At 70.7% G+C, this 53,637-nt stretch carries 58 protein-coding genes and 1 riboswitch (2 of these 59 only partly in view); of the genes, 28 read left to right on the forward strand and 30 right to left on the reverse strand.

The features are described 5' to 3' along the window. The 4 genes from HNQ07_RS08625 to HNQ07_RS08640 all read left to right on the forward strand — a co-directional run. Window positions 1-1,136 carry the 3' portion of a sensor histidine kinase gene (locus tag HNQ07_RS08625; RefSeq protein ID WP_184110937.1) on the forward strand. The gene continues 256 nt to the left of window position 1, outside the view, so the window shows 1,136 of its 1,392 coding nt (coding positions 257-1,392); the start codon falls outside the window, past its left edge; the stop codon is at window positions 1,134-1,136. 39 nt (window positions 1,137-1,175) lie between these two features. Beyond that, on the forward strand, window positions 1,176-1,955 hold the full coding sequence (locus tag HNQ07_RS08630; RefSeq protein WP_184110695.1) for an NTP transferase domain-containing protein: 780 nt from the start codon (window positions 1,176-1,178) through the stop codon (window positions 1,953-1,955). A gap of 81 nt (window positions 1,956-2,036) precedes the next feature. Next, on the forward strand, window positions 2,037-2,273 hold the full coding sequence (locus HNQ07_RS08635; protein WP_136390856.1) for a ferredoxin: 237 nt from the start codon (window positions 2,037-2,039) through the stop codon (window positions 2,271-2,273). 382 nt (window positions 2,274-2,655) lie between these two features. Further along, the gene (locus HNQ07_RS08640; protein ID WP_184110697.1) at window positions 2,656-3,594 is read left to right on the forward strand and encodes a magnesium transporter CorA family protein; all 939 of its coding nucleotides are present in this window, start codon (window positions 2,656-2,658) and stop codon (window positions 3,592-3,594) included. A 67-nt stretch (window positions 3,595-3,661) separates the two neighbouring features. On the opposite strand, the gene HNQ07_RS08645 is transcribed toward HNQ07_RS08640, so the two are convergent. The 3 genes from HNQ07_RS08645 to murI form a co-directional block, all read right to left on the reverse strand. Beyond that, complete coding sequence (locus HNQ07_RS08645) at window positions 3,662-4,021, reverse strand: DoxX family protein (protein WP_184110699.1); 360 nt, start codon at window positions 4,019-4,021, stop codon at window positions 3,662-3,664. 64 nt (window positions 4,022-4,085) lie between these two features. Further along, window positions 4,086-4,832 carry a ribonuclease PH gene (rph, locus tag HNQ07_RS08650; RefSeq protein WP_184110701.1) on the reverse strand — a complete coding sequence of 249 codons (747 nt, stop codon included), beginning with the start codon at window positions 4,830-4,832 and terminating at the stop codon, window positions 4,086-4,088. Beyond that, window positions 4,829-5,671: a glutamate racemase gene (gene murI, locus HNQ07_RS08655; RefSeq protein ID WP_184110703.1), complete on the reverse strand. Its 843-nt coding sequence runs from the start codon at window positions 5,669-5,671 to the stop codon at window positions 4,829-4,831. Before murI ends, rph begins: the two co-directional genes overlap by 4 nt. A 46-nt stretch (window positions 5,672-5,717) precedes the next feature. On the opposite strand from murI, the gene HNQ07_RS08660 reads away from it, so the two are divergent. The 3 genes from HNQ07_RS08660 to HNQ07_RS08670 all read left to right on the forward strand — a co-directional run bounded on the left by HNQ07_RS08660 (window position 5,718) and on the right by HNQ07_RS08670 (window position 7,844). After that, window positions 5,718-6,509, forward strand: a complete 792-nt coding sequence (locus tag HNQ07_RS08660; protein ID WP_184110705.1) for a sulfite exporter TauE/SafE family protein — start codon at window positions 5,718-5,720, stop codon at window positions 6,507-6,509. Window positions 6,510-6,621: 112 nt separating this feature from the next. Then, window positions 6,622-6,873: a hypothetical protein gene (locus tag HNQ07_RS08665; protein ID WP_184110707.1), complete on the forward strand. Its 252-nt coding sequence runs from the start codon at window positions 6,622-6,624 to the stop codon at window positions 6,871-6,873. Between the two features lie 134 nt (window positions 6,874-7,007). Further along, window positions 7,008-7,844 carry an alpha/beta fold hydrolase gene (locus HNQ07_RS08670; protein WP_184110709.1) on the forward strand — a complete coding sequence of 279 codons (837 nt, stop codon included), beginning with the start codon at window positions 7,008-7,010 and terminating at the stop codon, window positions 7,842-7,844. A 134-nt stretch (window positions 7,845-7,978) separates the two neighbouring features. Here the strand turns inward: HNQ07_RS08670 and HNQ07_RS08675 are convergent, their stop codons facing one another. Beyond that, complete coding sequence (locus HNQ07_RS08675) at window positions 7,979-9,190, reverse strand: aminotransferase-like domain-containing protein (RefSeq protein WP_184110711.1); 1,212 nt, start codon at window positions 9,188-9,190, stop codon at window positions 7,979-7,981. Between the two features lie 103 nt (window positions 9,191-9,293). Between HNQ07_RS08675 and fba the strand changes: the two genes are divergently transcribed. The 4 genes from fba (at window position 9,294) to HNQ07_RS08695 (ending at window position 14,482) form a co-directional block, all read left to right on the forward strand. Next, entirely contained in the window at window positions 9,294-10,211 is a 918-nt protein-coding gene (gene fba, locus HNQ07_RS08680; RefSeq protein WP_184110713.1) for a class II fructose-1,6-bisphosphate aldolase, read from the forward strand. 103 nt (window positions 10,212-10,314) lie between these two features. Then, complete coding sequence (locus HNQ07_RS08685; protein WP_184110715.1) at window positions 10,315-11,031, forward strand: hypothetical protein; 717 nt, start codon at window positions 10,315-10,317, stop codon at window positions 11,029-11,031. Window positions 11,032-11,172: 141 nt separating this feature from the next. Beyond that, a complete protein-coding gene (locus HNQ07_RS24005) occupies window positions 11,173-13,935 on the forward strand; it encodes a S8 family peptidase (protein ID WP_229831880.1) in 2,763 nt (920 codons plus the stop codon). Between the two features lie 133 nt (window positions 13,936-14,068). Then, window positions 14,069-14,482 (forward strand): CBS domain-containing protein, encoded by a 414-nt coding sequence (locus HNQ07_RS08695; RefSeq protein WP_184110724.1) that lies wholly within the window; start codon window positions 14,069-14,071, stop codon window positions 14,480-14,482. A gap of 73 nt (window positions 14,483-14,555) precedes the next feature. Here HNQ07_RS08695 and HNQ07_RS08700 read toward each other — a convergent pair whose 3' ends face one another. From HNQ07_RS08700 to dnaK, 4 genes are all read right to left on the reverse strand, one after another. Then, window positions 14,556-15,467, reverse strand: a complete 912-nt coding sequence (locus HNQ07_RS08700) for a DnaJ C-terminal domain-containing protein (protein WP_184110733.1) — start codon at window positions 15,465-15,467, stop codon at window positions 14,556-14,558. An 18-nt stretch (window positions 15,468-15,485) separates the two neighbouring features. Continuing rightward, window positions 15,486-16,301, reverse strand: a complete 816-nt coding sequence (locus HNQ07_RS08705; protein WP_184110735.1) for a VF530 family DNA-binding protein — start codon at window positions 16,299-16,301, stop codon at window positions 15,486-15,488. 13 nt (window positions 16,302-16,314) lie between these two features. Next, window positions 16,315-16,995, reverse strand: a complete 681-nt coding sequence (locus HNQ07_RS08710; RefSeq protein ID WP_229831879.1) for a nucleotide exchange factor GrpE — start codon at window positions 16,993-16,995, stop codon at window positions 16,315-16,317. A gap of 74 nt (window positions 16,996-17,069) precedes the next feature. After that, on the reverse strand, window positions 17,070-18,950 hold the full coding sequence (gene dnaK, locus HNQ07_RS08715) for a molecular chaperone DnaK (protein WP_184110737.1): 1,881 nt from the start codon (window positions 18,948-18,950) through the stop codon (window positions 17,070-17,072). 239 nt (window positions 18,951-19,189) lie between these two features. Here dnaK and HNQ07_RS08720 point away from each other — a divergent pair, with 239 nt between their 5' ends. Together HNQ07_RS08720 and HNQ07_RS08725 are read left to right on the forward strand one after the other, a co-directional pair. Next, the gene (locus HNQ07_RS08720) at window positions 19,190-19,600 is read left to right on the forward strand and encodes a DUF1622 domain-containing protein (RefSeq protein ID WP_184110739.1); all 411 of its coding nucleotides are present in this window, start codon (window positions 19,190-19,192) and stop codon (window positions 19,598-19,600) included. After that, entirely contained in the window at window positions 19,597-19,911 is a 315-nt protein-coding gene (locus HNQ07_RS08725; RefSeq protein ID WP_229831878.1) for a DUF1622 domain-containing protein, read from the forward strand. Before HNQ07_RS08720 ends, HNQ07_RS08725 begins: the two co-directional genes overlap by 4 nt. Here the strand turns inward: HNQ07_RS08725 and nagZ are convergent. The 6 genes from nagZ to HNQ07_RS08755 form a co-directional block, all read right to left on the reverse strand. After that, on the reverse strand, window positions 19,908-21,389 hold the full coding sequence (gene nagZ, locus HNQ07_RS08730) for a beta-N-acetylhexosaminidase (RefSeq protein WP_184110741.1): 1,482 nt from the start codon (window positions 21,387-21,389) through the stop codon (window positions 19,908-19,910). The two genes, HNQ07_RS08725 and nagZ, sit on opposite strands and share 4 nt — an antisense overlap. Beyond that, window positions 21,389-22,423: an SIS domain-containing protein gene (locus HNQ07_RS08735; protein ID WP_229831877.1), complete on the reverse strand. Its 1,035-nt coding sequence runs from the start codon at window positions 22,421-22,423 to the stop codon at window positions 21,389-21,391. The genes nagZ and HNQ07_RS08735 overlap by 1 nt, the downstream gene beginning before the upstream one ends. Continuing rightward, complete coding sequence (locus tag HNQ07_RS08740; RefSeq protein WP_184110743.1) at window positions 22,420-23,301, reverse strand: carbohydrate ABC transporter permease; 882 nt, start codon at window positions 23,299-23,301, stop codon at window positions 22,420-22,422. The genes HNQ07_RS08735 and HNQ07_RS08740 overlap by 4 nt, the downstream gene beginning before the upstream one ends. After that, window positions 23,298-24,206, reverse strand: a complete 909-nt coding sequence (locus HNQ07_RS08745; protein WP_184110745.1) for a carbohydrate ABC transporter permease — start codon at window positions 24,204-24,206, stop codon at window positions 23,298-23,300. The genes HNQ07_RS08740 and HNQ07_RS08745 overlap by 4 nt, the downstream gene beginning before the upstream one ends. 245 nt (window positions 24,207-24,451) lie before the next feature. Further along, the gene (locus tag HNQ07_RS08750; protein WP_184110747.1) at window positions 24,452-25,705 is read right to left on the reverse strand and encodes an ABC transporter substrate-binding protein; all 1,254 of its coding nucleotides are present in this window, start codon (window positions 25,703-25,705) and stop codon (window positions 24,452-24,454) included. 106 nt (window positions 25,706-25,811) lie between these two features. After that, entirely contained in the window at window positions 25,812-26,672 is an 861-nt protein-coding gene (locus tag HNQ07_RS08755; RefSeq protein ID WP_184110749.1) for a MurR/RpiR family transcriptional regulator, read from the reverse strand. 467 nt (window positions 26,673-27,139) lie between these two features. On the opposite strand from HNQ07_RS08755, the gene HNQ07_RS08760 reads away from it, so the two are divergent. Next, window positions 27,140-29,251 carry a glycosyl hydrolase family 18 protein gene (locus HNQ07_RS08760; RefSeq protein ID WP_184110751.1) on the forward strand — a complete coding sequence of 704 codons (2,112 nt, stop codon included), beginning with the start codon at window positions 27,140-27,142 and terminating at the stop codon, window positions 29,249-29,251. A gap of 55 nt (window positions 29,252-29,306) precedes the next feature. Here the strand turns inward: HNQ07_RS08760 and aguB are convergent, their stop codons facing one another. Continuing rightward, entirely contained in the window at window positions 29,307-30,200 is an 894-nt protein-coding gene (gene aguB, locus HNQ07_RS08765; protein WP_184110753.1) for an N-carbamoylputrescine amidase, read from the reverse strand. Window positions 30,201-30,690: 490 nt separating this feature from the next. On the opposite strand from aguB, the gene HNQ07_RS08770 reads away from it, so the two are divergent. Next, window positions 30,691-31,059, forward strand: coding sequence for a heavy metal-binding domain-containing protein (locus HNQ07_RS08770; protein WP_184110755.1), 369 nt, complete (start codon window positions 30,691-30,693; stop codon window positions 31,057-31,059). A 65-nt stretch (window positions 31,060-31,124) separates the two neighbouring features. Then, window positions 31,125-31,367: a hypothetical protein gene (locus tag HNQ07_RS08775; RefSeq protein WP_184110757.1), complete on the forward strand. Its 243-nt coding sequence runs from the start codon at window positions 31,125-31,127 to the stop codon at window positions 31,365-31,367. Between the two features lie 31 nt (window positions 31,368-31,398). Here HNQ07_RS08775 and HNQ07_RS08780 read toward each other — a convergent pair whose 3' ends face one another. The 6 genes from HNQ07_RS08780 to HNQ07_RS08805 all read right to left on the reverse strand — a co-directional run bounded on the left by HNQ07_RS08780 (window position 31,399) and on the right by HNQ07_RS08805 (window position 37,301). Further along, complete coding sequence (locus HNQ07_RS08780) at window positions 31,399-32,001, reverse strand: response regulator transcription factor (RefSeq protein ID WP_184110759.1); 603 nt, start codon at window positions 31,999-32,001, stop codon at window positions 31,399-31,401. A 10-nt stretch (window positions 32,002-32,011) separates the two neighbouring features. After that, entirely contained in the window at window positions 32,012-33,139 is a 1,128-nt protein-coding gene (locus HNQ07_RS08785; RefSeq protein ID WP_184110761.1) for a sensor histidine kinase, read from the reverse strand. A gap of 59 nt (window positions 33,140-33,198) precedes the next feature. Next, on the reverse strand, window positions 33,199-34,017 hold the full coding sequence (locus HNQ07_RS08790; protein WP_184110763.1) for an ABC transporter permease: 819 nt from the start codon (window positions 34,015-34,017) through the stop codon (window positions 33,199-33,201). Then, complete coding sequence (locus tag HNQ07_RS08795) at window positions 34,014-34,919, reverse strand: ABC transporter ATP-binding protein (protein WP_184110765.1); 906 nt, start codon at window positions 34,917-34,919, stop codon at window positions 34,014-34,016. The genes HNQ07_RS08790 and HNQ07_RS08795 overlap by 4 nt, the downstream gene beginning before the upstream one ends. A 138-nt stretch (window positions 34,920-35,057) precedes the next feature. Then, window positions 35,058-35,468, reverse strand: coding sequence for an Ig-like domain-containing protein (locus HNQ07_RS08800; RefSeq protein WP_184110767.1), 411 nt, complete (start codon window positions 35,466-35,468; stop codon window positions 35,058-35,060). 360 nt (window positions 35,469-35,828) lie between these two features. Continuing rightward, window positions 35,829-35,913: riboswitch (cyclic di-GMP riboswitch) on the reverse strand. A gap of 296 nt (window positions 35,914-36,209) precedes the next feature. Further along, complete coding sequence (locus HNQ07_RS08805) at window positions 36,210-37,301, reverse strand: nitric oxide synthase oxygenase (protein WP_184110769.1); 1,092 nt, start codon at window positions 37,299-37,301, stop codon at window positions 36,210-36,212. Between the two features lie 187 nt (window positions 37,302-37,488). Here HNQ07_RS08805 and thrC point away from each other — a divergent pair, with 187 nt between their 5' ends. The 4 genes from thrC to HNQ07_RS08825 all read left to right on the forward strand — a co-directional run bounded on the left by thrC (window position 37,489) and on the right by HNQ07_RS08825 (window position 40,986). Further along, on the forward strand, window positions 37,489-38,916 hold the full coding sequence (thrC, locus tag HNQ07_RS08810) for a threonine synthase (protein WP_184110771.1): 1,428 nt from the start codon (window positions 37,489-37,491) through the stop codon (window positions 38,914-38,916). Between the two features lie 25 nt (window positions 38,917-38,941). Continuing rightward, window positions 38,942-39,220 carry a hypothetical protein gene (locus HNQ07_RS08815; protein WP_184110773.1) on the forward strand — a complete coding sequence of 93 codons (279 nt, stop codon included), beginning with the start codon at window positions 38,942-38,944 and terminating at the stop codon, window positions 39,218-39,220. 35 nt (window positions 39,221-39,255) lie between these two features. Then, complete coding sequence (locus HNQ07_RS08820; protein WP_184110775.1) at window positions 39,256-40,227, forward strand: potassium channel family protein; 972 nt, start codon at window positions 39,256-39,258, stop codon at window positions 40,225-40,227. 105 nt (window positions 40,228-40,332) lie between these two features. Beyond that, window positions 40,333-40,986, forward strand: a complete 654-nt coding sequence (locus HNQ07_RS08825) for a DsbA family protein (protein WP_184110785.1) — start codon at window positions 40,333-40,335, stop codon at window positions 40,984-40,986. Between the two features lie 15 nt (window positions 40,987-41,001). Here the strand turns inward: HNQ07_RS08825 and HNQ07_RS08830 are convergent, their stop codons facing one another. From HNQ07_RS08830 to HNQ07_RS08855, 6 genes are all read right to left on the reverse strand, one after another. Continuing rightward, a complete protein-coding gene (locus HNQ07_RS08830; protein WP_184110787.1) occupies window positions 41,002-41,322 on the reverse strand; it encodes a YbjQ family protein in 321 nt (106 codons plus the stop codon). 66 nt (window positions 41,323-41,388) lie between these two features. Then, on the reverse strand, window positions 41,389-42,537 hold the full coding sequence (locus tag HNQ07_RS08835; protein WP_229831876.1) for a GNAT family N-acetyltransferase: 1,149 nt from the start codon (window positions 42,535-42,537) through the stop codon (window positions 41,389-41,391). Beyond that, on the reverse strand, window positions 42,534-43,601 hold the full coding sequence (locus HNQ07_RS08840; protein ID WP_229831875.1) for an agmatine deiminase family protein: 1,068 nt from the start codon (window positions 43,599-43,601) through the stop codon (window positions 42,534-42,536). Before HNQ07_RS08840 ends, HNQ07_RS08835 begins: the two co-directional genes overlap by 4 nt. Before the next feature lie 38 nt (window positions 43,602-43,639). Continuing rightward, window positions 43,640-43,978: a hypothetical protein gene (locus HNQ07_RS08845; protein WP_184110791.1), complete on the reverse strand. Its 339-nt coding sequence runs from the start codon at window positions 43,976-43,978 to the stop codon at window positions 43,640-43,642. 49 nt (window positions 43,979-44,027) lie between these two features. Further along, window positions 44,028-44,297: a hypothetical protein gene (locus tag HNQ07_RS08850; protein WP_184110793.1), complete on the reverse strand. Its 270-nt coding sequence runs from the start codon at window positions 44,295-44,297 to the stop codon at window positions 44,028-44,030. Window positions 44,298-44,462: 165 nt separating this feature from the next. Continuing rightward, complete coding sequence (locus HNQ07_RS08855; RefSeq protein ID WP_184110795.1) at window positions 44,463-45,851, reverse strand: RNB domain-containing ribonuclease; 1,389 nt, start codon at window positions 45,849-45,851, stop codon at window positions 44,463-44,465. Window positions 45,852-46,044: 193 nt separating this feature from the next. Between HNQ07_RS08855 and HNQ07_RS08860 the strand changes: the two genes are divergently transcribed. The 4 genes from HNQ07_RS08860 to HNQ07_RS08875 all read left to right on the forward strand — a co-directional run bounded on the left by HNQ07_RS08860 (window position 46,045) and on the right by HNQ07_RS08875 (window position 48,475). Further along, the gene (locus tag HNQ07_RS08860) at window positions 46,045-46,929 is read left to right on the forward strand and encodes a DUF4097 family beta strand repeat-containing protein (protein WP_184110797.1); all 885 of its coding nucleotides are present in this window, start codon (window positions 46,045-46,047) and stop codon (window positions 46,927-46,929) included. 56 nt (window positions 46,930-46,985) lie between these two features. Further along, window positions 46,986-47,285 carry a hypothetical protein gene (locus tag HNQ07_RS08865; RefSeq protein WP_184110799.1) on the forward strand — a complete coding sequence of 100 codons (300 nt, stop codon included), beginning with the start codon at window positions 46,986-46,988 and terminating at the stop codon, window positions 47,283-47,285. Window positions 47,286-47,334: 49 nt separating this feature from the next. Next, a complete protein-coding gene (locus HNQ07_RS08870) occupies window positions 47,335-48,033 on the forward strand; it encodes an SHOCT-like domain-containing protein (protein ID WP_184110801.1) in 699 nt (232 codons plus the stop codon). 88 nt (window positions 48,034-48,121) lie between these two features. Then, complete coding sequence (locus HNQ07_RS08875) at window positions 48,122-48,475, forward strand: DUF2089 domain-containing protein (protein ID WP_184110803.1); 354 nt, start codon at window positions 48,122-48,124, stop codon at window positions 48,473-48,475. 13 nt (window positions 48,476-48,488) lie between these two features. Here the strand turns inward: HNQ07_RS08875 and HNQ07_RS08880 are convergent, their stop codons facing one another. From HNQ07_RS08880 to HNQ07_RS08890, 3 genes are all read right to left on the reverse strand, one after another. Further along, window positions 48,489-48,848, reverse strand: a complete 360-nt coding sequence (locus HNQ07_RS08880; RefSeq protein WP_184110805.1) for a tRNA-binding protein — start codon at window positions 48,846-48,848, stop codon at window positions 48,489-48,491. A gap of 88 nt (window positions 48,849-48,936) precedes the next feature. Further along, a complete protein-coding gene (locus tag HNQ07_RS08885; protein ID WP_184110807.1) occupies window positions 48,937-49,449 on the reverse strand; it encodes a GNAT family N-acetyltransferase in 513 nt (170 codons plus the stop codon). 62 nt (window positions 49,450-49,511) lie between these two features. Then, complete coding sequence (locus HNQ07_RS08890) at window positions 49,512-50,207, reverse strand: Crp/Fnr family transcriptional regulator (protein WP_184110809.1); 696 nt, start codon at window positions 50,205-50,207, stop codon at window positions 49,512-49,514. A 245-nt stretch (window positions 50,208-50,452) separates the two neighbouring features. Between HNQ07_RS08890 and HNQ07_RS08895 the strand changes: the two genes are divergently transcribed. From HNQ07_RS08895 to HNQ07_RS08910, 4 genes are all read left to right on the forward strand, one after another. Further along, window positions 50,453-52,288 (forward strand): acyl-CoA dehydrogenase C-terminal domain-containing protein, encoded by a 1,836-nt coding sequence (locus tag HNQ07_RS08895; protein WP_184110811.1) that lies wholly within the window; start codon window positions 50,453-50,455, stop codon window positions 52,286-52,288. Window positions 52,289-52,356: 68 nt separating this feature from the next. Then, the gene (locus HNQ07_RS08900) at window positions 52,357-52,842 is read left to right on the forward strand and encodes a mycothiol transferase (protein WP_184110813.1); all 486 of its coding nucleotides are present in this window, start codon (window positions 52,357-52,359) and stop codon (window positions 52,840-52,842) included. Between the two features lie 41 nt (window positions 52,843-52,883). After that, window positions 52,884-53,636: a hypothetical protein gene (locus HNQ07_RS08905; RefSeq protein WP_184110816.1), complete on the forward strand. Its 753-nt coding sequence runs from the start codon at window positions 52,884-52,886 to the stop codon at window positions 53,634-53,636. Further along, window positions 53,633-53,637 carry the 5' portion of a hypothetical protein gene (locus HNQ07_RS08910; protein WP_184110818.1) on the forward strand. The gene runs 178 nt beyond the window's last position, so only the first 5 of its 183 coding nucleotides appear in the window; its start codon is at window positions 53,633-53,635; the stop codon falls past the right edge of the window. The genes HNQ07_RS08905 and HNQ07_RS08910 overlap by 4 nt, the downstream gene beginning before the upstream one ends.

Raw genomic sequence — 53,637 nt, forward strand, 5'->3', positions numbered from 1 at the left:
ACGCTGACGGGCAGCGCAGCGGGATCGAGCTGCGCCTGGTGGGCGTGGTGAACGGCACGCTCCAGAGCGTGGCCACCCCGCGCTTTCCGCGCAGCGGCGTGCCCGTGAACCTGCGCCCGGGACAGTACCGGCTGGCCGAGCAGATCATCGTGGTGCGGCCCCTGCGCGGCTCGCAGGCACTGCTGAGCGTCGCGTCGGACGCCCGCGCGCTGGGCGCCGCCCGCCAGGCCTTCACGCAGGTGCTGGTGTGGCTGCTGCCGCTGGCGCTGCTGCTCACCCTGGCGATCGGCTGGACCGTCGCCGGGCGGCTGCTGCGCCCGGTGCGCGACCTGGAACATGCGGCGCGCGCGGTCGGTGGCGGCGGCGACCTGCGCCGCCCCCTGCCCGGCGCGGGCGACGGCGACGAGCTGGCCCGGCTGGCCCAGACGCTCCAGGCCAGTTTCCGGTCCCTCGCAGACGCCCGGGACCGCGAGCAGGCCTTCCTGCGCGCCGCCGCGCACGACCTGCGCAGCCCTCTGGCCGCCCTGACCGCCCGCGTGGACGGCGTGCTCACCCGTGACCGCGACGTCGAGCGCTACCGCGCAGACCTGCGCGAGATCGGCACGGACATCACCCGGCTGTCGCGGCTCGCGGACCACCTGCTGCTGCTGGCGCGCGATCCGGACGCGCTGGGCCGCGCGCCCGTGCCGCTGCGCGACCTCGCCGCCGACGCCGTGGACCGCGCCCGCGAACTCGCGCCCGAGGCGGACGTGGACCTGAACGCCCCGCAGGCCGTGACGGTTCCCGGTGACCGCGTGCTGCTGGGACAGGCCATCTGGAACCTCACCATGAACGCCGTGCGGCACGCGCCGGGCGCGACCGTGACTGTCACGGTGGACGGCAGCCCGCAGCGTGCACGTATCACCGTGCACGACGATGGCCCCGGCGTGGACGCGGGCGTGCTCGCGCGGCTGGGCGAGGCCTTCTACCGCCCGGACGGCAGCCGCAGCGGCGACGGCCACGGCCTGGGGCTGGCGCTCGCGCGGCGGGCCGCCGAACTCCACGGCGGCCACCTGAGCCTGGAGAGCGCGCCCGGCGAGGGCTTCACTGCCACGCTGGACCTGCCGTCCAGCGCGCCTGTTCCCGTGACCGCGTGACGATCACGCCCGCCGGACGACCTGCTACGCTGGGCGGCAATGCCAGAACCGTCTGCCCGCTGGAGCGCGGTCGTGCTGGGCGGTGGCGACCCCGGCGATCCGTTCGCCGCCGCGCACGGCGTGAAGGTCAAACCCCTGATTCCCGTGGGCGGCCAGCCCATGGCGGCGCACGTCCTGCGCGCGCTGCGCGGCAGTGGCCTCATTGAGCGCATCGCCTACGTCGGTCCCACCACACCCGAGATCGACGCCGTGATCGACCTGCGCGTGACAGATGTCGGGACGCTGCTGGGCAACCTGGAGGCCGGCGTCGAGGCGCTGTCGACCGCTGGCCTGCGTCCCGGCGAACGGGTGCTGGTCGCCACGGCGGACATCCCCATGCTGACCGCCGCGCAGGTGCGGGACGTGCTGCTGGGCGCGCCCGCGGACGCCGCGCTGGTCTACCCGGTCGTGCGCCGCGAGGTCTGCGAGGCCGAGTACCCCGGCGTGAAACGCACCTACGCGCGCCTCAAGGACGGCACGTTCACGGGCGGGAACCTCTTCCTGCTCGACCCGGCCCTGATCGGGCAATTTTTGCCCCGCCTGCGCGACGTGCTGGCCGCGCGCAAGGCCCCGCTGCGGCTGGCGGCCCTGATCGGCCCCGGTATCCTGCTGCGGCTGCTGACCGGCCGCCTGACGGTGGCGGCGCTGGAGGAGCGCGTCTCGGCGCTGCTGGAGGTGCCGGCCCGCGCGCTGGTCACGCCGCATGCCGCGGTCGGCACCGACGTGGACAAGGAGGAGGATCTCGCCCTGGCCGCCGCGCATACCGGCCGGGGTCCGTAGGCGGCGGGGCCGCCACAGCGCAGGAAAACCTGTCTGCTTTCGCCCTTGCGCCCCTCTGGCGGGGTGTGCATACTGTCCCCCATGCCGCACATCATCACCAGCCCCTGCATCGGCACCAAGGACCAGGCCTGCACCGAGGTCTGCCCCGTGGAATGCATCTACGACGCCGGCGACATGTTCCTGATCCATCCGGACGAGTGCATCGACTGCGGCGCGTGCGTGCCCGCGTGCCCGGTCAGCGCCATCTTCCCCGAGGAAGACACGCCCGCCGGCGAGGAAAGCTACATCGAGAAGAACCGCGCGTTCTTCGGTCTGTAAGACCGCCAGACCGGGGCGGCGCCCCAGGCGAGCGGCCGTACAGGGCAGGTCCTTGGGCCGCTGAACACGCGCGCAGCACGCGTCTCCCAGCTCAACTACAGACGCCCCCGGTGTGATCGCCGGGGGCGTGCCGCTGGGCGCTGGGGGGACGGCTTGCCCAGGGCCGTGCCCGGCCGCTACGATGACCGCGCCCCGTCGGGCGAGTCCCGCTTCCACATCCCGCGTCCCGGCCGCGCGTCCGGCCGTCCCACCCCGGCAAGGAGGTGATGTCGTGAACCCTGAACCCGAACCGCCCAGTTTGCGCCCCGGCCACCGGATCACGCCACCCCGCCCCCGGAGGACGCGCCATGCCCCACACTGATCCGCGACAGCAGGCCCGGCCATGCTGACGTACTACCGCTCCATCGGCGGCAAGCTCACCACCCTGGACGCCTACACCGACGGCTGCTGGGTGAACGCGGCCGACCCCACGCCCGAGGAACTCGCCCGCGTGTCGCGCGAGACCGGCCTGGAACTCGACTACCTGTCCTACCCGCTCGACCCGGACGAGCGCTCGCGCTTCGAGCGGGAAGACGGCCAGCTCCTGATCATCATGCAGACCAGCTACCGCCTGCCGGAGGAGAGCGACATTCCCTACGACACGGTGCCGCTGGGCATCCTGCACACCGACCACTGCCTCGTCACGGTGTGCGCGTTGCCGGAGAACCCGGTCATCAAGGACGTCCTGAGCGGGCTGGTGCGCCGCGTCAGTACCGTCAAGAAAAACCGCCTGACGCTGCAACTGTTCCTGCGCAACGCCCAGCGCTTCCTGATCGACGTGCGGCAGATCAACAAGCGCGTGGACGCCATCGAGGACAAGCTGGAGAACAGCCAGCAGAACCGCGAGCTGCTGAACCTGCTGAAACTGGAAAAGAGCCTGGTGTACTTCATGACCGGTCTCAAGGCGAACGAGGCCATGATGGAACGCGTCAAGCGCGACCGCATCTTCGAGATGTACGAGGAAGACAGCGACCTGCTGGACGACGTGCTGATCGAGAACCTGCAGGCCATCGAAATGGCGAGCATCGCCAGCAACATCCTGACCTCGATGGCCGGGGCCTTCGCCAGCGTGATCAGCAACAACGTCAACCAGGTCGTGAAGGTGCTGACCGTGACCACCATCCTGGTCGCCATCCCGACGCTGGTCAGCGGGTTTTTCGGCATGAACGTGCCGGGCCTGCCCTTTCACGACAGTCCCTACGGCTTCTGGTTGGTCATGGTCGTCTCGGCGGCCATCGCCACGGTGATCGCCGTGGTGTTCTACCGCCTGCGCGTGCTGTAAACAGCAGGGAGAACGCGGGACGCGGGGGGCCGCCCGGCCGCCCCTGCGTCCCGCGCCGGCCGCCTGCTCAGTCCTGGCTGGTCACGTACAGCAGCGCGCCGAACAGGGCGAGGTTCTTGAAGAACTGCACCTGTTGCTGCTGGCGTTCCTTGCCCTGCTTGTCCCAGAAGGGGTGGCCGATCACGGTGGTGGGGATCAGGCTGGTGGCCAGGGCCGTGCCCATCACGCGCGGCAGGATGCCCACTGCCATCAGCGCGCCCGCGCCCAGCATGACGCCGGAGTTGATCTGCACGGCCAGTTCCGGCTGCGGCACCTCGGCGCCGCGCGCCGCGCGGACGATCGGCTCGGGGTCCTGGAAATGCTCGATCCCCTGTTTGATGAACAAGCTCGACAGCAGCGCCCGCCCGATGAATCCCGTCACACTCATGCCCGACCTCCTTGGAATGGCAGCGAGTCTAGCGCAGGCGTCCGCCCCGGGCCGTGCACCCGGTTCAGACACCCTGAATGACCGACAGCTGCCGTGTCAGGTCGCCCATGACCGTCTGCACGGCGTGCGTGCCGGCGGCCAGCATGCGGACATACTCGGCGTGCGTGATCGGGCCGTCCTCGGCGCCGCCCTGCACCTCGATGATCAGGCCCGTATCGGTGGCGACCACGTTCAGGTCGGCCCGCGCGACCTTGTCCTCGACGTAGTCCAGGTCCACGCGCAGCTCGTCGCCGATCAGGCCCACCGAGATCGCCCCGACGTTGTGCCGGATGGGCCAGTCGGTCAGGGTGCCCTGGTGGATCAGGCGGTCGCAGAAGTCGTGCAGCGCCGCGTGCCCCGCCAGGATGCTCGCCACCCGCGTGCCGCCGTCCGCGACCAGCACGTCGCAGTCCACGTAGATGGTCTGGTTGCGGAAGGGGCGCAGGTCCATGCTGCTCCTCATGGCCCGGCCCAGCAGCCGCTGGATCTCGTGCCGGCGGCCGTTCTGGAGGTTGCGTTCGCGCGCCTGCCGGTCTTCCGTGGCGCGCGGGAGCATGGCGTACTCGGCGGTCAGCCAGCCCTCCTTGCGGCCGCGCATGTGCGGTGCGGGCTTGTCCTCCAGCGTCACGGTCGCCAGGATCTCGGTCTGGCCCATCTTCAGGTGCGCGCTGCCCGGCGCGTGCGGGTTCACGCCCCGCTTGACACTCATGGGGCGGGGAGTCAGGGCGTTCCGGCCCTCGCGGGCGGGGGTCTTGCTGTGCGGTGTGGTCATGTGTGGATGGACTCGATTCTCAGCGGCGCCGGGGCCGCTGCGGGGAGATGCTCTCCACTATGCCCGTTTTGGGCACTCAGGGTGGCGATGACCGGCCGGACAGCCTCCACGTCCCCCGTCACGAGGTACGTGACCTGCCCCGGCGCCGGCGAGTCGTTGAGGAGCCCCGCGCCGTCCAGCACGCGCCGGGTGTGCCGGGCCACGCCCGCGCCGCTGTCCACCAGCGCGAACGCCCCGCCGAACTCCGCGCAGATCGCCGGGGCCAGGAAGGGGTAATGCGTGCAGCCCAGCACGAGCTGATCCACGCCCGCGTCCCGCAGCGGCCCGAGCGTGCGCCGCAACTCCTCGCGCATCTGCGGGCTGTCGGCCAGCCCGGCCTCGACCATCGGCACCAGCTTCAGGTTCACCACACCCTCCACGTGCACGCCCAAGGGCTCGGCGTGGTCGCGGATCACGTCGCGCATCAGCTGGCCGCGCAGTGTCACGGGCGTGGCCAGCACCGCGACCTTGCCGCTGCGGGTGGCCAGGGCGGCGGGTTTCACGGCCGGCACCAGCCCGATCACCGGAAAGGGAAAGCGCGAGCGCACCCGCGACAGGCTGAACGCCGCCGCCGTGTTGCACGCCACCACGACCGCCTTCACGCCACGCGTGTAGAGCGCCGCCACGGCCCGCTCGGTCAGGTCGATCACGTCGTCCTCGCTGCGGCTGCCGTAGGGCACGTGCGCGGTGTCGCCCAGGTACAGCACGTCCTCGTGCGGCAGTTCGCGGCGCAGGTCGGCCAGGACGCTCAGGCCGCCCACACCGCTGTCGAACACACCCACCGGAGCCGAGGACGCCATCACGCGGATGATAGACCACCGCCGCCCGCGCTACGGTGGAGCCCACATGCCCGCATCCGGTCTGCCCGCCCTCGACTCCTGGCACTGGGTGCTGGCCGCCCTCGCCGCCGTGCTGATCGGCTTCTCGAAGACCGGACTGCCCGGCGCGGGCATCCTGGCGGTGCCCGTCATGGCGTGGGTGTTCGGCGCGCGGCTGTCGGTCGGCGCGACCCTGCCCCTGCTGCTGGTGGGAGACGTGGTCGCCGTGCTCGCGTACCGCGCGTACGCGGACTGGCCGCAACTGCGCCGCCTGGGGCCGTGGGTGGGGCTGGGCCTGCTGGCCGGCAGCGTGACCCTGTGGGCGCTGGGCCACGTGACCCTGCGGGCCGATCCGCTCGGCCCGGTGATCGGCGTGATCATCCTGGCGCTGCTGATCCTGACGGCGTTGCAGCGGTCGGGCCGCCTGCACTGGCAGCCCGCCTCGGGCGTGAGCACCGGCCTGATCGGCGTGCTGGGCGGCTTCACCACCATGGTCAGCAACGCGGCCGGACCCGTCATGGCGTTGTTCCTGACCTCGCTGGGCCACACCAAGGCGCAGCTGATGGGCACGAACGCCTGGACGTTCTTCCTGTTCAACGCGAGCAAGGTGCCGCTGCTGGCGCTGCTCACGTGGGACAACGCCGCGCGCCCCCTGTTCACGCCGGGCAGCCTGCTGGTGAACGTGGCCCTGGCCCCGCTGGTCGTGCTGGGCGCGTGGGCGGGCCGGATGTTCCTGCCCCGGGTGCGCGAGGAGACCTTCAGCACCCTGCTGCTGGTGCTGGCGGGCCTGGCGGCCTTGAAACTGCTGTTCCCCGGCTAGGCGCACACCTGCACCAACGGTCAGTTCACGCCGACGGGAGCAGGGTGTGGTCAACCGGAACGGCAGAATTCCGAGACACCAGCGGACGCCTCGGAGCGTCAGGGAGACCACCATGCACCACCACGTCACCGCTCACCTGAACACGCTGCGCGTCGAGGACCTCCGCCGCGAAGCCCACGCCTGCCACATGCCCGCACGGCTGCGGCGACAACACCGCGAGGCCGGCGGCGCCACCGAGCACATAAGCGTGGTCGACCGCGTGCTGTTGCGGGTCTGGGCGCGGCTGTCCGGTACGCTGGAGCGCCGCGGCGTACTGCGCCCTCTGCCCGGACCCCTCGGATCGCGCGGCCCGCTGTCCAGCTGAGCTCCCTTTCCCGGGCGGCGACCACAGAGCCCTGATCCGGTCGCCGCCTGCCCGCATGGCGAACGATCTGGGCGCGATTCGTTGACAACAGAATCCGTGTTGATACTCTGATGGGAAGCAACACGGGGGAGGACATGGTCACCGAAACGGCACTCACGCTCCAGAATGGCGCCACACTGCACGTCTACGACACTGGCCCCGCCGACGGCTTTCCCGTCGTGTGGCACCACGGCACCCCCAACATCGGCGCGCCGCCGGAACCCCTGTTCGGCGCGGCAACGCGGCTGGGCCTGCGCTTCGTCGCCTACGACCGCCCCGGCTATGGCGGCAGCACACCGCGTCCGGACCGGCCTGTCGCGTCCGCCGCCTTCGACGTGCTCGCACTGGCCGACGCCCTGGAGCTCGACCACTACTCCGTGCTGGGGCACTCCGGCGGCAGTCCGCACGCGCTCGCCAGCGCCGCGCTGCACCCGGACCGGGTGGTGGCCGCCGTCAGCATCGCGGGCCTCGCGCCCTTCACGGTCGGGGGTCTGGAGTGGTTTGCGGGCATGTATGCCGGCGGACAGGCCACCCTGCGCGCCGCCGCCGCCGGACGCGCCGCGAAGGAAGCGTACGAGGCCACCGAACCGCCCTTCGACCCGCAGATGTTCACGCCCGCCGACCACGCCGCCCTGAATGGCCCGTGGTCGTGGCTGAACGCCGTGGTCGGCCCCGCCATGCAAAGTGGCCCCGCGCCGCTGATCGACGACGACCTCGCTTACGTCCGCCCGTGGGGCTTCGATCCCGCCGACATCCGCGTGCCGGTGCTGCTCCTGCATGGCCTGCACGACCGGGTGGTGCCCGCCACGCACAGCGAATGGCTGGCCCACCACATCCCGCGCGCGGAGTTGCGCCTGACGCCGGACGACGGCCACCTGTCGATCCTGAACCACGCGGAGTCCGCGCTGGAGTGGATCGCGGCCCGAACCTGATCTGACGGGCGTCGACCCAGGAGCAGGTCTGGACAGGCGCCAGGGGGGCTCAGCGGTTCACCTACGCCCCGAACAGGTTGCGCACGCGGGAGACCAGCGTGTTCTCTCCGGCTCCGGGCCCGGCGCGCCCACGCTCAGTCCAGCGCTTCCCGGATGGTGTCGCCCAGGGCCTTGATGCCCGTCTCGATCTGGGCCGGCGTGGCCGTGCAGTAGCTCAGGCGCATGGTGTTCTCGCCGCCGCCCAGCGCGTAGAAGGGACTGCCGGGCACGTACGCGACCTTGCGCTCGACCGCGCGGGGAAGCATCGCCTGCGTGTCGATGCCGTGGGGAAGTGTGACCCACAGGAACATGCCGCCCTCGGGCACCGTATGGTCCACCCCGCCGGGGAAGTCGGCGGCGATGCGGGCCATCATGTGCTGGGCGCGCTCGCCGTAGGCCTGCTTCACGATCTCGATCTGCCGCGGCAGGATCGGCAGCAACTCCGTGATGATCATCTGGTTCAGGGTGGGCGTGTGCAGGTCCGCGCCCTGCTTGGCCATGATCAGCTTCTGTATGATGGGCCGGGCCGCCTGCACCCACGCGTCGCGCAGACCGGGCACCAGCGTCTTGGAAAAGGAGCTGCTGTAGATGACATGGTTGCGGTCCACGTCGCCAGCCAGCTCCAGTCCCAGCGCGTACAGGCTGGGCAGGGCCTCGCCGCTGAAGCGCAGCGCGCCGTAGGGGTCGTCCTCGATGACCAGGACGCCGTGCTCGGCGGTCAGCTCCACCAGCCGGCGGCGGCGTTCCACGCTGAGGGTGCGGCCGGTCGGGTTCTGGAAGTTCGGCACCGCGTACAGCAGCTTGGCGCGCGTGGTCTTGAGGATACCCTCCAGCGCGTCCACGTCGATGCCGCCCTCGTCGGTCGGGAGCTGCACGTAGTTGGGCAGGTACGGCTGGAAGGACTGCAGCGCGCCCAGGTACGTCGGGGCCTCGACCAGCACGGTGTCGCCCTCCGAGATCAGGATCTTGCCGAGCAGGTCCAGGCCCTGCTGGCTGCCCGTCACGATCTGCACGTTCTGCGCGGGAATGCCGCTCTGCGCGGCGATCCACTCGCGCAGCGGCGGGTGGCCCTCGGTGGTCGAGTACTGCAGCGCGGCCGGGCCATACGTGTCGAGCACGCGGGCGGCCGCCGCCTTCACGTCCGCCAGCGGAAACAGCTCCGGGGCGGGCAGGCCGCCGGCGAAGGAGATCACGTCGGGCTGCTGCGTGACCTTCAGGATCTCGCGGATGGCGCTGGCCGTCATGCCGCGCACGCGGGCAGCGAAAGCCGCCTGGAAGTCCAGGGCCGGGCGGGTGGGAGCACTCATGCCGCCCATCCTACGCCGTGCCCGCCGCGCGGGTCGGGCTGGACGTGTCCGGTTGGCCCGACTTGGTAGACGGCTACACTATTGGGGCTCAAGGAGGCACAGCATGCTCGTAACCGGTAATGACATCCTGATCCCCGCCCGTGCCGGCAAGTACGGCGTCGGCTCGTTCAACACCAACAACATGGAGATCACGCAGGCGATCATCCACACGGCCGAGAAGCTCCGCAGCCCCGTCATGGTGCAGATGAGCGAGGGCGCCATCAAGTACGGCGGGCAGGACCTGGCGAACATCGTCAAGGACATCGCCACGCGGGCCACCGTGCCGGTCGCGCTGCACCTCGACCACGGCAGCTCCTACGAGTCGGCGCTCAACGCCATCCGCATGGGCTTCACCAGCGTCATGATCGACGCGTCGCACCACTCCTTCGACGAGAACGTCCACGAGACCCGCCGCGTGGTGGAAGCCGCGCACGCCATGGGCATCAGCGTGGAAGCGGAGCTCGGGCGCCTGGGCGGCATCGAGGAGCACATCGTCGTGGACGAGAAGGACGCGTTCCTGACCGACCCCGAGGAAGCCGTGCAGTTCGTCGAGCAGACCGGTACCGACTACCTGGCCATCGCCATCGGCACCAGCCACGGCGCGTACAAGGGCAAGGGCCGCCCGTACATCGACCAGGCACGCATCGCGCGGATCGGTGAACTGCTGGGCATTCCGCTGGTCGCGCACGGCAGCAGCGGCGTGCCGCAGGAGATCGTGGAGCGCTTCCGCACCGGCGGCGGCCAGATCGGCGACGCGGCCGGCATCGCCGACGACGACCTGCGTGAGGCGTGCCAGCACGGCATCGCCAAGGTGAACGTGGACACCGACCTGCGTCTGGCGAGCACCGTCGGCATCCGCGAGGCGCTGATGGCCAACGCCAAGGAGTTCGACCCGCGCAAGATCTTCGGTCCGGCCCGCGACGTGATGGCCCAGGTGATCGAGCACAAGATGCGCGTGCTGGGCAGCGTCGGCAAGGCCTGACCCACGGCGCCGGGCGGGGGGTGTCCCCGCCCCCGAAGACCCCGTCCTGGGGGCATCCAACCTGCGGAGAATTCTCACCCGGCCGCCTTATGCTCGCTGTTGCATGAGGGCGGCCTTCTTCCTGTCTCCACTGCTGCTGCTGGGCGGCCTGACCCTTGCCGCACAGGGCAGCGCCGCGTTGCCGCCCGCCCTTGCCAGCGGCTGGCAGGTGCGTCTGGCGTCCATGCTGCCGGTGCCGGGACAGCCGGCGGACGTGATGCAGCGCCAGCCCAACATCTCGGTGGTGAATTTGTCCATCCGCGTCGCCAACGCGCAGGGAGACCGGGAGGCGCTTAGCAAGGTGATCTCCGATGTGCAGAGCGGCGTGCGGCCCACGTACGACAAACGCCTGGGCATCACCGAGCAGGAGTTTGCACGCTACGTGGTGTTCCAGACGGTACTGAAGCCCAGCGGCCGCAGGGTGCGCCTGCCGGTGACCCGTGACGTGTCGCGCGTGGTCTTCGGGGACACGCCGGACCTGAACGGGGTGCTCAAGGGCGTGTCCATCGACCTGAAGACCGGCGAGATGCACGGCCCGGAGGGCTACTCCGCGCGGCCCGTGAATGTCCCGGCCAGCACGGAGACCGACGGCGCCCTGAAGGTCACGACCGGCTTCATGTGGAAGGTGATCGGCAACGACGCCAGGGCCGGCAACGGCGTGCGCGGCACCCTGAACCTGCTGCAGCTCGAGGACGGCGCGATCATCCTGAGTTACAAGCGCACCAGCATGATCAAGAACGTCCTGAACCAGGGCGAGGTCATCCTCAGCTACCTGCACTGAGCCGCGGACCGGCCGGCTGGCTGGGAGCGTCTGGTGGCCCTGCTCCCCCCCTCCATCAGTCTGACGACCCCCTGACCTCACCTCAAGGATTCCTCACGTGACATTCAGAGCGGGTCACGCGGCGGCGGTTAGGCTGCCAGCATGAGAAGCCCAGTACACCGACGCCGAGCCCTGCTGCTGGGATCGGCCCTCCTGGCCGGTGGCGTGTCCACCGCCGGAGCGGCCGGTCTGTCCCCGACCCTCCTCGAACGCGCCAAGAAGGGTGACCAGACGCAGGTGGGCGTGATCGTCCGCTTCGCGTTCGGCAACGACTCGCGCGGCCGCGCCCAGCTGAAGAACCTGCGCGGGCAGTTGGTCAGCCGCCTGAACCAGTTCGGCGCGAACGCCGGCTTCATCAACCAGGCGATCAAGTCCGGCAAGGCCACGCAGCTGTGGCTCGACCAGAGCATCTACCTGCCGCTCACGCCGGTGCAGGCGCGCGCCCTGGCCGCGCTGCCCTTCGTGACGGACGTGTTCGAGAACTTCAAGGTGCAGATTCCCAAGCCGCAGCGCGCCGTGGCCCTGAGCGCGTCGGCCGCCGCGGCCGGGGAGCCGTGGCACCTCGCCAAGATCGGCGCGCCGCAGGCGTGGGCGGCGGGCTTCAAGGGCCAGGGCATCAAGATCGGGCACCTGGATTCCGGCATCGACGCGAGCCACACCCAGCTGAACGGGAAGGTCGTGGCCTTCGCGGAGTTCAACGAGGCCGGCGACCGCGTGAACAGCCAGCCGCACGACACCACCAACCACGGCACGCACACGGCGGGCCTGCTGGTGGGCAACACGGTCGGCGTGGCGCCCAGCGCGAAGATCATCAGCGCGCTGGTGCTGCCGAACAACGAGGGCACCTTCGCGCAGGTGATCGCGGGCATGCAGTACGTGCTCGACCCCGACAACAACGCCGACACCGACGACGGCGCGGACGTCGTGAACATGAGCCTGGGCATTCCCGGCACCTTCGACGAGTTCATCGTGCCGGTGCAGAACATGCTCAAGGCGGGCGTGGTGCCGGTGTTCGCCATCGGGAACTTCGGCCCGGCCGGCGGCACCACCGGCAGCCCCGGCAACCTGCCGGACGCGATCGGCGTGGGCGCGGTCGATCAGAACGGTCAGGTCGCCAGCTTCAGCTCGCGCGGGCCGGTCACGTGGAACAGCGGCATCAAGGGCACCTTCACCAAGCCCGACATCGCCGCGCCCGGTGTGGACATCACGAGTTCGTTCCCCGGCAACCAGTACGGCGCCCTGAGCGGCTCCTCGCAGGCGAGCCCGATCACCGCGGGCGCGGTCGCGCTGCTGCTCTCGGCCAAGCCCGGCACGTCGGTGGACGCCATCAAGAACGCGCTGTACTCCAGCGCCAGCAATGCGGGCAGCAAGAACAACAACGTCGGCTACGGCCTGATCAGCGTGCCCGGCGCCCTGGGCAAACTGGGCGTGAACGTGAGCGCTCCGGCCCCGGCCCCCCAGCCGGCGCCCGCCCCGGCCCCTGCTCCGGCGCCACAGCCCGCGCCCGCCCCGGCTCCCCAGCCGGCCCCGGCGCCAGCACCGCAGCCCGCGCCCACCCCCGCGCCGACGCCTGCTCCCACCCCGGCGCCCTCGAAGCAGCCGACCGGCCCGGCCGGGTACGACCTGTGCGCCGTGGAAGGCCAGAAGTGCAACTTCAGCGGTCAGCGCCAGGCGGCGTACGGCACCGACGGCAAGTACGTGACCGGGACGGCCACCAACGGCTTCGAGTGCTCGAACGGCGCGTGGGGCCGTGACCCCGCCCCCGGCCTGACCAAGGGCTGCTTCATCAAGCCGGTGGCCGCCCAGCCGGCTCCGGCGCCCGCCCCCAAGCCGGCCCCGACCCCCGCTCCGGCTCCGGCCAAGCAGCCCACCGGCCCGGCCGGCTACGACCTGTGCGCGGTCGAGGGTCAGGCCTGCAAGTTCAGCGGTCAGCGCCAGGCCGCGTTCGGGACGGACGGCAAGTACGTGACTGGCACCGGCACGGACGGCTTCAACTGCACCGTGTCCGAGTGGGGCCGTGACCCGGCGCCCGGCCTGACCAAGGGCTGCTTCATCAAGCCCGTGAGCGGCCAGCCGGCTCCTGCGCCGGCGCCGCAGCCCGCGCCCGCCCCCAGCGGCAACGCCGGCGGCAAGCCGACCGTGCTGCTCGTGGACGACGACATGGGCCAGGGGGCAGACGTCACGAACGCGCTGCGCGACGCCATCAAGGCCAACGCGGCCAGCGGCGGGGCCTTCGTGTTCAACACCCAGACGCAGGGCCAGGTGCCCCTGAGCGAACTCGTGCGCGCCGACATCGTCATCTGGGCGACCGGCGAGGCGTACCAGAACACCATCACGGCCGCGGACCAGAACACGCTGCGCCAGTACCTCGCGCGCGGCGGCCGCCTGATCGTGACCGGCCAGGACATCGGCTTTGACATCGGCGGCAGCGACTTCTACCGCAGCACCCTCAAGACCCAGCTGATCGCGGACTCCAGCGGCATCGCCAAGTTCGTGACGCGCGGCATGCTCGGCAGCGCTTCCTACACGCTGAACGCGGGCGGCAGCGCCATGAACCAGTACTACCCGGACGTGATCGCGGACCTCAGCGGCAGCTACGTGGCCGCGTCGTGGGGCACCGCGAACGCCACCGCGCAGAGCGTGAAGGCGCAGAGCATCCGCCAGGACAGCAACCGCGCCCGCGAGAACGCCAAGGCGCAGGCCCCCCGAGTCAGCGCCCAGGAAGCGCGCGACAACGCCGGCGCCATCGTGGTGAACGATGCCGGCAGCTACCGCACCATCACCATGGGCTTCGGCCTGGAAGGGCTCGCGCCCGCCCAGCAGTCCACCCTGCTCAGGGTCGCGTTCGACTGGCTGATGAAGTAAGGTTCGTCGGCAGCGCAGGGGAGGGCCCAGCACGGGCGCCTCCCCTGCGTCCGCCTCCCCTGCGTCCGCTTTCCCAGCCCATCTTGACCGTCCTGCCATCCGGTGCGGCCCACGCCCGCGCAGACTGCGGAACATGACCAAGCTCTCGGACATCATGACCATGCAGCTCACCACCACCGACGCCGGCGCCACCCTCAAGGAGGTCGCCGCGCTGATGGCGCAGGAGGACATCGGCAGCGTGCTGATCATGGACGGTGACACGCTGCGCGGCATCATCACGGACCGCGACATCGTGGTGCGCGCCGTCGCCTTCGGGCACGACTTCGGCACGCCGGTCACGGACCACACGACCGGTGGCGTGTACACCCTGGAGGCCGACACGGACGTGAAGGACGCCGCCCGCGAGATGGCCGCGAGGCAGGTCAAGCGCCTGCCGGTCACGCGGGACGGCAAGGTCGTGGGCATCGTGAGCCTGGCCGACCTCGCCAACCTGGAGGGCAGCAGCGCCGACCAGACCGCGCTGGAGGGCATCAGCAAGCCCACGTGAGCGGCGTCCCCGGATGTGTTCGGGGACAGCACAACGCCCCGACGTTCAGCCGGGGCGTGTGCTTTTGCTGTCCTCAGTGTGCCAGGTCGCGCAGCTGCCTGTACAGCTCCTTCTCCTGGTCCGTCAGGGTCTTGGGCACGGTCACGTTCAGGCGGACATACAGGTCGCCGCGCGTGCCGTCCTTCTTCGGCCAGCCCTGACCGCGCAGCCGCATGCGCCGCCCGCCGCTGGAGCCCGCAGGCACACTCAGCTGTCCGCTGCCGCCGCTGATGGTCTGCACCTTCACGTCCCCGCCGAGCGCCGCCACGGGGGCCGGCACGTCCACGCTGGTGGTCAGGTGGTCGCCGTCCAGCTCGAAGCGGGCGTCCTCCAGCACGCGGATGGTCAACAGGACGTCCCCGCCGCCGGGACCCTGCCCGGCCAGCCGCAGGCGTGCGCCGTCGCGGGTGCCGGCTGGAACGCGCAGGCTCAGGCGCTTGCCGTCCACGTTGATCACCTCGTCGCTGCCCGCGAACGCCTCCTCCAGCGTGACCTGCAGCTCACCCTCGACGTTCTGCACGAAGCGCCGCCCGCCACCCAGACCGCCGCCGCCCAGCAGGTCTTCCAGATTCACCTGCTGACCCGCCGGGTTGCGGAAACCGCCGCCCCCGCCGCGCCCGAACAGGCCCTGGAAGAAGTCGCTGAACTGGCTGGGATCGAAGCCGGAGAAGTCCCCGCCCTGGAAACCGCCGCCCCCGCCGGGGCCGCCGTAGCCGGGCGGCACCTGCCCGGTGTGCCCGAACTGGTCGTACACCTTGCGCTTCTCGGGGTCGCTCAGCGCGGCGTAGGCCTCGCCGATCTCCTTGAAGCGGTCGGCGGCCTTCTCGTCGCCGGCGTTCTTGTCCGGGTGGTACTGCTTGGCGAGCTTGCGGTACGCGCTCTTGATGTCCGCCTCGGACGCGCTGCGGGTCACGCCCAGGACGTCGTAGTAATCCTTGTAGGCCATACACCCTCCGGTCGGTGTCTAAAGGTCGGCGGTCTGGCCGCCTGACGGCCGTTCCAGCTTGTTCACGAAGGCCTTGAGGCCGTACGCCTGCGCGATCCCGAGCGCCGTGTGGCCGCGCGCGTCGGTGCGCTGCGGATCGGCGCCGTGGGCGAGCAGGGCGTCGAGCACGTCCGTGCGCGGCGCGCGGCGGCCCGTGCGGTACGCCTGTCCCTCCACATCTGCCGTGTGCAGCAGCGGCAGCCAGAAACGCCCGTCGTTGGCGTCCGCGCCCCGGCGCAGCAGTTCGCGGATCAGCGTGGGCGGCGCGTCCCGGTCAATGGCGAGGTTCAGCAGCGGCAGCGGCGCGTGGTCCGGCCAGAAGGTCACGTCCTCGACCATGTCCAGCAGCGGCCGCAGCACCCCGCTCAGGGTCTGGTCGGTGGGCGGCAGGTGCCGCAGCGCCCAGCCGAGCGCGCCGTGCACGCGGTTCTGGCTCATGGTGCCCGACGCGAGCACGCGGCCGAAGTCGTTGAGATCGCCGTGCTTGAGCGCCAGCGTCAGCGGGTTGCCCTCCTCGCGCCGCGCGAGGCGCCGGTACTCCTCCTCGACCTGCTCGCGTGCCCACGGCGTCCGGCGCAGGAACTTCAGGCTGCTCGTCACGCTCGGGTCGCTCTGGAAGCAGCGCACCGGCACGCGGCGGGCCAGTTCCTCCCAGCCGTACTCGGCGTGCAGCTTCTCCACGATCTGCGCCAGGGTGACGCCGTGCAGCGGATCGCGGGACGAGGACGGTGAGCGGTGGACGGTTGATGGACCAGGCGCGTCGGCCTGCCCTGCTGGCTTGTCGTCCTCAACCATCACCGGTCACCCCTCACCCCTTTCGGCTCACGACCACGCGGGCCGGTCGCACGAGGCGGCCGTCCATGCGGAAGCCGAGCTGGTAGACCTGCACGATCACGTCGTCTGCGTCGCCGGGCACCACCTGGATCGCCTCGTGCCACTGCGGGTCGAAGGTCTCGCCCTCCTTGCCGGTCGCTTCCAGGCCCAGGCCCGCGAACACGCCGAGCACCTTGCCCAGCACGGCCTGCACGCCGGGGATCAGCTTGGCGGGGTCGCCGGCGCCCATGGTCACGGCCCGGTCGAGGTCGTCGTACACCGGCATCAGGGCCTCGGCGGCCCGGCTGACGCCCTGGCCCTGGGCGGCCTGCACGTCCTGCTGGGTGCGCGTGCGGTAGCCATCGAAGTCCGAGGCGAGGCGGCCGAGCTTGAACTTCAGGTCGGCGTTCTCCTTTTCCAGCTCGTCGGCGCGCTGGAGCTTGTCCATCATCTCCTGCACCTGCCCGAACATCGCGTCGTCCATGCCGGGGAAGGCCGTGTCCTGATCTTCCTCCAGGTTGTCGGTGTCAGCCTCGGGCACGTCCAGATCGACGTCGCGGGGCTGGGCGCCCTGCGTGCCAGTCGGTGGGGTATCGGTGGTCTTGGGGTCGGTGTCGGCCGCGGGGCCGGTCTTGGTGTGGTCGTCGGTCATGGGGTTACCTCGGCGTCGGAACATTGAATCAAGGATAGGGGAGAGGGGGCGCGCGGCCGTCCTCTCCCCGGTGGTGGTGCAGTGTGGCGTGGAGGACGTTACTCGGCCGGCTTGAAGTCCGCGTCGATCACGTCGTCATCGGCCTTGCCGGCGGGCTGGCCTTCAGGCTGGCCCTGACCGGCCTGCTGCGCGGCGGTCATGAAGGACCGCAGCTCCTCTTCCAGCGTCTTCTGCGCGCTCTCGATCCGGGCGTCGTCGTCCAGGCGCACGGCTTCCTCGGCCTCGTCGGCAGCGGCCTTGAGCTTGTCCTTGGCGTCCTGGGGCGCGCCGGCGTTCTCCTCGATCTGCCCGAGGGCCTGCACGCGCAGGGAATCCAGGGTGTTGCGCTTCTCGACCTTCTCACGGCGCTTCTTGTCGGCGTCGGCGTTCTGCTCGGCTTCCTTCACCATGCGCTCGACGTCGGTCTTGTCCAGCGTGGTGGTGTTCTCGATGCGGATGCTGGCTTCCTTGCCGCTCTGCTTTTCCTTGGCGGTCACGTGCAGGATGCCGTTGGCGTCGATGTCGAAGGTGACCTCGATCTGCGGCTGGCCGGCGCGCATGGGCGGAATGCCCTCGAGCTTGAAGCGGCCCAGCGGCTTGTTGTCGGCGGCCATGGGGCGCTCGCCCTGCAGCACCACGATCTCCACGCCCGGCTGGTTGTTCTCGGCGGTGGTGTAGATCTCGGTCTTCTTGGCCGGCACGGTGGTGTTGCGGGTGATCATGGGGGCGATCATGCCGCCCTTGACCTCCACGCCCAGCGTGAGCGGCGTGACATCCACCAGCACGATGTCGCCCAGCGCCGAGTCGCCCTGGATGATGCCCGCCTGCACGGCGGCGCCCAGCGCCACGGCCTCGTCGGGGTTCACGGACTCGTTGGGGGTCTTGCCGGTGATGTCCTGCACGATGCGCTTGACCGCCGGGATGCGGGTCGAGCCGCCCACCAGGATCACTTCGTCGATCTTGCTGGCGTCCAGCTTGGCGTCGGCCAGGGCCTGCTCGACGGGCTTGCGCACGCGGCGCAGCAGGTCGCCGGTCAGTTCCTCGAACTTCGCGCGGGAGAGCGTGCGTTCCAGGTGCATGGGGGTGCGCGTTTCCGGGTCGAAGGTAATGAAGGGCAGGCTGATGCTGGTCTCGCTGGCGTTGGAGAGCTCGATCTTGGCCTTTTCGGCCGCTTCGATCAGGCGCTGGAGGGCCTGCTTGTCCTTGCGCAGGTCGAAGTTGTGTTCCTTCTGGAACTCGCCCGCCAGCCAGTCCACGATGCGGTGGTCGAAGTCCGCGCCGCCCAGGTGGGTGTCGCCGGCGGTGGACTTCACCTCGAACACGCCGTCACCGAGTTCCAAGATGGTCACGTCAAAGGTGCCGCCCCCCAGGTCGAAGACGAGCACGGTCTCGTTGCCCTTCTTCTCCAGGCCGTACGCGAGCGCGGCGGCAGTGGGCTCGTTGATCACGCGCAGCACGTTCAGGCCCGCGATCTCGCCCGCCTGACGGGTCGCTTCGCGCTGGGAGTTGTCAAAGTACGCGGGCACGGTGATCACGGCGTCGGTGATCTTCTGCCCCAGCTTGTTGCTGGCGTCGGTCACCAGCTTGCGCAGCACCTCGGCGCTGACCTGCTCGGGCGCAAGGTCCTTGCCGTCGACGGTGATGCGCACCGAGCCGCCGGGGCCTTCCTTGACGGTGAAGGGGCTGCGTCCGGCTTCTTCCTTCACTTCGTCCCAGCGGCGGCCGATGAAGCGCTTGACCTCGAAGAGGGTGGCGGCGGGGTTCAGGGCCGCCTGACGGCGGGCGATCTGCCCGACGAGGCGTTCGTCGCCCTTATAAGCAACGACGCTGGGCGTGGTGCGCGCGCCCTCGGCGTTGACGATGACTTCGGGGCGACCGCCTTCCATCACGGCGATCACGGAGTTGGTGGTACCAAGATCGATTCCGACAGCTTTAGCCATGGGTTGACTCCTTAGGGGTAAGATTCTGCCGGCCCGCAGGGCAGCAGTTCTGAACTCCGCACATCATAGGGCTACAGTTCGGAGGAGTCAATAGACTTGAGCGTGATGCACTCAAGTTGTCGGTGATCGTCAATGGACGGTGAAGCTGGCCGGCCGCCACGCACGGCGCTGTTACACCGGCCCTTCACCCGGTCTCCATCCACGCGCGGACACGGCGGCTGCGGCGCTAGGTTCAGGGCATGGAAAGCGCGTTCGGTCAGTTCGAGACGGCCGTGCAGCAGTTCACGCTGATCCTGGCGACCGGGGTGGAGGCGGCCTCTGGCCTCGTGGTGGGCGTGGCGGTGATCGAGGCGGTGTGGCGCTCGGTCCTGCTGTTCACGCTGCGCCGCGGCCTGCCCGAAACGCAGAAGGAGGCGATCCGCCTGCGCCTGGGCCGCTGGCTGGCCGTGGTGCTGGAATTCCTGCTGGCCGCCGACATCCTGCGCACCGCGGTGGCCCCCACGTGGAGTGACATCGGCAAGCTCGCCGCCATCGCCGGCATCCGCACCGCCCTGAACTACTTCCTGTCGCGCGAGGTGCAGGCCGCCGACCGGGATGTGCCGGACCGGGCCGTGCCGCCGGGCGTGCCGGGCGACCGGGCATCGCCGTGACGTTCCTGTCGGTCCTGCGGCTGCTGATCGACGTGTGCGGCAGCGTCGCCCTGGTGCTGGCGCTGCTGGCGAGCGGGTGGACACTCCTGCGCACCCGCGACCCCGCGCGCACGCAGCGGGTGATTCTGGACGGCATCGTGTTCGCCCTGAATCTGAAGACCGCCGCGACCCTGCTGCGGACGACCGAACTCACCACGTGGTCGCAGATCGGCATGTTCGCCGCGATCTTCGCGCTGAGAACGGTGCTGGCCCGGGTGGCACAGTGGGAGCGCCGGAGCCTGAGCGCTGTGGGGCCGTCCGCTGCGGCCTAGGCCGACGCCCGCACCAGCGCCCCCGCCAGCGCCCGCAGGTTCGCCGCCCGGAAGCCGTGCGTGACCACGGCCGGCAGGGGCAGCGCCTCCACCGCGTCCGGCGCCCATAGCGCGAGGTGCAGGGCCGGGGCGGCGCGGCGGGTCAGGTGGGCCGCCAGCACGCGGGTGCCGTCCGGCACGCCCCAGCGGCCCGTCGTCGCCAGCAGCACCGGCACGTCCGGCTGCGCGTCCAGCGCCGCCCGCGCCGCGCCGGGGTCGTCGGCGGCCACGAAGCTCAGCCGGGGCAGCGTCTCGCGCAGGGCCTCGGCCAGCGCCTCGCCGCTCACGCTGTCGCCGTAGGGGCCGCCCACGTCCGGCTGCGTGGGCGCGATCAGCAGCGCGGGCCGCGCGGGATCGAAGTGGACGTGCTCGCCGTGCCACGTGAGCATCCGCGCGGCCCAGCCGTCCACCAGCCGCGCATCGGCGTCCCGCTGGGCCGCGCCGTACGGCCGGGGCGTGCCGGGAAAGCGGGCCGCCGCGCGGTCCAGCCGGGCCACCGCTTCTGCCACGCGCGCTTCGGTCAGAGCGCCGCCCCGCATCGCCCGGTCCAGCGCCCGCGTGTGGACATCATGCAGGCTCGCATCTCCGTGTCCGCACACCAGCACGGCGTCCGCCCCGGCACTCAGCGCGAGGCCCGCGCCCTGTCCGTCCGGGTAGCGGTCGGCCACCGCCTTCATGTCCATCGCGTCCGTGACGACCACGCCGCCGTAGCCCCACTCCCGGCGCAGCAGACCGGTCAGCAGCGCGGGCGACAGGGTAGCGGGGTGCTCGGCGTCCAGCGCGGGGTACAGGATGTGTGCGGTCATGACGCTGCCCAACCCCGCCCGCACGGCCGCGTGGAACGGCACCCACTCGGCCGCCTCTAGCGCGGCGCGGGGCTTGTCCACGACCGGCAGGGCCAGGTGGCTGTCCACCCGTGTGTCCCCGTGGCCCGGGAAGTGCTTGACCGCGCTCAGGACGCCTGCGTCCTCGCTGCCGCGCGCCCACGCGACGCCCAGGGCGGCCACGCGCTCCGGGTCCGCGCCGAACGACCGCTCCCCGATCACGGGGTTCAGCGGGTCGACGTTCACGTCCACGCTGGGCGCGTAGTTCCAGTTGATGCCCAGCTCCAGCAGGCCGCGCGCTGCGACCTGCCCCGCGTGGTACGCGGCGTGCTCGTCGTCCAGCACGCCCAGGCCCTGCGGCGTGGGGGCGGCCGGCACGTCCAGCCGCCGCAGCACCGCGCCGCCCTCCTGATCCGTGGCGATCAGCACGTCGCGTTCCAGGGCGCCTCGAATGTCGGCCACCAGCCGCGCGGTGCGCTCCGGCGTGGTGATGTTGCGCGCGAACAGACACACGCCGCCCACGGGATGATTCCGCAGCCAGCGGGCCTCGGCGGGGCTCAGCTCCGGTCCGGCGAGGTCGATGATCAGGGTGCGTTCCGGGTTCACGTCCGGCATCAGCGCGTCCTCGTGACTTTCGACAGGCGTGGCGGCGCGTCCGGGTCCTGGCCGCGCCGCAGCGCCGCGTGCGCGATCAGCAGCTGCGCGGCCACCGCGGAGGTCGCCGGGTCCGTCAGCGTGTGACCGGTCGCGGGCGTGGGCACGGTGGCGTCCGCGCCATCCACGGGCGCGCCGATGGACAGCACGTCCGCGCCGTAGCCGCGCAGCTCCGCGTAGGTCGCGGCGGTCAGGCGCGCGGTCGCGTCGCGCGCCTGGAAGCACAGCGCCAGGGTGCCGGGCTCGGCCAGCCGCGCGGGGCCGTGCGCGAACTCGGAGGTCGAGAAGGCCAGCGCGCCCACGCCCGCCGTCTCCTGGAGCTTCAGGGCGGTCTCGGCCGCCACGCCGCCGTGCAGGCCACGCCCCAACACCAGCGGGCGCTCGCTCGCGGCCAGGAGTGCAGCCGCATTCCGGGTCAGCGCCTCGCCGTGGATCACCTCGCGCAGCGCGTCCGGCAGCCGGGCCAGCGCGCCGGCCAGCGCCGCGTCCGGGCGCAGGGCGCAGAGCAGCCGTGCCCCCAGCGTCAGGGCGGCCAGATAGGACTTGGTGGCGGCCACCGCGCGCTCCTCGCCGGCGTGCAGGGGCAGCACCAGATCGGCCGCGTGCGCCAGCGGGCTGTCCAGGACGTTCACCAGCGCGACCGTGAGCGCGCCGCCCCGCCGCGCCCGCCGCAGGCTCTCGACCAGATCTGGACTGCCGCCCGACTGGCTGACCGCGAGCAGCAGCGCGCCCCGGTACTCCACGTCCGCGCCGTACACGCCCGCCACGCTGGGGGCGGCGCTCACCACCGGCAGCCGCAGGTGCGTTTCCAGGCCGTAGCGCAGCGTGGTGGCCGCGTGGTCCGACGACCCGCGTGCCAGCGTGACCACGAAGGCCGGGCCGTAGGCCAGCACCGCACGGGCGACCTCCTCGACTGCCGCGCGGTCCGCCGCCTGCCGCTCCACGACCTCCGGCGCTTCCCTCGCCTCCACCAGCATCCGGGGCTCGGCCCTCACTTCACCGCTCCTTCCAGGCCGCGCAGGAACAGCCGCTGCGCGAGCAGGAACACGATCAGCACCGGCAGCATCATGAACAGCGACCCGGCCGCGATGTTGAAGGGATCGTAGTTGAACTGGCCCTTGAGCTTGAGCACCGCCACGCTCAGCGGCACCCGCTCCGGCGCGCCGGACAGCACCACCATCGGCCAGAAGTACGCGTTCCACGTGGTGACCAGCGTGAAGATGCCCAGCGCCGCCAGACTCGGGCGCGTCAGCGGCAGCATGATCCGCGTCAGGATGGTCAGCTCGGAGGCGCCGTCCAGCCGCGCGGCCTCCAGCAGCGCCGAGGGAATCGACAGGAACGCCTGCCGCATCAGGAAGATCCCGAAGGCCCCGGCAACGGTGGGAATCACCACGCCTAGGTGCGTGCCGAGCAGGTGCAGGTTCTTCAGCGTCAGCGTGTTCACGATGAAGTTCGTCTCGCTGGGCAGCACCAGCGTCGCCACGATGGCCGAGAAGATCACGTTGCGGCCCGGAAAGCGGAAGCGCGCCAGCGGGTACGCCGCCAGTGCCGACACGACCAGCGTGCCGATGACTGTCATGACCGTAATCGACACCGAGTTCCACAGGTACGCGCCCAGGTGGAAGGTGCGGTACACGTCCACAAAGTTATGCAGCGTGATCCGCCGGGGCAGCAGGCTCGCCGGGAAGGCGTAGATGGACACGCCCGCCGTCTTGTCGGTCAGGGCGATCGCCAGCGTCCACACGAAGGGAAAGATGGCGAAGACCAGGATGGCGATCAGCACGGCGTAGCGCAGGGTCAGCGACAGCGGACGCCGCCAGCTGACGCGGGGCCGCTCCCGCGCGGCCGGGCGGGCCGTGGCCGCGGCGCTCACGCGCCCTCCGCGACGTCGTCGGTGCGGAACAGCCGGAAGTTCACGGCCGAGATGATCAGCGCCACCGCCGCCACGACCAGGCCCGCTGCGCTCGCCAGTCCGTAGTTGAAGTCAAAGCCCTGGAAGGCCTTGGCGTACACGTACATCAGTGCCGTGTAGGTGGAGTTCAGCGGCCCGCCGTTCGTGAGCACCAGCACCTCCTCCAGCACCCGCAGCGCCGCGATGGTTGACAGCAGCGTGCACAGCAGGATGGTCGGGCGCATCAGCGGTACCGTCACCCGCCAGAAGCGCTGCCACGGGTTCGCCCCGTCCAGCACGGCCGCTTCCTCCAGCTCCTGCGGAATGGTCTGGAGGCCCGCCAGGTACAGCACCATGTAGTACCCGAAGCCGCGCCAGAACGTCACCAGCATCACCGCGAAGAACGCCCACGTCTCGGAGTTCAGCCAGCCGATGGCCTTCTGCGGCGTGGTCAGGTGCAGCGAGGTCAGCACCCAGTTCAGCACGCCCTCGCGGTTGAAGACCCACTCGAACATCACCGCCGCCAGCGACACCGACGTGACCACCGGCACGTAGTACGCCGCGCGGAACCACGTCATGCCCGGCAACTCCTTGTTCACCAGCACCGCCACCGCCAGCGACGCCAGTTGCAGCACCGGCACCACCAGCAGGTAGCGCACCGAGTTCCAGATCGCCGTGTGGAACAGCGGATCGCCCGCCAGCGTGCGGAAGTTGTCCAGGCCCGTGAACTTCGGCCCCAGCCCCTGCGCGAAGCGCGCCCCGGTGTACTCCGTGAAGCCCAGGTACGCGCCGTACACCAGCGGATAGAACGTGAACACCGCCAGCAGGATCAGCGCCGGGGCCAGGAAGGTGTACGACATCAGCGTCTGACGCCAGGGAATACGCATGGTGGACAGCTCCTTGGGGTGGGGGAGAAGGCGTGTGCTCCCAAACGTGGGAAGCCGGGCCGGCCGTGGACTCAAAAGGGTTCTCGATTTAGGAAGTGAGGCCCGCCTGATTGCTGGGCGGGCCTCGGGGTCGCGTTAGGCTGGTCAGCGGCGCTTCGTTGCGGTGAAGGAGGGCAATTTCCTTTTCCCTGCACTCCGGCCACTCGCTTCGCTCGCCCCACCGCCTGCGGCGGCGCGTGCCGGCGTTACTTCTTCATGTTCGCGTTCCAGTAGGTGACCGCGTCGGTCAGGGCCTGCTGGGCGGTCTTCTTGCCGAGCAGCGCGGCCTCGATGTTGTCGTTGAAGTTCTTGTACAGGTCGTCGCTGTTGCCCGGCGCCTTGTAGCCGGGGTTGATGTAGCGGCCGGACGCGCCGACGAGCGCCGTGGCCTTGGCGACCGGGTCGGTGCTGCTGGTCTTGAACTGCGTGCTGGTCTGCGCGCCCAGTGTGGTCGGCACGACCGACACGACCTTGGCGAAGGCGAGCTGGTTGGCGTTGTTCGTGAAGTACGCGGCCAGCTTGGCGGCGGCGGCGGGGTTCTTGCTGGCGGTGGGCACGACCAGGGCCATGCTGCCGCCGGTCTGCACGTTCGCCTTGCCCAGCGGCGCGCTGGTCACGACGGTGCTGGCGTACAGGTTCGGGTTGGTGTCCTTGATGCGCGTCAGGGCCTGCGGGCCGCCGATGATCATGGCGACGCGGTTCTGGCCGTACAGTTCCGTGGCGAGCTGGAAGGCTTCACGGCGCACGGCGTCCTCGGGGACGTAGCCACCCTTGTACAGATCCACGAACTGCGACAGCAGCGCGGCGTGGGCCGGGGTGTTGAATGCGGCCTTGCCGTCGGCGGCATAGATGGGCAGGCCCTCGGCGTAGAAGTAGCCCAGGAACGACGCCGTGTTGGGGTCCTTCAGGGCCGGCACCCACGCGTACGCGCCGGTCTTGTCCTTGACGATCTTGGCGTCCGCGATGAGTTCGCTGGTGGTGCGCGGGGCGCGGGTCAGGCCGGCCTTCTTGAACAGGTCGGGGTTGTACAGCAGCACGCCCTCGTTCAGCCAGCCGTACCACGGGTAGGCGTAGACCTTGCCGCCGGACGTGAAGTTCGCCAGGCTCTGCGGGTAGAAGGTGGCCTTGAGCGTGGCCGCGCTGGTCAGGTCGCTGGCGGCGCGCAGGAAGCCGTTCTGCGCGGCCTTCTGCGTCTCGTCGATGTTCAGGTTCACCACGTCCGGCGCGTTGCCGAGGTTCACGCTGGAGATGAAGTCCTGCACCATCGAGTCCTGCTTGTCGGCCCAGTTCACCTTGATGTCGGGGTTGGCCTTCTCGAAGGCCGCGATGGTGGTCTTGATGTAGTCGTCGAACTTGGGGCTCAGGTACCACGTCCAGAACGTCACGGTGGTCTGTGCCTGCGCGGAGGCGGCGGCAGAGAGGCCGAGGGCAAGGGTCAGGGCAGTCAGGGTGCGTTTCATGGTGGTCTCCTGGCGGGCGAGGGGCGAGCGGGGCGGCGGACGGTGACGAAAGCGGTTTCAGGTGATCAGGGGGGAGTGGGTGGCGGCATGGTCGCTCCTCCCCGGCTCAGTACTTCTTCTCGACGACGCTCTCGGCGGTCACGCGCAGCATCGCAGCGGCCTCCGGGCGGCGGGCGAGCAGGGCGGCGTACAGCACTTCCAGCACCAGCGTCTGCGAGGCAAGCGTGTCCAGCACGGAGTCCGTCAGCGGTTCTTCCTGCGTGGAGGTGAACAGCACCGCCTTGGCGTAGCGGGTGATGGGCGAACTGGCGCGGTGCGTGATGGCAACGGTGTAGTGGCCGTGGCCCTGTGCGAGCCGCAGGTGCTGCACGGTGTCGATGGTGCTGCCGGAACTGGACAGCGCGATGACCACGCCGCCGCGCGGCAGGGTGGAGATGCTGACGGCCGACTGGTGCGGGTCCGTGTACGCGGTCGCGGCGATCCCGATCCGCAGCAGCCGGTGCGCGAAGAGCTGCGCGACCAGGCCCGAGTTGCCCTGTCCCGTGAGGTCCACGCGCGGCGCGCGGGCCAGCGCGGCAGCCACGTCTTCCATGACCAGCGGGTCGAGGAGGCGACCCGTATCTTCCAGCGTGCGGCACGTCTGTTTCACGACCTGCGCGGCCTGACCGGCGAGGTCGCCGGGGTGTGCGCGGGGCGTGGTTTCGCGGCCGGCGACATCGGCGGCCAGCGCGATCTTGAAGGCGTGGAAGCCCGCAAAGTCCAGTTTGTGGCACAGCCGCGTGATGGTCGCCTCGCCCACGCCGACGGACGTGGCGAGTTCGGTGATGGTCTGGTGCACGACCGTCTCGGCGTGCGTGACGACGTGCTCGGCAACGCGTTGCAGCGACGGCGACAGGCCGTGGGCATGCAGGCGGATGCGGCTGATGACGCCCTGCGCCGGCGCGGGGCGGGGTACGGTCTGACTCATTGACCCTCCAGAGCTGAGCGTAGGAAGAGGACGTCGGTGCGGAACTGAAGGTATCTTAAGCACTGAAAATTATTTTTGTCAACACGGCGTCAGATCGGGGATTAATTTTCAAGGGCAGTCTGGTCGAGGGGTCCGGTGTATTCGGCTGGCCCGCCGGACGGAGGCCCGTCGTCTTGGGTGAGCCAGCGGCTTGCCCCTGAAACCCGTGACCAGGCGTGGTTCGACGTTGAGAGATCGGGACGTACGGATGGTGGATGGTGTGGGTGCCTGCGCGATCACCGTCAGATTCCCTGGCCCGGCAACCGGCAGGACACGGCAAAGAACCTTCCTGTGAAAAAAAAACCCATCAACGCTTGACAGGATGAAAATAATTCCGCATCATGCGGCAGTCCCATTCAGCAGCAGCACGATCGGCGTTCTCGCCCGACCAGCCCGTGTCCCAGCCACTCGACCCCCCGAGGTGAGGTATGGAAAAGACCGCTGCCCGATTGACCGCCCTGCTCGCGCTGACGCTGGCCCTGGGAGCCTGCGGGCACCCGGACCCCGTGGCCTCCGGCCCTGGCCTGTCCGCCCAGGCCGCGTGCAGCGCCTGGACCGAAGGTCCCACCTATACCGCCGGGCAGGTCGTCACGTACCAGGGCCTCACCTACACCGCCATCCAGACGCACACCGCCTACGCCGGCGCCAACTGGAACCCCAGGGACACGCCCAGCCTGTGGCAGCCGGGCGGCACGTGTGGCGGCGCCGCCGACACCACCGCCCCGAGCGTCAGCGTGTCCAGCAGCGCCAGCAGCGTGACCACGCCCTCCACCCTTACCCTCAGCGCGACCGCCAGCGACAACGTGGGCGTGACCAAAGTCGAGTTCTACGACGGCGCCACGCTGCTCGGCACCGACACCGCCGCGCCGTACACCCAGAGCGTGGCGCTGACGAGCGCCAACAACGGCACGCACAGCTACACCGCCAGGGCCTACGACGCGGCGGGCAACAGCAAGGTCAGCGCCGCCGTCAGCGTGACGGTCACCATTTCAGGGAGCGGTGACACCACCGCGCCCACCGTCGGCCTCAGCGCCAGCCCCTCCACCGTCAGCGCCGCCGGAAGCGTCACGCTCAGCGCCACGGCGAGCGACACCGTGGGCGTCTCGAAGGTCGAGTTCTACCAGGGCTCGACCCTGCTTGCCACGGACACGACCGCGCCCTACAGCGCCACGGAGGCCGTGACCAGCGCGCAGAACGGCACCCGCACGTATACCGCCAAGGCCTACGATGCCGCCGGGAACACCGCCAGCGCCGCCGCGAGCGTCACCGTGAGTATCGGCACGGCGCCGCCTCCCGCCAGCGGGTACAAGCGCGTCGCGTACTTCACGCAGTGGGGTATCTACGGCCGGAACTATCTGGTGAAGAACATCGACACCAGCGGCACGGCCGCGACCCTCACGCACATCAACTACGCCTTCGGGAACATCTACAACGCCGGCGGCACCTACAAGTGCGACATCGTGACCCGCGCCGAGTCCGGCAACGGCGACGGCGGCGACGCCTTCGCGGACTACGGCAAGTCCTTCGACGCCGCCAGCAGCGTGGACGGCGTGGCCGACGTGTGGAACCAGCCGCTGAAGGGCAACTTCAACCAGCTCAGGAAGCTCAAGGCGAAGTACCCGAACCTGAGGCTGCTGATCTCGCTGGGCGGGTGGACGTGGAGCCGCTATTTCAGCGCCGCCGCCAGCACCGACGCCTCGCGCCGGGCGCTGGTCGCGTCGTGCCTGGACGTGTACATCAAGGGCAACCTGCCGGTGTCGTCCGACGGGGCGGGCGGCGCGGGCGCGGCGGCCGGCGTGTTCGACGGCATCGACATCGACTGGGAGTACCCCGGTGGCGGTGGGCTGGCGTACAACACCGTCAGCGCGGCCGACAGGCAGAACTTCACGCTGCTCCTGCAGGAGTTCCGCCGCCAGCTCGACGCGCTGAAACCCGGCTCTCTGCTCACCATCGCGGCGCCGGGCGGCGCGGACAAGATCGCCAACCAGGACCCGGCCGCGTACCGCGACGCCGTGAGCTGGGTGAACATCATGACCTACGATTTCCGCGGCGCGTGGGACTCGACCGGACCCACCAACTTCCACTCGAACCTGTACACCGACCCCAACGGCCCCGGCACCGCCCCTGCCAGGACGTACTCGGTGGACGCGGCCGTGACCGCCTTCCTGAACGCGGGCATGCCGGCCAGCAAGATCGTGATCGGCGTGCCCTTCTACGGACGCGGGTGGACCGGCGTGCCGGGCGCCGGCAACGGCCTGTACCAGAGCGCCACCGGGGCCGCCCGCGGCACCTACGAGGCGGGCATCGAGGACTACAAGGTGCTGAAAAATGCTCCCGGCACCGTGTACCGCAGCGGCGTGACCGGCCAGATGTGGAAGTACGACGGCACCACTTTCTGGAGCTACGACGACGAGACCGTGATCGCCGCGAAGATGGCGTACATCAAGTCCAGGGGTCTGGGCGGCGCGATGGCGTGGTCGCTCGACGGCGACGACGCGACCGGCACGCTGGCCCGGGCCATCTCGAACGGCCTGAAGTAAGCGCGCGCGAACGCCCGCCTCCGGCCAGGCCGGGGCGGGCGTGTTGTCATGGGGATCAGCCGCGCCGGGTCACACCGTCAGTGGTGAGCAGCGCGCCGTACAGCTCCGGCCGCCGGTCGCGGAAAAAGCCCATGCCGGCGCGGAACTTGCGGGCTTCCGCGAGGTTCAGGTCGTGCGTCAGCGGGCCTTCCTCGGTGTCGCCAAATTCCGCGACCAGTTCGCCGGTGTAGTCGCTGATGAACGAGTGCCCGTAGTACGTCTGCGACAGGCCGCCCACGACCTCCGTGCCGATGCGGTTGGCCGCGCCCACGTACGAGGAATTGCTGACGGCGTGCCCCACCATCGCCCGCTGCCACATGTGGTGGCTGTTGGGGCTCTCGACCTCGGCGGGCTCGCTGCCGATGGCGGTGGGGTAGAGCAGGAAATCCGCGCCCTGGAGCATCATCACGCGAGCCGTCTCCGGGTACCACTGGTCCCAGCAGATGCCCACGCCCACGCGCCCGTAGCGGGTGGGCCACACCCGGAAGCCGGTGTCGCCGGGGTTGAAGTAGTACTTCTCCTCGTAGCCGGGACCGTCGGGGATGTGCGTCTTGCGGTAGTTGCCGAGCACGCTGCCGTCCGCGTCGATGCATACCAGCGAGTTGTAGTGCGCCTGCCCCGCCGCCTCGAAGTACGACAGCGGCAGCACCACGCCCAGCTCCGCCGCGAGGTTCTGGAAGCGCCCCACGAAGGGGTGACCCTCCAGCGGGTGGGCCAGCGCAAAGTAGTCCTCGCGCTCCACCTGGCAGAAGTACAGGTTCTCGAAGAGTTCTGGCAGCAGGATCACCTGCGCGCCCTGCCGGGCGGCGTCCCGCACGTGCGCCTCGGCCCGAGCGACGTTGTCGTCCAACTGGTCCGTCACGTGCATCTGCACGACGGCGAGCTTCACGGTCTCAGGAGTGCGCGTCATGCCCAGGAGGGTAGCGGATGATCGGCAGGAGGAAGGTGCCCTGTGCGCCCGCCCGGCCGCCGGAACACGCTGGGGCCGGTGGTCCAGTCACGGCATGGCCGAGCCGTCCGCGGACCCCGATGCCGACCTGAGCCTCGACGTCTATGCCGCCCAGCTCCGCCTGGACCACCGGGACGCCGCCGCCCAGGCCAAGGCCCTCGCCGCCCGTGTGGCTGACCACCCGCACCGCCCAGGGCGGGTGGCCGTTCGGCGGCAGGGCGCTGAAGAAACTGCGGGTTGCGCTGGACGGCGACCACCTTCAGATCGTGGTGCAGGGCGGCCACGTGCACCACCGCACCGTGCACCACGTCGGCGGCATCGATCTCGCCCACCACGAGATCACCAGGAGGAGTGGATGCAGCGCGTCGCACACGTCCTCGCCCGGCAGTCCGCGCGGCTGGACGCGCAGGGCCCCGCCCCCCTCTAAGCGCCCGCGCCCCCAGGAGGCCCCATGGCCGTCAGTCAGGAAACGACCCTGCGCCTCGACGAGAACCGCCGCGACCTGTTCACCAGCGACCTGAGCGTCTCCGAATTCCTGCTGCTGGAGGACCTCGGCTACCAGCCGATCGGGCTGGCGATGGGCACCAGCGTCTACCACCTGGGCGTGCAGAACGCCCGCTGGCGGCAGAGTGTGGAACTGGACGTGCTGACGCAGGCCATGTACAGCGCCCGGCACCTCGCCATGACCCGCATGCAGGAGGAAGCCCGCCGGGCCGGCGCGACCGGCATCGTGGGCGTGCAGGTCAGCGAACACAGCCGCATGTGGGACAACCACGTCTTCGAGTTCCTGGCGGTGGGCCCCGGGATTCGCCGCGCGTAGACTGCCGCGGCGACCCTCCACACGACCCTGAGCCTCACGCTGGCGCGTCCCGGTATCCTGCGCGCATGACGCTCGTGCTGGGCTACGTTGGCGCGGCCTGCCTGCTCGCGGGCGGCGTGGGCTGGGGCGCACAGGTCTCGCGGCGGGGCGTGACGGCACCGATGCTGGCCCTGACCACGCTCCTGACCGGCGTCGGTCTGACCCTGAGCGCCCGGGCGTTCCTGGCCGGGGCGGACCTGCCCCTCACGCTCGGGGTGGTCGGGGCGCTCGCCGGGGCCGCGCTGATGGTGTTCACGCCGCGGGACTGACGGTGCGGCGTGACGCGGCCGGGCACCGCCGTCACAGCCAGCCCTTCTCCCGCGCGGTGCGGGCGGCCTCCACGCGGGTCTCCGCGCCGAGCTTCCCGATGGCCTCCGACAGGTAGTTGCGCACCGTGCCCTCGGACAGGCCCAGCGTGGCGGCGATGGCGGCGGTGCTCGCGCCGCCCTCGGCCGCGCGCAGCACCTGCCGCTCGCGGTCGGTCAGCGGATCGCTGTCGCCCCACGCCTCGGCTGCCAGCTGCGGGTCGATGGCCCGCCCGCCCGCGTGCACGCGCCGGATGGCGTCCGCGAGTTCGCTGGCCGGCGCGTCCTTGAGCAGGTATCCGCGCGCCCCCACGTCCAGCGCGCGGCGCAGGTACCCACCCCGGCCGAAGGTCGTGACGATCACCACCCGCGTGCCGGGCAGTTCGCGCGCCACCCGCGCCGCGAGGTCCAGGCCGCTCACGCGCGGCATCTCGATGTCCGTGACCAGCACGTCCGGCTTCAGGGCCAGCGCCCGTTCCCACGCCGCCTCGCCGTCCGGCGCGCCGCCCACGACCTCCAGGTCGTCCTCCAGCGACAGCAGCGCCGTCAGCGCCCCCAGCACCAGCGCCTGGTCCTCCGCGAGCAGGATGCGGATCACGGTGCCCCCCTCACGCCGTCACCAGACCCGTGACCGCCACGCCGCCGTCCTCGCCGGGCAGCGTGGCGGTCAGGGTGGTGCCGCGCGTGCCGTCGCGCTCCAGCGTGCCGCCGATGGCGCGCAGGCGTTCGCGCATGCCGGTCAGGCCGCTGCCCTCGGGGGATGTGCCGCCCACGCCGTCGTCGCGGATCACCAGCCGCCACCCGCGCCCCTGCGGCGTGAGGGTCACGGTGACCTCGTGTGCGCGGGCGTGCCGGACGACGTTCGTGACCGCCTCGCGCAGCAGCATGGCGGCGGTGTGCTCGGTCGCGGCGGGCAGGGCCGGCAGGGCGTGCGTGACGGTCAGGGTCACGCCGGCCGTGTCCAGCGCGACCTTGGCGCGGGCGAGTTCCGCGCTCAGGCCGCTGCCCCGGTACCCGCTGACCGCGGAGCGCACCTCCGACAGCGCCTCACGCGAGATGCGTTCGACCTCGCGGATCTCGGCGGCGGCGCGGGCCGGGTCGCGTTCGGCCAGCTTGCCCGCCAGTTCGCTCTTCAGCACGATCACGCTGAGGGTGTGGCCCAGCAGGTCGTGCAGGTCACGGGCAATGCGTTCGCGCTCCGCGTCGGCGGCGAGGCGCTCCTTTTCGGCCTGCACCTGGACGAGCCGCGCGTCGGCGATGTTGCGGCGGAACGACGCGTGGTTCGCGTACGCGGCGACCAGCGTGAACACCATGTTCGGCGCGAGCCACGCTAGGTCGTCCAGCGTGTACTGCCCGCCCCAGAACGGCACCAGCATGACCGCCACGTTCAGGACTGCCAGCCACAGCGCCGCCCCCACCCGGGCCTGGTACCCGATGATGCTGCCGCCGTAGATCAGGAACGCGGTCGCGCCGCCGCCCGTGACCGGCCACAGCAGAACGTACGCCACCAGCGCGTATGCCCAGCCGGCCAGCGCCCAGCCGGTCGTGTGCTCGGGGTCGCGGTAGAAGAACACCCGCGCGTATAGCGCCACGAAGCCCGCCGTGATTCCCCAGAACAGCGCCCACTGCGCCGCGGGCCGCGGGTGTTCGAAAAAGCCGATGACCGGGTAGGTCAGGAACACCAGCCACAGCAGCGGGAACCACGCCCACACCGCCCTGCGCTGCGCCGCCTTCATGCCCACCAGGGTACCCTCCCCGCACCTGTTGGCGGGGAGGGTCCGGTGGCCGGGGCCGGTCACTGCTCGCGGGCCTCGTCCCGGCGCAGGCCCCACGCGGCCAGCGCGCCGAAGATCACCGCGAAGGTGGCCAGGGCCAGCCAGTGCGCGGCCTCGCCGGACGTCTGGCCCGCCACGGTGCCGCGCGCGACGGCGCCCAGGTGGTACGCGGGCAGGTACGGCGCGAGCTTCTGCACGAAGGCCGGCATCTGGTCCAGCGGCGTGAACAGGCCCGAAGCGAAGGACATCAGCACGCTCACGAGGTTCGCGGTGATCTGCGCGCCGGTCGGCGTGACCAGAAATCCGATGCACAGGCCCAGCGCGATCAGCGGCACCATGCCCAGCAGCAGCTTGCCCAGCAGCAGCAGCGCGGTGCCCACGGGCATGGTGACGCCCCCGGCGACGTGCGCGAAGGTGTACAGCACGCCCAGGCTCAGGGCGCTGAAGCACAGCGCGGCCAGCAGCTTGCCCGCGAAGTACAGCGCGGTCGGCATGGGCGACGCCCGCAGCAGCCGCAGCCACCCGCCGGTGCGCTCCAGCGCGACCGCCGATCCGAACGAGAACATCGCCAGCGACAGCAGCGAGTACGCGCCGAAGTTCACCAGGATCAGCGGCCCGACCTTCAGGCCCTGGTCGGTGGTCTCGTTCACGGCGCTCAGGCCGAACAGCGCGAAGAACATCACCGGGAAGCCGATGGTGCCCACCGCGAACATCGGATTGCGCAGCATGCGCCGCAGTTCGGCGGCGGCCAGGGCGCCCAGCGCGGGCAGCCGGGGCGCGCGGCGGGCAGAGGGCGCGGGGGCGGGCAGGTCGGTGGTGCGGACGGCGGGAATGGTCATGCGATCACGTCCTTGGGGGCCTGGGCGGCGGTGAGGGAGAGGAAGGCGTCCTCCAGGCTGGCGCGGCTGACCTCCAGTTCGGTAAACGGCGTGCCCTGCTGAACCAGTGCGGTGAGCAGCGCTTCGGGCATGCGGGTGCGCAGGTCGGCGTGTCCGTGGGCGTCCACGTCGGCCGTGTCCACGCCCGGCAGGCGGCGAAGCTCGGCCAGCACCAGATCCGACGTGAAGCGCACCCGCGCGCCGCCCGCCTGGGAGCGCAGCTGTTCCGGCGTACCGTCCGCCAGCACCGCGCCCGCGTTCATCACGACCACGCGGTCCGCGGCGCGCTCCGCTTCCTCCAGGTAATGCGTGGTGAGCAGGATGGTGCGGCCGGCGTCCTTCAGGTCCGTCACGGCCGCCCAGAAGGCCTGACGGCTCTGCGCGTCCATGCCGGTCGTCGGCTCGTCGATCAGCAGCACCTGCGGGTTGCCCACCACGGCCAGCGCGAAGGCCAGCCGCCGCTTCTGCCCGCCGGACAGCGCACCTGCGCGGCGCCCGGCCACGCTGCCCAGGTCCGCCAGTGCGAGCGCCTGCGCCGTGCCCAGCGGGGCCGGATAGAAGCGCGCGAACAGCTCCACCGCCTCGCGCACCGTCAGGGCGGGCGGCAGGGCGCTCTCCTGCGGCATCGAGCCGATGCGGCGGCGCACGTCGTCCTGCCGGGGGTTGCCGCCCAGCACGCGCACCTGCCCGGCCGTGGGCGCGCCCAGGCCCAGCATCAGCGAGATCGCGGTGGTCTTGCCGGCCCCGTTCGGCCCCAGCAGCGCCGTCAGTTCACCGGCGCGGATGTCCAGGGTCAGGCCGCGCAGCGCCGTGACCTTCCCGAAGGTCTTGTCCACGCCCGTCAGCTCGATCGCGTTCGTCATGCCCACAGGGTGCGCCGGTGACCGCTGCGGCTGTAGTGCTCGGTGTCAGGCGCGCGGGGTGACAGGTGTCATATCGGCCCGGTCGGCAGGGCGCCGGTGCGGCGCTGGGCTGGCCGGAGGTCGGGCACGCGGCCCCGCTCAGCGGGCGATGTCCACCCGGAAGTCCTCGCGGTACTCGGTGACGTTGTTGGCGCTGTCGTAGACCTGCACGGTCACGGTGTGCGCGCCGTTGTCCTGCGCGGTGAAGTACTTGGCGTACGAGTTGTACGCGGTGCCGTCCTTCACGAAGGCCTTGCCGTCGATGGTCAGCACGACCTCGGCCACGTTCACGTCGTCACGGGTGGAGAGCTGGAAGAACACGTTGCCCTCCTCGCGCAGCGTCTGGGGGAACATCATCATGCTCACCTTCGGCGCCTGCGTGTCGGCCCGGGCAGCCGCGCCCGGCACTGCCTGGGCACTGGGGGCCGGCGCGGGCGTCTGCATGCTGCCGCAGCTGGTGGCGAACACGGCGATCACGGCGATGACGGCGGAGATGACGGGTGCGTTCATGATGGACTCCAGGGAACACGGCCACGACCCCGGACAGGCGGATGGCCGCGCGGGTGGGTCGGTGGAAGGGCAGAGCACGCCACGCCGGTCGTCGGGGACGCCGGGGGTGCTGTACACAGCGGTGGGGCCGGGACGGAACGCCCGGACAGGCCTGCGATGACGCCGCCTTTGCGGTCGCGTCAGAGGCGCGGGATCACGGCAGGTGCTGGCTGGCCGCGGCCGTCAGGCGCGCGCAGGGGCACCGCAGTGGATCGGAGGGTGGGGGGACAGCCGGAGCGTGTCGATGCATCTGAGAACTCCTCGTGCAGCCGGAGCCGCAGAGTATGGAGCCAGGTCCTGTGCACAGGGCAGGGGACAGGGCGGTCGAAAAGCCGGTCGCACCACTAGCTCCACGCGTCCCAGGTGCCCGCATACAGGACGACGCTTCATCGCTTCTTCCCGCCTGATGTTCTTCAGCGAGGCTTTGATGTTGCCGTACGGCCTCTTACAGCCGTGGCACCGCCGGCTCCGGCCGCCCTTCATGACCGGACCCGGCCCTTCATGAACATCCGGTGGCCTCCGGACGGTCTGGGGGTCGAGGCAGGGTTTTCTGCACCTGGAGCGGGATTTCCGGGCAATGTGGGAGTGGCCGCCCGGTGCGCGAACGCTGGCGACCGGGCGGGCCGCATGAAGACCAGTCTTCGCGCAGATGCCGGCGACGTGTCAGACACATCGACATGGATGGTCGATCCCGCCGCGGCCTCAGTGGAACGGGCAGCCGACCCGGACCGGGGCATCCCACGGCGCGGGCACCCGCTCGAAGTTCGGCGTGTCCTCGCGGTCGTCATAGGCGCGGTGCCACACGGGCGTCGTGGCGGGCGACACGGGCGGAATCAGCCACGACCAGCGCCCGCGCACGCCGCGTCCGGCCCGGGCCTCGCGCGCCTCGAAGCGCGTGAACTGCCGCGTCACGGTGTGGTGATCGACCACCTTCACGCCCGCCGCCGCGAAGGACTCCAGCACCGCCACGTTCAGTTCCACCAGCGCCCGGTCGCGCCACAGCGTCCGCTCGCGGCGCGTGTCCAGGCCCAGGGCCGCCGCCACCCGCGGCAGCAGGTCGTAGCGGTCCGCGTCCGCGAGGTTGCGCGCGGCGATCTCCGTCTGCACGTACCAGCCGTTGAACGCACACGCCAGCCGTACGCCGCCCACGTTCAGGTCCATGTCGCTGATGACCGGCAGGGCGTGCCACTTCACGCCCAGCGCCCCGATCCCGGGGTAATCCGGGTGCGTGATGGGCACCTCGTGCACGGCGTCCGCGGGCAGCTCGAAAAGCTCGGTGCGCCGCCCCGACTGGATGGCGATGGGCAGCACGTCGAACGGCGTGCCCGCTCCACCGGCCCAGCCGAGCGAGCGCAGGAACGCGGTCAGGCGCAGGTTCACCGGATCGCCCGTGACCGTGCCGTCCGCGTTCGGGTACGCGGCGTAGCGGATGAGTTGCGGGTTCAGGACACGCACGCCCGGCGCGAACACGCTGATCCGCGGGCGGATCGCCCCGCCGGCGAACGCGCCGTGCAGGTGCTCGATCAGGTGCGCGGCCACCTCGGCGGGGTCGGTCACGCCGCGCAGGTCGTGCACGTCCAGCGCGGCCCACGGCAGGCGGCCCACGCAGCGCGTGGAGTTGCGCCACGCCACCCGCGCCGCGAAGGCCAGCTCCTCGGCCGTGGGCGTGAACCCCTGCGCGCGGACCGCCTCCAGCCGGGCGTCCAGCCCCGGCCGGCGCCGTTCCGCGTGGAACTGGGTCAGGAAGGCGGCCGCGTCCTGGTCCAGGGTGGCGGGGGTGGGCGCGGCGGTCATGGCGCCACCGTAGCGGGGGCGGCGCGGGGAAATGTCCCCGGAGGCAGCGCCGCGCCCTGGCCTGTGCCCCAACCCCTGCGCAGTGCCCTAGCCTCCGCGCCGGTCCCCGCATGCCGGACTCGCTACAGTGACCGCACCGGCCGCGCTCCGCCCCCGGGCAGGAGCCGGCGCACGGGAGGCTGAACGCATGAAGTACGTTTCCACGCGCGGCATCACGACCCTGGGCCGCTTCACCGACGTCCTGCTGATGGGCCTCGCCCCGGACGGCGGGCTGGCCATGCCGGAACGCGTTCCGACATTCAGCGCCCAGGAACTCGAGGGCCTGCGGCATCTGGAGTACCCGGACCTGGCGTACCGGATCATGCGCCCCTTCATCGACGACGTGCCGGACGCCGACCTGCGCCGCATCCTGCGCGACACGTACACCCCGGCCGTGTTCCACAGCAAGGACATCACCCCGCTGACTCCACTGGGATCTTCGGGGCTGTACCTGCTGGAACTGTCGAACGGGCCGTCGCTGGCGTTCAAGGACGTGGCGATGCAGTTCCTGGGGCACATGTTCGAGTACGTGCTGGAGGCTCGGGGCGAACACCTGAACATCCTGGGCGCGACCTCGGGAGACACGGGCTCGGCCGCCGAGTACGCCATGCTCGGCAAGGGGCGCGTGAACGTGTTCATGCTCTCGCCACACGGCCGCATGAGCGCGTTCCAGCAGGCGCAGATGTACTCGCTGGCGGAGCCGAACATCTTCAACATCGCCCTTCAGGGCGTGTTCGATGACTGCCAGGACCTCGTGAAGGCCGTGAACGCCGATCACGGCTTCAAGGCCCGCTTCGACATCGGCGCGGTGAACTCCATCAACTGGGCGCGGGTGCTGGCGCAGGCCGTGTACTACTTCAAGGCCTACTTCGCCCTGAACCTCCCCGCCGGTGCCGAGGCCGACTTCAGCGTGCCGTCGGGCAACTTCGGCAACGTCTTCGCCGGGTACCTCGCCCGGCGCATGGGCCTGCCCATCGGGCAGCTGATCGTCGCCAGCAACGAGAACGACGTGTTGCACGAATTCTTCTCGACCGGCGTGTACCACGTCCGCCCGGCCGAGCGGGTCGCGGCCACGTCCAGCCCCAGCATGGACATCGGCAAGGCCAGCAATTTCGAGCGCTACCTCTACGCCATCACCGGCAACGACGCCCCGCAGACGCACGGCTGGTGGGGCGAGGTCGGCCAGGGCCGCCCCGTGGACCTGCGCGGCACGCCCCACTGGGACGCCGTGAAGGCCAGTGGCCTGCGCGGAGGGCGCAGTACCCACGCCGACCGCCTGAACACCATCCGGCGCCTCGACCAGACGTACGGCCGCCTGATCGATCCGCACACCGCCGACGGCGTGCTGGTGGGCGAGGTTTACCGCCGCCCCGGCGTGCCGATGGTGTGCCTGGAGACCGCGCTGCCCGCCAAGTTCGAGGAGACCGTGCAGGAGGCCGTGGGCCGCCTGCCGGAGCGCCCGGAGCGGTTCGAGGGCATCGAGCGGCTCGACAAGCACTTCGACGTGCTGCCGAACGACGTCGAGACCCTCAAGGCGTACATCGCGCAGAAGCTGGCGGGCAGGGCCCAGGGCTGAGCGGACGTTCCGGCCGACGCTGACCATGGGGCATCCAGCACTCGCCGCCGGTGTCCAGCTGCTGGTGATGGTCGCCGTTTTCCTGCTGGTGGGAGAGCGGCGGTTCGCTTCTGTCTACGGCAGTCTGCTCGGGACCGGCCTCGCGCTGTTCGGCGCGTGGTGGGTCGCCGTGAACTGGCGGCGGTTCCGGGCACACCGTCTGCGGGTCGGGTGGGCGGTCGTGGCCGTGCTGGCCTCCGGCACGGGCTTGACCTGTTTCGGCCTGTTCTTGCTGTGGAGGGCCCTGAGTGGGCAGCTGCGTTGACGCGGCTCGGCGCGCCGCCCCTACACTGACTTCAGATGGATCGCCGTCGCCTGAGCCTGCTGCTGGCCCTGATCCTGGGGCTGGTGGGCTTCGGCACGGTGGGGTACCGCGTGCTGGAGGGCTGGAGCTGGCTGGACTGCGTGTTCATGACGGTCATGACCCTGACCACCGTCGGGTACGGTTCGCCGGGGCCACTGCACACGGACGGCAAGGTGTTCAGCACACTGCTGATGCTGGTGGGGATCGGGCTGATGCTGTACCTGCTGACCCTGCTGGCCGAGACGGTGGTGCGCGGCCTGACCGACCCGGCGTCGGTGCAGCGCCGGAAGGAGCGGAAATTGATACACCTCAGGGGTCACACGGTGGTGTGCGGGTACGGGCAGGTGGGCGAGGCGGTGTGCGCCGCCCTGCGCGCCGCGAAGCGCGAGGTGGTGGTGATCGACCACCGCCCGGAGCACCTGGCGTGGGCCGAGGCACAGGGCATCCACACGCTGGTGGGCGACGCGACCGACGAGGACGTGCTGCGCCGCGCGGGGGCCGAGCGGGCGGCGTCGCTGGTGAGCGTGATCAACTCCGATCCGAGCAACCTGTACGTGGTGCTGTCCGCCAAGGGCCTGAACCCGCAGCTGCGGGTGATCGCGCGGGCGAGCGACGAGTCGGCGGCCCGCAAGATGCGCCGCGCCGGGGCGGACGAGGTCGTGAACCCGTACCAGCTGAGCGGCAACCGCATCGCGGCGATGATGCTCGCGCCGCGGCTGGCCCGGCTGCTGAGCGGCGACGTGACCAGCGAGCACTTCGCCGTGCGCGAGGTCAGCGTGCCGGAGACCCTGGTGGGCCGCACGGTGGCCGACCTGGGCCGCGAGACGGGCGCGCTGGTGGTCGCGGTGTGGCGCGGCGGGCACCCGGTCGTGGCCCGCCCCAACGAGGTGTTGCAGACCGGTGACGCGGTGCTGGTGGCGGGCGCGGTGGCGGAGGTGGACGCCGTGGAGGCCGCCCGCCCGGCGTGACCTCCCTGATCCGGCGTGACCTGAACGTTCCATGTGCGTTCTGGACGGCGGTTCAGCGTGTGAAGGGGCACCCTCCGCACGGCCACGGCCCCCTAGACTCCGCGCATGCCTGAAACGACCGACGTCTACCTGGATTTCCTGTGCCCCTACGCCTGGCGTGGCGTGGAACTCGCGGCCGTGCTGCGCGCGCAGGGCGACGCGTTCCGGCTGCGCCACTATTCGCTGGTCGAGGGCAACCACGCCGCGAACCAGAAGGGGCACACCTGGAGCCTGGCCGATCAGCCGCTGGACGCTCCGGAGGGCGAGGGATACATGAAGCACCAGACGCCCAGCCTGCGCGCCTTCCTGGCCGCGACGGCCGCCGCCCGGCAGGGCGAGGACGCCGCGTGGGCCTTCACCCTGGCCCTGTTCCGCGCGCACCACGAGCAGAAGCGTCCGCTGGACGACGCGGCGATCGCGGACGCCGCCCGCGAGGCGGGACTGGACGCCACCCGGTTTGGGCAGGACCGGCAGGACGAGGCTGCTCTGCGGCAGACCCTTCACGCCGAACAAGACGCCGCGCGCGAGGTCGGCGTGTTCGGCACGCCCACCTTCGTGCTGCCCGGCGGCGAGGCCGCGTACTACCGCTTCGAGCAGCTGACCCGCGATCCCGCCGTGGCCCGCGAGTGGTGGAACCTGTACCGCACGGTGCTCCAGCACGGCGCCGGCATCGGCACCATCAAGCGCGCGAAGAACCGCCCCGCCGCCCGCGTGGCCTGACGTCGCCCGGCGGGTTCACGCCAGCGGTTCGACGTGCACGGCGGTGCCGTACGCGAGCACCTCGGTCACGCCGTCGGTGATCTCGTTCGCGTCGTAGCGCATGGCGATCACGGCGTTGGCGCCCAGCGCGCGGGCGTGCTCGACCATCAGCTCGAAGGCCTCCTGCCGCGCCTTCTCGGCCAGCTCGGTGTACAGGGTGATGTTGCCGCCCAGCAGCGTCTGGAGCGAGGCACCCACCTGCCCCAGCACGCTGCGCGAGCGCACGGTCAGGCCACGCACCACGCCCAGTTCCCGCGTGACGCGGTGGCCCTCGAGGTGGGTGGAAGTCGTGGTCATGAAGGCCTGCCATGTGCGTCCGGTCATGCCGCGGGTACGCGCCGGCGCGTGGTGGAGTTGCCGGCGTTACCCGCCGTCCAGACCCAGCCGCCGCGCGACCTCGCCCGTGGGCCGCTTCAGGCCGCTGCGGACGTCCATGTACTCGCGGTACACGTCGTCGAAGCTGTGGATCAGCACAGCCATCACGCCGTGGTCCCCGATCTCCAGCCCCTGGAGGCGGAAGCCGGCGCGCAGTTTGGGCAGCAGCACGGCCGTGTTCGTGGCGTGGTGCGCGCTGCGCACGAGGTCGTAGCCCTGCCCGCGCAGGAACGCGAGGATCACCGGCAGCAGCCGCGTGTACAGGCCCCGGCCCCGGTGCGCGGGCAGGAAGGCCGTGTTCGTCATGTACGCCGTGCGCGCGTTCCACTGCCGCGAGGACTGCCACCCCACCACGTGGCCGCCGTGCGCGACCAGCCACGCGTACTGCGGGACATCTGGCGGGGCGTGCCGGCCGGCGTGCGGCCACTCGAACGACACGGTGTCGTACACGGCGGCCTCCAGCTGCGCGTAGACCGCGCGGTATGTGGCCTCTGGCACGGCGTGGAGGGTGTACTCGCCGCCCAGATCGACCCCTGCACTCGCGTCATCGGGCAGGGGGATCACGGGGACCGGCGGGGCCGGCGGCTGGGGGAGGGCCGACACGCCCAGGCGCCGGGCCGTGTCGCCGTGTGCCTGCGCGAAGCCGCTGCGGACGTGCATCGCGTCCCGGTACGCGGCGTCCAGGCTCAGGGTCAGCGCCACGTTCACGCCGCCCTCGTACAGGTTCAGGCCCTGCACCAGGAAGCCCGCGCGCAGCTTGGGGATGATCACGCGGTTGTTCGTGGCGCGGTGGTGGCTCTGCACCAGCGTGTACCCGGCGGTCCGGAAGGCGTCCAGCACGTGCGGCAGCAGCCGTGAATACAGCCCCTGGCCCTGGTGCGCGGGCAGGATGCCGGTGTCGGCCATGGAGACCGTGCGCTCGTCCGTGCGGTGCGAGTACTGCCAGCCGACCACTTCCTCTCCGTGGGAGATGCCCCACGTGAAGGTCTCGCCCAGCGGCGGCGCGCTCAGGGTGGGCGGCCCGAAGGCGTAGCCCCACGTGCCGCCGAAGATCTGCCCCTCCAGCCGCGCGCACGCGGCGCGGTACCCGTCCAGCGGAATCGGCCGCAGGGTGTACCCGCCGCCGAGGTCGGTCACTCCCCGGTCCACACCGTGCCCGCCGGCTGCTGCTGGGTCACGCAGTGGAAGCTGCCGCCCCCCTCGATGATCTCGCGGCTGCTCAGGCCGATCACCTCGCGGCCCGGGAACAGCGGCGTCAGGATGTCCAGCGCAGAGGCGTCGTTCGGGTCGCCGTACTGCGGCACGACCACGAAGCCGTTGCCGATGTAGAAGTTCGCGTACGTGGGGGGCAGCCGGCCCTCGGCGCCCTCCAGGTGGGTCTCGGGAAGCGGCAGCTCCACGATCCGGAAGGGCCGGCCGTCCAGCGTGGTCATGGCGCGCAGGGCTGTCAGGTTCCGCGCCATCACCGCGTGGTTCGGGTCGTCCTGATCGCTTTCCACGCTGGTCACGATGGTCGACTCGTCCACGAAGCGGGTGATGGTGTCGATGTGGCCGTCGGTGTGGTCGTTCTCCAGGCCGCCGTCCAGCCACAGCAGCTGGCGCACGCCCAGCGTGTCCGCGAGCAGGACGGCGTAGCCCTCCTCGGTCAGGCCGGGATTGCGGGTGTCCGTCAGGAAGCACGAGCGGGTGGTCAGCCCCACGCCCGCGCCGTTCACCTCCAGGCCGCCGCCCTCCAGCACGAAGGGCAGCGCCCAGCGCCGCGCGCCGAGATGAGCAGCCACGTACTCGGGCACGCGGTCGTCGTTCTGGAAGTGGAATTTGCCTCCCCACGCGTTGAAGCGCCAGTCGGTCAGGGCCAGCTCGCCCCCGTCGCGGCGCACGAAGATCGGGCCGTTGTCGCGCAGCCACACGTCGTCCAGCGGCACGGCGTGGTACGTCACGTCCGCGCCCGCCAGCCGCGCGCGGGCGTCGGCGCTACTCTCGGCGTCGCGCACCAGCAGGTGGACCGACTCGAAGGAGGCGATGGTGCGCACCAGCCCGGCGAACTCGGCGCGCACGCCCTCCAGGTGGCCGAACCACAGGTCGTCGTCCGCGGGCCAGCTCATCCACGTGGCGGCGTGCTCGGCCCACTCGGGCGGCATGGCGAAGCCCAGGTCGCGCGGGGTGGCCTCGGGGGCAGCGGTGTCGGTCATGTCCGGCATTAAACCAGACGCCGCCCACGTCACTGTTCGGCTGGCCTTCAGCCGGGCGTGTCGCTCAGCGTGACGCGCAGGGGCACACGTTTCCCGATCTCCACGTCGCTCGCCCCGGAGATGCCCAGGCCCGGCCACGCGCCGCCCACGGCGGGAAACTGCACGCGCACCAGCCGGACGCGGCGGCCCTCGCCCACCAGCAGCGTGGCCTTCAGTTCCCCGGCGCGGACGCAGCGCGCATTGATCGGGCAGCGGCTGTCCTGCACGCGCAGCAGCGTGACCGTTCGGGTTCCCAGGTGGCCCGTCTGGCCGGGGGTGAGGGTCACGCTGGCGGCGCCGGCCAGGGACGTGCCGGCCAACAGCAGGAGGGACAGCAGGCGCTTCATAACCGCAGTGTGCGGGTCTGGCCTGAAGGGAGCCTGATGCCCGCGGACCTCAGCCGATCAGGGGGGCGTCCTCGGTGCCGGCCAGCGCGTGGAAGTGCGCGGCCTTCTCGCGCAGGTTCATGGCGCCGTAGCACTCCGCCAGCCGCAGCGCGAAGAACTGCGTGGCGCGGATGTCCTCGCGCTGTTCGGCGGATTCCAGGCACTCGCGGTAATGCAGCACGGCCAGGTGGTACTGCGCCGCCTTGGCGGCGTGCTCGGCCCGGCAGTGGCTCATGCGTAGGGACACGATGTCCCGCCGGTCGCTGCTGACGGCCTTCATAGGCGGCAGTGTAAGCTGCCCGCGGCCCGTGTGAATGAAAGATGAAGCAGCATTGCCATCGTCATACACGCACTTTTTCGGCATACAGCGAAATCCGCGCTGTCTATTACTGCAACGCGGCACGCTGTTGCACAGGTGGTCGGGACCACCGCCGAGCTGCGCTCCTCAGCGCACCGTGGCGCGCACGCCCAGGGTCGGCAGGATGACGTCGCCCAGAGTGACCCGCAGTTCCGCGCCCAGCGGGGCGGACGTGCTCAGCGGCAGGTCCAGCGCCAGTTCCGGAATCAGCAGGGTGGCCTGGGCGCCCCGGCGGTCCACCACGATGCCCGTCCACTCGCGCTCCGGGTGCGCGGCCACGAAGCGCAGGGTGTGGTGGCGGCGGCTGGCGCGCTCGGCCTGCCGCGTGGCGTCCGCGTTCAGGCCTGCCTGCGCGATGTGCGACGCCATCACCCGACCCGGCATGGGATCGGCGCCCGCCAGGAACGCGCGCAGCTGCTGGTGCACCACCAGGTCCAGGTAGCGGCGCATGGGACTGGTGACCTGCACGTACAGGTCCAGGCCCATGCCGTGGTGCGGGCCGGGCGCCGGCTGAAAGCGGGTGCGGGCCAGGGTGCGCCGCCGCGCCCAGTGCGCGCTGAGCGACTCGCCGCGCACGCTGCGGGTCGGGTGGTCCTGCGTGGCGTAGGGCACCGGAATGCCGTTGTCGTCTGCGAAGATCGCCGCGCCCCAGCCGGCCAGCGTCATGCATTCCTGCACCACGAAGCGCATCTCCGGTTTGGGCAGGGGCGTGATGGTCACGCCGTGCTCGTCGGCCTTCAGGCGGACTTCCGGCAGGTCGATGCTCAGGGCGCCCTCGGCCTCGCGCAGGGTCCGGCTGGCCCGCGCGAGACGCTGCAACGCCACGAAGGGGGCCTCGCCCGCGTCCAGCCGCGCCTGCGCCTGCGTGTACGTCACGCGCGTGACGCGCACGGTGGTGAGCTGCACGTCCACCGCGTCCGCGTTGCCCTCGGCGTCCAGGTCCAGCGACACCGACAGGGCGGGCGAGGTCGGGTGCAGCCCCAGTCCGGCCTGCTCGACCAGCGCGTCCGGGAGCATGCCGGTGGTGGAGTCCGGCAGGTACAGCGTCGCGCCGCGCGAGCGGGCCGCCTCGTCCAGGGCGCTGTCCGGCGGGACCAGGGCCGCCACGTCCGCCACGTGGACCCACAGGCGCGTCAGGCCGCCCGGGAGCAGCTCGATGCTCACCGCGTCGTCGGGGTCGCGGTTGCCCTCGTCGTCGATGGCCCACGCGTCCAAGTGCGTCAGGTCCACGCGCGGCTCGTCGGGGAAGGGCGGCACCGGCAGGTCGAGGGGCGTCGTGGTCGCGTGCAGCCGGTCCGCGTAGGGCGTGCGGGCCTCGCTCCACACGCCGGTGCGCAGCAGCAGTGCGTGCGCGGCCTCTGGCGTCTCGCTGTGGCCCAAGTCGCGCAGGGTGCGGCTCTTGTCCTGCTTGCCGCGGGCGAGCAACTCGACCTCTGTGCGCTGGGCGGGGTTGAGATCCGGCAGCTGGGCGGTCATCTGCGCTCAGGATAGACGCTCGGCCAACTGGCGCGTGCGTGTAAACCTAAACCTTCCAATCTGTCTGATGAACCTGCCTGCCGAGGAGCTGAACGGCTGCGACGTCTCAGATCAGCCCACAATCTGCCGGGGTATGGAAAGTTGAGATTGACAATCTAGAAGATCTGTGTTTCTATTGTGTCAGGAGGAGCACATGAGTGACAGCACCCAACCCGAGGAATTCCGTGCTCAGGTCGAACGTCTGGTGGCCGAAGGCAAACTCACCGCCGAGGAAGCGCAGGGCCTGCTGGGCAGCGACGACACCGCCCGGCCCGAGGGCGCCGGCGCCCTGCAACTGCGCGAACTGCCGGACGGCACCGACCCCGGCGACGTTCCCCCGGACCTGCTTCTGCACGTGACCGGCTACACCCTGCAGGTCGTGACCGACGGCAGCCTCGGCGCGCCGCAGCTCCACGCCAACGAAGACGGCCGCCTGGTGCTGGAGGCCACGCCGCAGGGCTGGCGCGTCGCGCGGCAGCGCGGCCAGCAGCACAGCGGCTGGAACGGCGTCAAGGCGATCCTCAGCGTGCCCTTCGCGCCCCGCCACGTGAGGGCCGAGGTCAGCGGCGGCAACCTGACCCTGCCGGACCTGGGCGGCGAGATGCTGGCCGACGTGAACGGCGGCAATGTCCGCATGGGCCGCGCCGCCAGCCTGAAGGCCGACGTGAACGGCGGGAACCTGACCGCTGCCGATATGGGCGGCCCCACCCACCTGAACGTGAACGGCGGCAACCTCAGCCTGACCGGCGCGCACGCCCTGAACGCCAGCGTGAACGGCGGCAACCTCAAGTGGGCCGGCGTGCTCAGCGGCGGCGACCACCGCGTGGAAGTCAACGCCGGGAACGCCACCCTGCACCTGATGGAGGGCAGCTCGCTGCGCGTGGACGCCGACGTGACCGTCGGGGCCTTCAAGGCCGACTTCCCCACCCAGAAGAGCGGCTCGTTCGTGACCACCCGCCACAGCGGCCAGCTCGGCAGCGGCGACGCGCACCTCAGCTGCAGGGTCGCGGCCGGCCAGGTCCGGCTCCAGACCGCGTAGCGCTGTTTCCGTCCGGCACCCGGCATTCCCGCTCCTCATCCCGCCCTGGAGGCCCCATGATGACCACTCCCCACCCCACCGGCCCATCTGTCACCAGCTGGCGTGTGCGGCGCCGGTTGCCGGACACCGCCCTGCGCCCCATCGCCAGCGTGCGCTCTGCGCCGCCCACCCTGTGGCAGCGCGTGAGGGCGGCGCTGTGGACGACCCCCACGCTGGAGCAGCTGTACGCCCGCCAGCGGCGCCACGCCGACCCCGACGCCACCCGCCCGGTGATGACCGTGGGCGGCCACCTGGCCCTTCCGTCCGTCCCGGACCTGACCCGGCCCACCCGCCGCGTTCAGGCCGACCTGCCCTGACCCGATCTGTCCTGGGCGGCAGCCGCCGCTCACACACGAAAGAGGCCCTATGAAAGAGAAAGTCAAACGGATTCTCGACCTGGTGCGCGGCGGGAAACTCACCCTGGAGGACGCCGCGCCGCTGCTCGCCGCCCTGAGTTCCCGGCTCGCGCTGACCGACAGTGACCGCGAACTCGTCGCCTCGCTGCTTGCCCGCGAGGAACTGGACACCGGTCAGGTCGCCGAGCACCTGCTGCTGCTGCGCGGCCTGAGGGACAGCATGCCCAGCCCGCCCCCGCCGCCCCAGCCGCCGCGCCGTCCCCAGGTCGTGATCGGGGGCTCCCGCGTGCGCGGGCTGGACGACCTGGGAGATCGGCTGGCCGCACGGATCGAGCAGGTGGCCGCGCAGTTCGCCGGCCGCGCCGAACGCTTCGGAGAGGACGTGGAGGCCCATATGGACCGCTTTGCAGACGAACTCGAACGCGCTGTGGAAGGGTCGGCGCCCCGCTCGGGCGGCCGCGGCCCCTCGGCCCGCATCCTGCGCATCCAGGTCGAATCCCAGCACGGCGACGAGTACAGCGCCAACATCCCCGTGAGCCTCGCCGGGCACCTCGACCGCCTGATTCCCCCGCACGGCCAGGCCGCGCTGGAGAGCGCCGGCTTCACCCTGGATGCCCTGCGGCTGCTGATCGAGGCCAGCCCCGGCCCCGGCCCCCTGATCGACGCCGAGGACCAGCACGGCAACGAAGTGCACATCTCCCTCAAATGACGCACAGAGCAGGGCGCAGAGGGCGGAGGAGAGGCATCCATGGTGCCCTCTGCCCTCTGCCCTCTGCCTTGTGCATAGAGTGACCCGTATGCGCCCCCTGCCCCTGCCCTTTCCGGACGAGACCGAATCGCCCCTGGTGACGGAACTGCGCTTTCCGACGAGCGGCGTCACCGTGCGCGGCGTCTTCGAACTGAACGAATTCGCGGTGCTCACGCCGGACAACCTGGAGTTCCTGCGGCTGTACATCCGCGTGCGCGGCAACCTCAAGGAGGTCGAGCGCGTGCTGGGCGTCAGCTACCCCACGGTGCGCGCCCGCTTCGACACGCTGCTGCGCGCCATCGGCTACGAGCCCGAACTCGCCGATCCGCACGCCGAGGTGCTGAGCAGCCTGGAGCGCGGCGAGATCACGCCCGAGGAAGCCGCCCGCAAGCTGCGGCGCTGACCGGTCGGCATCTTCAGAAGACCTTGCTGCCGATCTTCGCCTCTGCCGCCGGGGTCAGGAACGTTGCCTCGCCACTCGGCGCGCCGGGAAGCTGCACGCCCAGCACCAGCACCTCGGACGCCTCGCCACCGATCTCGCGCGGTTCGAAGTTCAGCACGCCCACGACCTGCCTGCCCAGGAGTTCCGTCGCCGCGTGCCCGGTGAAGCGGCCGATGCTGACGCGCCGCCCGAACTTCCCGAAGTCGATGGTCAGCCGGTACGACGCCTTCGGTGCCCCCACTGCCGGCTGCACGTCCACGACCCGGCCCACGCGGATGTCCAGTCGGCCCAGGGTCTCGTCGAAGCCCACGGTGTCCTTCACTTCGGTCGCCATGCGGCATGCTGTCACGCGTCCGGGTGGCGGCGTCACAGCAGAATTCAGAGGCATCCTTTGTGCCCCTCGACGGCACTGAAATCCGCTGTCAGACCAGGATGCCCAGGTCGTCCCAGACCATCCGGATCTCGGTGAGCGGACCGTCGGTCTTCGAGCCGGCCTCGCGTGCGCCCTGCCGGACGTACCACGCCCGCGTGGGGTTGGCGTCCAGCACCCACAGGGCGAGGGTGCGTGCCCCGGCGTTCCGCGCGGTCCCCGCGGCGGCCCGCAGCAGCGCCCGGCCGGTGCCGTGGCCGTGCGCGGCCCGCAGGGTGTACAGCGCGCCCAGTTCGGCGTCGTAGCCGGGATGGTCGCGGGGCGGCCCGACCGCTGCGAAGCCCACCACGGCGTCCTCCGTCGCCGCCACCACGACGGCCGTGGGACCGCGTTCCAGCACCTCGGTCCACATCGCCGTGCGCCGTGCCCGCATGTCGTCGCCGGTCATGCGGGCCAGGATGTCGGCGGGCATCAGGCCGGTGTAGGTCTCACGCCAGCTCGTGACGTGCACATGGGCGATCCCCAGAGCGTCGTCCAGCGTGGCGGGGCGGATCGTGACCGGCATGTGGGCAGCATAGAAAACGGCGCGGACCTTCGCCTGCGCCGTTCGGCCTGGGGTGGGTCCGCTCAGTTCCCCTCGTCGATGTAGCGGCGCAGGGCGTCCATCCGCACCACGATGGGCGTGCGGGCGCGGACGATGGCGCCGTCCTGCTTGAGCTTGCCCAGCGAGTGGCTGACGGTCTCGCGGGTCGCGCCGACCATCCGTGCGATGTCCTCCTGGTTGAGCTTGAGGTTGAGTTCCACGCCCTGGTTGTGGGGCCGCCCGAACTCGCGCGCCAGCCGGTAGAGCAGGCTGGCGACGCGTTCGGGGGCCGAATACGCGTTGACGGTGGCCGTCCACGCCTGCGCCTCGAAGAAGCGCGCGGCCATCAGGCGGATGAGCTTCATGGCGAGGTCCGGCTTGGTGTTCAGGAGTTTTTGCAACTCCGCGCGCGGCAACACGATCAGGACGGTGCGTTCGAGGGCTTCGGCCTGGGTGGGCCGGCGCTCCTCGGGTTGCAGCAGCAGCTCGCCGAAGGTGTCGTGCTGGCCGATCACGCCCAGGATGGCTTCCTTGCCGTTGGGGAAGAGCTTGCTGATCTTGACGAGCCCGCTACGCACGAAGTAGAGCGCGTCGGCGGGATCGTCCATACGGTAGATGACCTCGCCGGGCTGGAACGAGCGGTAGGGCGTCGTGGCGGCCACGCGTTCCAGTTCAGCCAGTTCTAGGTCGGCAAACAATTCTGTTCGCTTGAGATGCCAGACCAGGCTTGGATAGTTCATGATCCGTTACAGGATACCTGAAACGGTTCTGCAAGACGCACATTCTGTTGAGCGCCGGACCCTGCATTGATGATACCTCGGTCAGTTGTTATGAGATAGATGAAGGCCGGGGGCAAGCGGGGGGAGTTCGCGTGGAATCAAAACGCGTGACTTTTGCGCTCCAGAGTTTTATACTCGGTCTAAATAGCAGTGCCGGGACGCCACCGCCAGGGTGGAGCGTGCCCATCCAAGGAGGAGCGATAGCCATGCCCACGTACAAGGCCCCCCTGCGCGACATGAACTTCGTCATGACCGAAGTGCTCGGCGCCCCCCAGCAGCTCCAGCAGATGCCCTACTACGCGGACAACGACACCGCCGACGGCGACCTGATGCAGCAGGTGCTCGTCGAGGCCGCCCGCTTCGTGGAGGGCGAACTCGTGGCCCTCAACCGCGTGGGTGACCAGGAAGGCTGCGTCCGGCACGACGACGGCGAGGTCACCACGCCCACCGGCTTCAAGGCCGCGTACCAGAAGTACCGCGCCGCCGGCTGGACCGCCCTGGACGCCGATCCCGCGTACGGCGGGCAGGGCATGCCGCACCTCGTGAGCAACGCGCTGGTCGAGATGCTCAACTCCGCGAACGTCGCGTGGGGCATGTACCCCGGCTTGAGCCACGGCGCGTACACCGCCCTGCACGCGGTCGGCAGCCAGGAACTCAAGGACCTGTACCTGCCCAAACTCGTCAGCGGCGAGTGGACCGGCACCATGTGCTTGACCGAACCGCACGCCGGCACCGACCTGGGCATCATCCGCACCAAGGCGGCGGACAACGGCGACGGCAGCTACGCCATCACCGGCACCAAGATCTTCATCTCGGCCGGCGAACACGACCTGGCCGACAACATCCTGCACCTCGTCCTGGCGCGCCTGGAGGGCAGCCCGCAGGGCACCAAGGGCATCTCGCTGTTCCTGGTGCCCAAGTACCTGCCCACCGCCGACGGCAAGCCCGGCGAGCGCAACGGCGTGGTGTGCGGCAGCCTGGAGCACAAGATGGGCATCCACGGCAACGCCACCGCCGTCCTGAACTTCGATCAGGCCCGGGGCTGGCTCGTCGGCGAGATCAACAAGGGCATGAACCACATGTTCATCATGATGAACGCCGCCCGCCTGGGCACCGGCCTGCAGGGCCTGGGTCTGGGTGAGGTCGCGTACCAGAACGCCCTGACCTACGCCAAGGACCGCCTCCAGATGCGCCACGAGCCGCGCGTGAACCCCGGCGAGAACGCCGACCCCATCCTCGTTCACCCGGACGTGCGCCGCATGCTGCTGACCGGCAAGGCCTACACCGAGGCCGGGCGTGCCCTGGCGATGTGGCTGGCCCTGAGCATCGACACCGAGCACCACCACCCGGACGACGCCAAGCGCCAGGAAGCTGCGGATCTGGTGGCCCTGCTCACGCCCATCGCCAAGGCGTTCATGACCGACAACGGCTTTGACATCGCGGTGCAGAGCCAGCAGGTGTACGGCGGCCACGGCTTCATTCAGGAATGGGGCATGGAGCAGTTCGTCCGCGACGCCCGCATCGGCCAGATCTACGAGGGCACCAACGGCATCCAGGCGCTCGACCTGCTGGGCCGCAAGGTGCTCCTCGACGGCGGCAAGAAGCTCCAGAAGCTCGCCGCCACCCTCCAGGAATTCGTCGAGGAACACGAGGGCGACGAGCACATCGGCGCGTACGCTGACCAGCTCGGCAAGGCCGCGCAGCAGCTCGGCAGCCTAACGATGGTCATCGGCCAGAAGGCCATGCAGGACGGCGGCCAGGACGAGGTGAACGCCGCCGCCGTGGACTACCTGCGCTACTTCGGGCACGTCGTGTACGGCTACCTGTGGGCGCGTATGGCCAAGATCGCCCAGGACAACATCGACGCCGGCAAGGACCGGGACGGCTTCTACCTGAGCAAGGTGCAGACCGCGAAGTTCTACTTCGCCAAGCTGTTCCCCGAGACCAAGGCGCTCGCCGCCACCATCAAGGCCGGCAACGAGAGCCTCGCCGTGGACGACCGCGCCGTCTTCGGCTGGGAACACGGCCTCGTGAACGCGTAACCGCGCACGGCCGAGCCGCGCCCCCGCCCCCGTGGGTGGGGGCGTACTCTTGTGCCACAGGAGACCCGATGCTGCCCGATGACCTCAAGACCCTGCTGCTGCGTGACCTCGCCAGCGTCCAGCGAGAACTCGACCTCTATCCGGACGACGCGGCGGTGTGGCAGGAGGTGCCCAGCCTGCCCAATTCGGCGGGCACGCTGGCCCTGCACCTCGCGGGCGGCACCCGGCACTTCTTCGGTACCGTGATGGCCGGCAGCGACTACGTGCGCCAGCGGGACGCGGAGTTCAGTCGGCGCGGCGTGGCCCGCAGCGAACTCGCCGCAGACCTCGCGGCGGCCATGGAGAGCGTGCGGGCCGCCTTCGAGCGCCTGAACTCCGACGATCTGGACCGGCCGTTCCCGGTGGTGCTGGGCGACGGGCCGCTCTCGACCCGGCTGACCCTCCTGCACCTCGTGACGCACCTGGCGTACCACCTGGGCCAGATCGACTCCCACCGGCGCGTGGTGACGGGCAGCGCCGTGTCGGCCGGCACGCTGCTTCCGCCCCGGCCGTGATGCCCGGCAACCCCCACGCCCTGTGCGGCGTATAAGAGGGTATGACCAAGCCGGTGAAAACGGAGACCGTGATCACGACCCAGCCCGGGGGCGACCTCGCGCCGCGCCGGGTGTCCGGGGGGCACATCGCGCTGGCGACCGGTGGCAGCCTGCTGGGGCTGGTGGTGCTGGCGGGCGCCGCCGTGGCGCTGTTCCACGTGGCCATGACCACCGTAACCATCGCGGCCTTCGGGGTGGCGGCGCTGGCTGTGATCTTCCTGATGCCGGCGCTGATCCAGGCCCTGAACGCCTCGCGGGTGCGGGCCAAGGAGGCGGTGGCGCGCGCCATGCCGCTCGAGACCCTGATCGTGCAGCGCAAGCAGTTCGAGAACCTGATCACCGCCAAGGCCCAGCAGCTTCAGGAGGCCAACGGGCACCTCGCAGACTTCCGCCGGCTGATCGACGCGAACCGCAAGGACATGGAGGAGGCCGACGTGGCCCGCTGGGAGCAGGACCTGCAGGTCAGCAAGGACGCCTTCGCCCGCGCGCAGACGCACCTAGCCGACCTGCGGGCTGACCTGACCGAGTTCGACCGGCAGATCCAGAAAGCGCGCATCGACACGCAGCTCGCGCAGGCGAAGGGCAACGTCGCCTCGGCGCTGCAGCAGGCCAACCTGAGCGCTGAGGACCGCCACGTGACGGAAAGCGCCCTCTCCGAGATCGCGCGCCGGGCCGGACGCAACGCCGAACTGCTTGACCAGGCGCTCACCGCCGGGCAGGACAGCAGCCGCGCCGGGCGCGGGGGCACGCCTTGAA

It is taken from the genome of Deinococcus metalli (genome assembly GCF_014201805.1).
GTDB lineage: Bacteria > Deinococcota > Deinococci > Deinococcales > Deinococcaceae > Deinococcus > Deinococcus metalli.

Bases quoted from the DNA above. Each gene is read 5' to 3' on its own strand.
- HNQ07_RS08815 (WP_184110773.1), top strand. From the start codon at position 38,942: ATGGGGCATCCAGCACTCGCCGCCGGTGTCCAGCTGCTGGTGATGGTC.
- HNQ07_RS08860 (WP_184110797.1), top strand. From the start codon at position 46,045: ATGAGTGACAGCACCCAACCCGAGGAATTCCGTGCTCAGGTCGAACGT.
- HNQ07_RS08685 (WP_184110715.1), top strand. From the start codon at position 10,315: ATGAGGGCGGCCTTCTTCCTGTCTCCACTGCTGCTGCTGGGCGGCCTG.
- HNQ07_RS08675 (WP_184110711.1), bottom strand. From the start codon at position 9,190: ATGAGTGCTCCCACCCGCCCGGCCCTGGACTTCCAGGCGGCTTTCGCT.
- HNQ07_RS08905 (WP_184110816.1), top strand. From the start codon at position 52,884: ATGACCAAGCCGGTGAAAACGGAGACCGTGATCACGACCCAGCCCGGG.
- HNQ07_RS08875 (WP_184110803.1), top strand. From the start codon at position 48,122: ATGCGCCCCCTGCCCCTGCCCTTTCCGGACGAGACCGAATCGCCCCTG.
- HNQ07_RS08630 (WP_184110695.1), top strand. From the start codon at position 1,176: ATGCCAGAACCGTCTGCCCGCTGGAGCGCGGTCGTGCTGGGCGGTGGC.
- HNQ07_RS08785 (WP_184110761.1), bottom strand. From the start codon at position 33,139: ATGAAGGCGGCGCAGCGCAGGGCGGTGTGGGCGTGGTTCCCGCTGCTG.
- HNQ07_RS08855 (WP_184110795.1), bottom strand. From the start codon at position 45,851: ATGACCGCCCAGCTGCCGGATCTCAACCCCGCCCAGCGCACAGAGGTC.
- HNQ07_RS08840 (WP_229831875.1), bottom strand. From the start codon at position 43,601: ATGCCGGACATGACCGACACCGCTGCCCCCGAGGCCACCCCGCGCGAC.
- HNQ07_RS08660 (WP_184110705.1), top strand. From the start codon at position 5,718: ATGCCCGCATCCGGTCTGCCCGCCCTCGACTCCTGGCACTGGGTGCTG.
- aguB (WP_184110753.1), bottom strand. From the start codon at position 30,200: ATGACGCGCACTCCTGAGACCGTGAAGCTCGCCGTCGTGCAGATGCAC.
- HNQ07_RS08795 (WP_184110765.1), bottom strand. From the start codon at position 34,919: ATGACGAACGCGATCGAGCTGACGGGCGTGGACAAGACCTTCGGGAAG.
- HNQ07_RS08710 (WP_229831879.1), bottom strand. From the start codon at position 16,995: ATGTTCCGACGCCGAGGTAACCCCATGACCGACGACCACACCAAGACC.
- HNQ07_RS08850 (WP_184110793.1), bottom strand. From the start codon at position 44,297: ATGAAGGCCGTCAGCAGCGACCGGCGGGACATCGTGTCCCTACGCATG.
- HNQ07_RS08640 (WP_184110697.1), top strand. From the start codon at position 2,656: ATGCTGACGTACTACCGCTCCATCGGCGGCAAGCTCACCACCCTGGAC.
- HNQ07_RS08635 (WP_136390856.1), top strand. From the start codon at position 2,037: ATGCCGCACATCATCACCAGCCCCTGCATCGGCACCAAGGACCAGGCC.
- HNQ07_RS08745 (WP_184110745.1), bottom strand. From the start codon at position 24,206: ATGCGTATTCCCTGGCGTCAGACGCTGATGTCGTACACCTTCCTGGCC.
- HNQ07_RS08665 (WP_184110707.1), top strand. From the start codon at position 6,622: ATGCACCACCACGTCACCGCTCACCTGAACACGCTGCGCGTCGAGGAC.
- HNQ07_RS08755 (WP_184110749.1), bottom strand. From the start codon at position 26,672: ATGAGTCAGACCGTACCCCGCCCCGCGCCGGCGCAGGGCGTCATCAGC.
- HNQ07_RS08695 (WP_184110724.1), top strand. From the start codon at position 14,069: ATGACCAAGCTCTCGGACATCATGACCATGCAGCTCACCACCACCGAC.
- HNQ07_RS08870 (WP_184110801.1), top strand. From the start codon at position 47,335: ATGAAAGAGAAAGTCAAACGGATTCTCGACCTGGTGCGCGGCGGGAAA.
- HNQ07_RS08750 (WP_184110747.1), bottom strand. From the start codon at position 25,705: ATGAAACGCACCCTGACTGCCCTGACCCTTGCCCTCGGCCTCTCTGCC.
- fba (WP_184110713.1), top strand. From the start codon at position 9,294: ATGCTCGTAACCGGTAATGACATCCTGATCCCCGCCCGTGCCGGCAAG.
- HNQ07_RS08770 (WP_184110755.1), top strand. From the start codon at position 30,691: ATGGCCGTCAGTCAGGAAACGACCCTGCGCCTCGACGAGAACCGCCGC.
- HNQ07_RS08845 (WP_184110791.1), bottom strand. From the start codon at position 43,978: ATGAAGCGCCTGCTGTCCCTCCTGCTGTTGGCCGGCACGTCCCTGGCC.
- murI (WP_184110703.1), bottom strand. From the start codon at position 5,671: ATGGCGTCCTCGGCTCCGGTGGGTGTGTTCGACAGCGGTGTGGGCGGC.
- HNQ07_RS08645 (WP_184110699.1), bottom strand. From the start codon at position 4,021: ATGAGTGTGACGGGATTCATCGGGCGGGCGCTGCTGTCGAGCTTGTTC.
- HNQ07_RS08820 (WP_184110775.1), top strand. From the start codon at position 39,256: ATGGATCGCCGTCGCCTGAGCCTGCTGCTGGCCCTGATCCTGGGGCTG.
- rph (WP_184110701.1), bottom strand. From the start codon at position 4,832: ATGACCACACCGCACAGCAAGACCCCCGCCCGCGAGGGCCGGAACGCC.
- HNQ07_RS08800 (WP_184110767.1), bottom strand. From the start codon at position 35,468: ATGAACGCACCCGTCATCTCCGCCGTCATCGCCGTGATCGCCGTGTTC.
- HNQ07_RS08890 (WP_184110809.1), bottom strand. From the start codon at position 50,207: ATGAACTATCCAAGCCTGGTCTGGCATCTCAAGCGAACAGAATTGTTT.
- HNQ07_RS08895 (WP_184110811.1), top strand. From the start codon at position 50,453: ATGCCCACGTACAAGGCCCCCCTGCGCGACATGAACTTCGTCATGACC.
- HNQ07_RS08825 (WP_184110785.1), top strand. From the start codon at position 40,333: ATGCCTGAAACGACCGACGTCTACCTGGATTTCCTGTGCCCCTACGCC.
- HNQ07_RS08830 (WP_184110787.1), bottom strand. From the start codon at position 41,322: ATGACCACGACTTCCACCCACCTCGAGGGCCACCGCGTCACGCGGGAA.
- HNQ07_RS08720 (WP_184110739.1), top strand. From the start codon at position 19,190: ATGGAAAGCGCGTTCGGTCAGTTCGAGACGGCCGTGCAGCAGTTCACG.
- dnaK (WP_184110737.1), bottom strand. From the start codon at position 18,950: ATGGCTAAAGCTGTCGGAATCGATCTTGGTACCACCAACTCCGTGATC.
- HNQ07_RS08760 (WP_184110751.1), top strand. From the start codon at position 27,140: ATGGAAAAGACCGCTGCCCGATTGACCGCCCTGCTCGCGCTGACGCTG.
- HNQ07_RS08670 (WP_184110709.1), top strand. From the start codon at position 7,008: ATGGTCACCGAAACGGCACTCACGCTCCAGAATGGCGCCACACTGCAC.
- HNQ07_RS08775 (WP_184110757.1), top strand. From the start codon at position 31,125: ATGACGCTCGTGCTGGGCTACGTTGGCGCGGCCTGCCTGCTCGCGGGC.
- HNQ07_RS08865 (WP_184110799.1), top strand. From the start codon at position 46,986: ATGATGACCACTCCCCACCCCACCGGCCCATCTGTCACCAGCTGGCGT.
- HNQ07_RS08790 (WP_184110763.1), bottom strand. From the start codon at position 34,017: ATGACCATTCCCGCCGTCCGCACCACCGACCTGCCCGCCCCCGCGCCC.
- HNQ07_RS08885 (WP_184110807.1), bottom strand. From the start codon at position 49,449: ATGCCGGTCACGATCCGCCCCGCCACGCTGGACGACGCTCTGGGGATC.
- HNQ07_RS08700 (WP_184110733.1), bottom strand. From the start codon at position 15,467: ATGGCCTACAAGGATTACTACGACGTCCTGGGCGTGACCCGCAGCGCG.
- HNQ07_RS08705 (WP_184110735.1), bottom strand. From the start codon at position 16,301: ATGGTTGAGGACGACAAGCCAGCAGGGCAGGCCGACGCGCCTGGTCCA.
- HNQ07_RS08805 (WP_184110769.1), bottom strand. From the start codon at position 37,301: ATGACCGCCGCGCCCACCCCCGCCACCCTGGACCAGGACGCGGCCGCC.
- thrC (WP_184110771.1), top strand. From the start codon at position 37,489: ATGAAGTACGTTTCCACGCGCGGCATCACGACCCTGGGCCGCTTCACC.
- nagZ (WP_184110741.1), bottom strand. From the start codon at position 21,389: ATGCCGGACGTGAACCCGGAACGCACCCTGATCATCGACCTCGCCGGA.
- HNQ07_RS08900 (WP_184110813.1), top strand. From the start codon at position 52,357: ATGCTGCCCGATGACCTCAAGACCCTGCTGCTGCGTGACCTCGCCAGC.
- HNQ07_RS24005 (WP_229831880.1), top strand. From the start codon at position 11,173: ATGAGAAGCCCAGTACACCGACGCCGAGCCCTGCTGCTGGGATCGGCC.
- HNQ07_RS08880 (WP_184110805.1), bottom strand. From the start codon at position 48,848: ATGGCGACCGAAGTGAAGGACACCGTGGGCTTCGACGAGACCCTGGGC.